This is a genomic window from Maricaulis sp. CAU 1757 (assembly GCF_054482675.1).
In genome coordinates this window covers 396,924-441,975 of record NZ_JBTLRI010000002.1, presented here as the reverse complement: position 1 = coordinate 441,975, position 45,052 = coordinate 396,924, and the positions used below count along the sequence as shown (strand labels likewise).

General features: G+C 65.2%; 43 protein-coding genes and 1 tRNA gene (1 of these 44 running past the window's edge). 24 read left to right on the top strand and 20 right to left on the bottom strand.

Annotated elements, in window-relative coordinates; genetic code table 11:
• On the bottom strand, positions 1–869 hold an 869-nt coding region (locus tag ACXYMR_RS08390), incomplete at its 3' end, for a PAS domain-containing protein (RefSeq protein WP_458942402.1).
• Between the two features lie 156 nt (positions 870–1,025).
• On the opposite strand from ACXYMR_RS08390, the gene lipA reads away from it, so the two are divergent.
• Both lipA and ACXYMR_RS08380 read left to right on the top strand, forming a co-directional pair.
• Entirely contained in the window at positions 1,026–2,024 is a 999-nt protein-coding gene (gene lipA, locus ACXYMR_RS08385) for a lipoyl synthase (RefSeq protein ID WP_458942401.1), read from the top strand.
• A gap of 13 nt (positions 2,025–2,037) precedes the next feature.
• The gene (locus ACXYMR_RS08380) at positions 2,038–2,541 is read left to right on the top strand and encodes a type II toxin-antitoxin system RatA family toxin (RefSeq protein WP_458942400.1); all 504 of its coding nucleotides are present in this window, start codon (positions 2,038–2,040) and stop codon (positions 2,539–2,541) included.
• On the opposite strand, the gene ACXYMR_RS08375 is transcribed toward ACXYMR_RS08380, so the two are convergent.
• Together ACXYMR_RS08375 and ACXYMR_RS08370 are read right to left on the bottom strand one after the other, a co-directional pair.
• A complete protein-coding gene (locus ACXYMR_RS08375; RefSeq protein ID WP_458942399.1) occupies positions 2,503–3,003 on the bottom strand; it encodes a CinA family protein in 501 nt (166 codons plus the stop codon). The genes ACXYMR_RS08380 and ACXYMR_RS08375 overlap by 39 nt on opposite strands.
• On the bottom strand, positions 3,000–4,151 hold the full coding sequence (locus tag ACXYMR_RS08370) for a bifunctional 2-C-methyl-D-erythritol 4-phosphate cytidylyltransferase/2-C-methyl-D-erythritol 2,4-cyclodiphosphate synthase (RefSeq protein ID WP_458942398.1): 1,152 nt from the start codon (positions 4,149–4,151) through the stop codon (positions 3,000–3,002). The genes ACXYMR_RS08375 and ACXYMR_RS08370 overlap by 4 nt, the downstream gene beginning before the upstream one ends.
• An 84-nt stretch (positions 4,152–4,235) precedes the next feature.
• Between ACXYMR_RS08370 and dusB the strand changes: the two genes are divergently transcribed.
• From dusB to hflX, 10 genes are all read left to right on the top strand, one after another.
• Positions 4,236–5,234 (top strand): tRNA dihydrouridine synthase DusB, encoded by a 999-nt coding sequence (gene dusB / locus ACXYMR_RS08365; RefSeq protein ID WP_458942397.1) that lies wholly within the window; start codon positions 4,236–4,238, stop codon positions 5,232–5,234.
• A gap of 20 nt (positions 5,235–5,254) precedes the next feature.
• Positions 5,255–6,283 carry a two-component system sensor histidine kinase NtrB gene (locus tag ACXYMR_RS08360; RefSeq protein WP_458942396.1) on the top strand — a complete coding sequence of 343 codons (1,029 nt, stop codon included), beginning with the start codon at positions 5,255–5,257 and terminating at the stop codon, positions 6,281–6,283.
• Positions 6,280–7,506, top strand: coding sequence for a sigma-54-dependent transcriptional regulator (locus ACXYMR_RS08355; protein ID WP_458942395.1), 1,227 nt, complete (start codon positions 6,280–6,282; stop codon positions 7,504–7,506). The genes ACXYMR_RS08360 and ACXYMR_RS08355 overlap by 4 nt, the downstream gene beginning before the upstream one ends.
• A gap of 63 nt (positions 7,507–7,569) precedes the next feature.
• Entirely contained in the window at positions 7,570–9,795 is a 2,226-nt protein-coding gene (locus ACXYMR_RS08350; RefSeq protein ID WP_458942394.1) for a sensor histidine kinase, read from the top strand.
• 2 nt (positions 9,796–9,797) lie between these two features.
• Positions 9,798–11,192 carry a nitrogen assimilation response regulator NtrX gene (gene ntrX, locus ACXYMR_RS08345; protein WP_458942393.1) on the top strand — a complete coding sequence of 465 codons (1,395 nt, stop codon included), beginning with the start codon at positions 9,798–9,800 and terminating at the stop codon, positions 11,190–11,192.
• A gap of 22 nt (positions 11,193–11,214) precedes the next feature.
• Complete coding sequence (trkA, locus tag ACXYMR_RS08340) at positions 11,215–12,588, top strand: Trk system potassium transporter TrkA (RefSeq protein WP_458942392.1); 1,374 nt, start codon at positions 11,215–11,217, stop codon at positions 12,586–12,588.
• Between the two features lie 3 nt (positions 12,589–12,591).
• The gene (locus ACXYMR_RS08335) at positions 12,592–13,995 is read left to right on the top strand and encodes a TrkH family potassium uptake protein (protein ID WP_458942391.1); all 1,404 of its coding nucleotides are present in this window, start codon (positions 12,592–12,594) and stop codon (positions 13,993–13,995) included.
• Between the two features lie 9 nt (positions 13,996–14,004).
• A complete protein-coding gene (locus tag ACXYMR_RS08330; RefSeq protein ID WP_458942390.1) occupies positions 14,005–14,871 on the top strand; it encodes a D-amino-acid transaminase in 867 nt (288 codons plus the stop codon).
• A 90-nt stretch (positions 14,872–14,961) separates the two neighbouring features.
• Positions 14,962–15,228 carry an RNA chaperone Hfq gene (gene hfq, locus ACXYMR_RS08325; RefSeq protein ID WP_458942389.1) on the top strand — a complete coding sequence of 89 codons (267 nt, stop codon included), beginning with the start codon at positions 14,962–14,964 and terminating at the stop codon, positions 15,226–15,228.
• Entirely contained in the window at positions 15,225–16,574 is a 1,350-nt protein-coding gene (gene hflX, locus ACXYMR_RS08320) for a GTPase HflX (RefSeq protein WP_458942388.1), read from the top strand. Before hfq ends, hflX begins: the two co-directional genes overlap by 4 nt.
• On the opposite strand, the gene mazG is transcribed toward hflX, so the two are convergent.
• The 8 genes from mazG to ACXYMR_RS08280 form a co-directional block, all read right to left on the bottom strand.
• Positions 16,571–17,389: a nucleoside triphosphate pyrophosphohydrolase gene (gene mazG / locus ACXYMR_RS08315; protein WP_458942387.1), complete on the bottom strand. Its 819-nt coding sequence runs from the start codon at positions 17,387–17,389 to the stop codon at positions 16,571–16,573. The two genes, hflX and mazG, sit on opposite strands and share 4 nt — an antisense overlap.
• A 404-nt stretch (positions 17,390–17,793) precedes the next feature.
• Positions 17,794–18,318: a DUF421 domain-containing protein gene (locus ACXYMR_RS08310; protein ID WP_458942386.1), complete on the bottom strand. Its 525-nt coding sequence runs from the start codon at positions 18,316–18,318 to the stop codon at positions 17,794–17,796.
• Positions 18,319–18,415: 97 nt separating this feature from the next.
• Positions 18,416–19,270 (bottom strand): MBL fold metallo-hydrolase, encoded by an 855-nt coding sequence (locus ACXYMR_RS08305; protein ID WP_458942385.1) that lies wholly within the window; start codon positions 19,268–19,270, stop codon positions 18,416–18,418.
• Complete coding sequence (locus tag ACXYMR_RS08300) at positions 19,267–20,049, bottom strand: TatD family hydrolase (RefSeq protein ID WP_458942384.1); 783 nt, start codon at positions 20,047–20,049, stop codon at positions 19,267–19,269. Before ACXYMR_RS08300 ends, ACXYMR_RS08305 begins: the two co-directional genes overlap by 4 nt.
• A gap of 23 nt (positions 20,050–20,072) precedes the next feature.
• On the bottom strand, positions 20,073–21,116 hold the full coding sequence (locus ACXYMR_RS08295) for a DNA polymerase III subunit delta' (RefSeq protein ID WP_458942383.1): 1,044 nt from the start codon (positions 21,114–21,116) through the stop codon (positions 20,073–20,075).
• The gene (gene tmk, locus ACXYMR_RS08290; protein WP_458942382.1) at positions 21,113–21,745 is read right to left on the bottom strand and encodes a dTMP kinase; all 633 of its coding nucleotides are present in this window, start codon (positions 21,743–21,745) and stop codon (positions 21,113–21,115) included. The genes ACXYMR_RS08295 and tmk overlap by 4 nt, the downstream gene beginning before the upstream one ends.
• A gap of 4 nt (positions 21,746–21,749) precedes the next feature.
• Positions 21,750–22,895, bottom strand: coding sequence for a D-alanyl-D-alanine carboxypeptidase family protein (locus ACXYMR_RS08285; protein ID WP_458942381.1), 1,146 nt, complete (start codon positions 22,893–22,895; stop codon positions 21,750–21,752).
• 127 nt (positions 22,896–23,022) lie between these two features.
• On the bottom strand, positions 23,023–23,967 hold the full coding sequence (locus tag ACXYMR_RS08280; protein WP_458942380.1) for a septal ring lytic transglycosylase RlpA family protein: 945 nt from the start codon (positions 23,965–23,967) through the stop codon (positions 23,023–23,025).
• Positions 23,968–24,117: 150 nt separating this feature from the next.
• Between ACXYMR_RS08280 and ACXYMR_RS08275 the strand changes: the two genes are divergently transcribed.
• The 4 genes from ACXYMR_RS08275 to ACXYMR_RS08260 all read left to right on the top strand — a co-directional run bounded on the left by ACXYMR_RS08275 (position 24,118) and on the right by ACXYMR_RS08260 (position 26,201).
• Positions 24,118–24,205: transfer RNA gene (locus ACXYMR_RS08275), tRNA-Ser, on the top strand.
• Between the two features lie 434 nt (positions 24,206–24,639).
• Positions 24,640–24,795 (top strand): hypothetical protein, encoded by a 156-nt coding sequence (locus tag ACXYMR_RS08270; RefSeq protein WP_458942379.1) that lies wholly within the window; start codon positions 24,640–24,642, stop codon positions 24,793–24,795.
• Positions 24,796–24,834: 39 nt separating this feature from the next.
• Positions 24,835–26,043, top strand: coding sequence for a glutathione S-transferase family protein (locus ACXYMR_RS08265; protein ID WP_458942378.1), 1,209 nt, complete (start codon positions 24,835–24,837; stop codon positions 26,041–26,043).
• Positions 26,044–26,072: 29 nt separating this feature from the next.
• Positions 26,073–26,201 carry an entericidin A/B family lipoprotein gene (locus tag ACXYMR_RS08260; protein ID WP_458942377.1) on the top strand — a complete coding sequence of 43 codons (129 nt, stop codon included), beginning with the start codon at positions 26,073–26,075 and terminating at the stop codon, positions 26,199–26,201.
• Between the two features lie 30 nt (positions 26,202–26,231).
• Here ACXYMR_RS08260 and ACXYMR_RS08255 read toward each other — a convergent pair whose 3' ends face one another.
• The 5 genes from ACXYMR_RS08255 to ACXYMR_RS08235 form a co-directional block, all read right to left on the bottom strand.
• The gene (locus tag ACXYMR_RS08255) at positions 26,232–26,588 is read right to left on the bottom strand and encodes a GFA family protein (RefSeq protein WP_458942376.1); all 357 of its coding nucleotides are present in this window, start codon (positions 26,586–26,588) and stop codon (positions 26,232–26,234) included.
• A gap of 13 nt (positions 26,589–26,601) precedes the next feature.
• Positions 26,602–28,065 carry a RimK family protein gene (locus ACXYMR_RS08250; protein WP_458942375.1) on the bottom strand — a complete coding sequence of 488 codons (1,464 nt, stop codon included), beginning with the start codon at positions 28,063–28,065 and terminating at the stop codon, positions 26,602–26,604.
• Positions 28,062–28,541 carry a ribosomal protein S18-alanine N-acetyltransferase gene (gene rimI, locus ACXYMR_RS08245; RefSeq protein ID WP_458942374.1) on the bottom strand — a complete coding sequence of 160 codons (480 nt, stop codon included), beginning with the start codon at positions 28,539–28,541 and terminating at the stop codon, positions 28,062–28,064. The genes ACXYMR_RS08250 and rimI overlap by 4 nt, the downstream gene beginning before the upstream one ends.
• Positions 28,538–31,120 carry an HWE histidine kinase domain-containing protein gene (locus ACXYMR_RS08240; RefSeq protein ID WP_458942373.1) on the bottom strand — a complete coding sequence of 861 codons (2,583 nt, stop codon included), beginning with the start codon at positions 31,118–31,120 and terminating at the stop codon, positions 28,538–28,540. The genes rimI and ACXYMR_RS08240 overlap by 4 nt, the downstream gene beginning before the upstream one ends.
• A gap of 232 nt (positions 31,121–31,352) precedes the next feature.
• Positions 31,353–32,897, bottom strand: coding sequence for a GNAT family N-acetyltransferase (locus ACXYMR_RS08235; RefSeq protein WP_458942372.1), 1,545 nt, complete (start codon positions 32,895–32,897; stop codon positions 31,353–31,355).
• A 218-nt stretch (positions 32,898–33,115) separates the two neighbouring features.
• Between ACXYMR_RS08235 and msrP the strand changes: the two genes are divergently transcribed.
• From msrP to ACXYMR_RS08195, 8 genes are all read left to right on the top strand, one after another.
• Positions 33,116–34,138 (top strand): protein-methionine-sulfoxide reductase catalytic subunit MsrP, encoded by a 1,023-nt coding sequence (msrP, locus tag ACXYMR_RS08230; protein WP_458942371.1) that lies wholly within the window; start codon positions 33,116–33,118, stop codon positions 34,136–34,138.
• 2 nt (positions 34,139–34,140) lie between these two features.
• Positions 34,141–34,812 (top strand): protein-methionine-sulfoxide reductase heme-binding subunit MsrQ, encoded by a 672-nt coding sequence (locus ACXYMR_RS08225; protein WP_458942370.1) that lies wholly within the window; start codon positions 34,141–34,143, stop codon positions 34,810–34,812.
• A gap of 80 nt (positions 34,813–34,892) precedes the next feature.
• Complete coding sequence (locus ACXYMR_RS08220; protein WP_458942369.1) at positions 34,893–36,023, top strand: M14 family metallopeptidase; 1,131 nt, start codon at positions 34,893–34,895, stop codon at positions 36,021–36,023.
• A complete protein-coding gene (locus ACXYMR_RS08215; RefSeq protein ID WP_458942368.1) occupies positions 36,023–36,472 on the top strand; it encodes a YaiI/YqxD family protein in 450 nt (149 codons plus the stop codon). The genes ACXYMR_RS08220 and ACXYMR_RS08215 overlap by 1 nt, the downstream gene beginning before the upstream one ends.
• A 101-nt stretch (positions 36,473–36,573) precedes the next feature.
• Positions 36,574–38,403, top strand: coding sequence for a M2 family metallopeptidase (locus ACXYMR_RS08210; RefSeq protein WP_458942367.1), 1,830 nt, complete (start codon positions 36,574–36,576; stop codon positions 38,401–38,403).
• A gap of 186 nt (positions 38,404–38,589) precedes the next feature.
• Positions 38,590–39,441 (top strand): tryptophan 2,3-dioxygenase, encoded by an 852-nt coding sequence (kynA, locus tag ACXYMR_RS08205; RefSeq protein ID WP_458942366.1) that lies wholly within the window; start codon positions 38,590–38,592, stop codon positions 39,439–39,441.
• Between the two features lie 14 nt (positions 39,442–39,455).
• Complete coding sequence (gene kynU / locus ACXYMR_RS08200) at positions 39,456–40,685, top strand: kynureninase (RefSeq protein WP_458942365.1); 1,230 nt, start codon at positions 39,456–39,458, stop codon at positions 40,683–40,685.
• Positions 40,686–40,726: 41 nt separating this feature from the next.
• Positions 40,727–42,112 (top strand): L-serine ammonia-lyase, encoded by a 1,386-nt coding sequence (locus ACXYMR_RS08195; protein ID WP_458942364.1) that lies wholly within the window; start codon positions 40,727–40,729, stop codon positions 42,110–42,112.
• A 108-nt stretch (positions 42,113–42,220) separates the two neighbouring features.
• On the opposite strand, the gene ACXYMR_RS08190 is transcribed toward ACXYMR_RS08195, so the two are convergent.
• The 4 genes from ACXYMR_RS08190 to ACXYMR_RS08175 all read right to left on the bottom strand — a co-directional run.
• Positions 42,221–42,556, bottom strand: coding sequence for a hypothetical protein (locus ACXYMR_RS08190; protein ID WP_458942363.1), 336 nt, complete (start codon positions 42,554–42,556; stop codon positions 42,221–42,223).
• Between the two features lie 427 nt (positions 42,557–42,983).
• On the bottom strand, positions 42,984–43,643 hold the full coding sequence (locus tag ACXYMR_RS08185; RefSeq protein WP_458942362.1) for a 3-oxoacid CoA-transferase subunit B: 660 nt from the start codon (positions 43,641–43,643) through the stop codon (positions 42,984–42,986).
• Positions 43,643–44,347 carry a CoA transferase subunit A gene (locus tag ACXYMR_RS08180; RefSeq protein WP_458942361.1) on the bottom strand — a complete coding sequence of 235 codons (705 nt, stop codon included), beginning with the start codon at positions 44,345–44,347 and terminating at the stop codon, positions 43,643–43,645. The genes ACXYMR_RS08185 and ACXYMR_RS08180 overlap by 1 nt, the downstream gene beginning before the upstream one ends.
• Positions 44,348–44,416: 69 nt before the next feature.
• Positions 44,417–45,052: the 3' portion of a YihY/virulence factor BrkB family protein gene (locus ACXYMR_RS08175; protein ID WP_458942360.1), read on the bottom strand. Its footprint extends 438 nt past the window's final position; 636 of the gene's 1,074 nt are visible here — the last part of the coding sequence; its start codon lies off the right edge, out of view — the gene reads right to left on this strand; it ends in the stop codon at positions 44,417–44,419.

Here is a 45,052-nt window from a genome sequence, read left to right as displayed (position 1 = left end):
ATGCGCTGGGAGATGTCCTCCAGCGAACCGGCGACCTGAACCGGCATGCCTTCGCGGTCCCAGCTGGCCAGACCGCGCGAGCGGACCCAGATGTGTCCGCCCTTGCCATGCCGGAAGCGGAACTCGACATCGTAGGGCTCGTGCTTGAGCATGGCGCCCTCGACCGACTTCTGGACGCGGTCACGGTCGTCCGGATGCACGGCGTCGAGGAATTTCTCCATCCCCCATTTCTCGCCGAGACCGATCTCGCCGGTGATGTTGTGCAGTTCGGGCGAAACGGTGAGCTCGTCGGTTTCCGCATTCCATTGCCAAAGACCGAGCTGGGATCCCTTCATGGCAAGGTCGAAGCGTTCCTGGTCGGCGTGGGCACGCAGGTGAAAGGCGATCAGGGCAGCCGCGGTTTCCAGTACCTGTGCATCGGTGCGCTCAAAGCGCGAGGGCCGCGGTTCGGCCGCGGCGAGGTTGAGCGTCCCGTATATCCGGTCGCCAAGCCGCAGGCAGGCGCCGATATAGGTGTCTTCATCATTGGGTTCGTAGCCGGGATTGTTGGCGAACTCGGTCTGGCCGGCATCGTCGATCATCACGGTCTCGCCGGTCGCCACGACTTTCTCGCAATAGGAATTGAGGAGGGCGTAGGTCTTGCCTGGCGTGTATCCCGCCTTCTTGTCGATGACATGCTCGACCACGCAGCGCTCGCCGCTGATGCGCGCGACCATGGCCAGCGGCAAGTCAAAATAGGCCTGGCAGCGTTGCAGCAGGGCGTCGATCGCGCTGGCATGATCGTCATGAGGCGCGGTGCTCAGGGACACCAGATCGAGCACGGCTTCATAGGCGCGTGCCGCCCCACTTCCCAACCCGTGTTCGCTCATGCCCAGCTGCTCTGCCCAATTCCGTATTCTCAAAGGAATGCGTTCCAGACTAGGGGGCGGGGCGGCAAATGCAATATTTACCGTTCGGCCTCACGCCAGCAGCCACGACAGTACGCCCAGCTTGATGCCAGCGCCGCCTCGGCTTATGTGCAGGCCATGGCCAATCTGATCGACAATACGGTGACCTCGAACACAAGCGAGCCGCGGCTTGCTGCGTCCGAGATGCGTGCCGCCCGCCATCCCGAGAAGCAGAAGCGGGCGGACAGCCCGATCCTGCGCAAGCCGGACTGGATCCGCGTCAAGGCGCCGGTCGGCAAGGTGTTCGCCGAGACCCAGGACATCGTCAAGAAGGGGGGCCTGGTCACGGTGTGCGAGGAAGCCGGCTGTCCGAATATCGGCGAGTGCTGGGAACAAAAGCACGCCACCTTCATGATCCTGGGCGACACCTGCACCCGGGCTTGCTCCTTCTGCAACGTCAAGACCGGCCTGCCGGCGGCCGTCGATACGGACGAGCCGCGCCGCGTTGCCGAGGCCGTGGCCCAGATGGGTCTCAAGCACGTGGTCATCACCTCGGTCGATCGCGACGACCTCGCCGATGGCGGTGCGCAGCATTTCGTCGACGTCATCCAGGCCATCCGCACGACCACGCCGGGCACCACGATCGAAATCCTCACGCCCGACTTCCTGCGCAAGCCGGGAGCGGCGGAAGCGGTGATCGATGCCAAGGCTGACGTGTTCAACCACAATCTGGAAACCGTGCCGCGGCTTTATTTGTCGATCCGTCCGGGGGCGCGCTACTACCATTCGCTGCGCCTGCTGGAGCGGGTCAAGGAACGCGATGAAAGCCAGTTCACCAAGTCGGGCATCATGGTCGGTCTTGGCGAAACCAAGGAAGAAGTGATGCAGGTCATGGACGACATGCGGTCGGCCGGCATCGATTTCCTGACCATCGGCCAGTACCTGCAGCCGACCCGCAAGCACGCCGCCATCGACCGCTTCGTCACGCCGGACGAGTTCAAGGCCTATGAGACGATCGCGCGGGCCAAGGGCTTCCTGATGGTCTCGGCGACGCCGCTGACCCGCTCGAGCCACCATGCCGGCGAGGACTTTGCCCGCCTGCGGGCGGCCCGGGACGCCGCGCTGGCGCGCGGCTGAGGCGGGCTGTCGCGTGGATACCCGCGAACGCCTGCGCCTGTTTTTCGCACCGGATGATCTGTACGAGCTGGTCTCCGATGTCCGCTCCTACCCGCAATTCATTCCGCAGATCACAGCCATGCGTGTGCTGTCGGAGAGCCATGACGGGCCGCTGACGACGATGACCTGCGAAGCGCGGGTGCGCTACAAGTTCGTCACGGAGCGGTTCACCTCGCGAGTTCATTCCGACGCGGCCGGGCGCGCCATTGACGTCGATTTCGTCGCCGGACCGTTCCGCGTGCTGGAGAATGTCTGGCGCTTTCACGCTCTGTCGGACGGGTCCACGCTGGTGGAGTTCATGGTCAAGGCGGCGTTCAAGAACCCGATCCTGCAAATGCTGCTGGAAAGCAATCGCGAGCGCGCGGCGCGCATGATGGTCGGGTTCTTTTCCGATGAGGCGGCGCGCCGATTCTCACCCGCAGGCGACCCGAACGCCGACCTATCCGAAGAGATCGACGCCCTCGGCCACCAGGTCTAGCGCGGTCGCAACGCTGGCCAGGCGGACCGCATCACGGCCCCTGTCACCGAAACGGTGCACGGTCGTCCGGGTCGCCTGATCCCGTACCGCCAGGCCGAAATGCACGAGGCCGGCCGGCTTGTCGCCATCGCTGCCGGGGCCGGCAATACCGGTGACGGAGACCGCAATGTCGGCATTCGAGCGCAGCAAGGCTTCCTCTGCCATGCGCCGGGCGACCTCGGACGAGACGGCGCCATGGGCCTCGATCAGGCGGGCCTGAACCCCCAGCATCTCGGTCTTTGCGGCGTTGGAATAGGTCACGAAACCGCGATCCACCACATCCGACGAGCCCGGGATTTCGGTCAGCAGGCCGGCGATGAGACCGCCCGTGCAGCTTTCAGCCGTGGCTATCATGACGCCGGCGGTGGTCGCCCGCTCGATCAGGTCTTCCGCCTGTTCGATGAGAGAGTGGGGAAACATCATGGGGTCATCCTTGCAGTCACTATGGCCTGCGCGGCGAGACCTTCACCGCGGCCGGTAAAACCGAGTTTCTCTGTCGTGGTCGCCTTGATATTGACCCTGGCGGGGGGCAGGCCGAGCAGGTCTGCCAACACCCGGCGCATGGCTTCGCGGTACGGCCCGACCTTGGGACGTTCACCGATCAGGGTAAGGTCGGCATGGACCAGCGTGCCACCGGCGCGAGCCAGCAAGCCGACGGCGTGGCGCAGAAAACGGTCCGAAGACGCGCCCGCCCATTGCGGGTCGCTGGGCGGGAAATGCTGGCCGATATCGCCGGCCCCGGCGCAGCCCAAGACGGCATCGGTGACGGCGTGCAGGCCGACATCGGCGTCGGAATGGCCGACCAGGCCGAGGCCGGCCCTGATCTCCACCCCGCACAGCCACATGCTGTCGGCCCTTTCCAGCCTGTGCACGTCGAAACCCTGGCCGGTGACGTAGTGGGATGCAGCGGAAAGGGTCTGCTCGGCGCGCTGGAAATCCTCGGGCCGGGTGAGCTTGAAATTGCCGGTTTCGCCGCTGACCGTGTGGACCTCCATGCCCGCTTCCAGGGCCACCGAGGCATCGTCCGCCAGGGCGCGCTCGCCCAACCGGTCATAGGCGGCCAGCAGGGGTGCCAGACGGAAAGCCTGGGGGGTCTGGGCGGCGTGCACGGGCTCGCGGTCTATGGCGGCCCGCATGCGACCGTCGCGCACGTCGAGCAGGGCGTCGGTCGAGGGCAGGACGGGCAGGACAGCGCCATGGTCGTGCAGGGCGGAGGCGAGGCGATCGATGAGGTCGGTGCTGACGAAGGGACGTGCCGCGTCATGGATCAGCACGGCCTCGATGTTGCGGGCCCTCAGGGCGTCAAGGCCGGCCCGGACCGAGGCCGTGCGCGTGGCGCCGCCGCGCACACGCTCGAAGTCGATGCCGCTCTCGTCGGCAACCCGGTCCAGGTGTTCGCTATCGTCGGGATTGACGACGACGACCAGGGCATCGATGGCGGGGTGATCGTGAAAGGTCGCGAGGGTGCGCGCGAGCACACTGCGGCCAGCGAGGGCTCGGAACTGCTTGGGGATGCCGCCGCCGGCGCGTTCGCCTCGTCCGGCAGCAACAATGACGGCGCCGAGCCTCATGACACTTCCTTCCCCGATTGCCGCAGCGCAGCAAGAACGATAGCTTGCCCGCTTACGATGCCCCGCAAGGATTTGTCCAGCCAGATGACCTTCTCCATCGGATCCCATGCGATCACCGTCCCGGCCGTCCTGGCCCCGATGTCGGGCGTCACCGACCTGCCATTCCGGCGCCAGGCCCAGAAGTTCGGGGCCGGCATGGTGGTGTCTGAAATGGTAGCCAGTGACGCTTTGGCCCAGGGGCGCAAGGACATGGTGCGCAAGGCGGCGCTCGATGCCAGCCTTTCACCCTGCATTATCCAGCTGGCCGGGCGCGAGGCGCACTGGATGGCCGAGGGCGCGCGCATTGCCGAGGCGGCGGGGGCCGACATCGTCGACATCAATATGGGCTGTCCGGCGCGCCAGGTGACCAAGGGCCTGTCGGGGTCGGCGCTGATGCGCGACCTCGACCACGCGCTGGGCCTGATCGAGGCCACGGTGGCGGCGGTCAAGGTGCCGGTGACCCTGAAAATGCGCCTGGGCTGGGACCATGACAGCCTGAATGCACCGGAACTGGCGCGGCGGGCCGAGGATGCCGGGGTGCAGATGGTCACCGTGCACGGGCGCACGCGGCAGCAATTTTACAAGGGCGAGGCCGACTGGGCGGCGGTGCGGGCGGTGCGCGAGGCGGTATCGCTGCCGGTCATCGTCAACGGCGACATCCTCGTCGCCGAGCACGCCAGAGACGCGCTGGAGCAGTCCGGGGCCGACGCGGTCATGGTCGGGCGGGCGTCCCAGGGACGGCCATGGCTGGTGGGCGAGATCGGACGCAGCCTGTTGGGCGAGCCGGTCGTGATGACGCCGTGGGCCGACAAGCTGGAAGCGCTGGCTTGCCAGTTCGAGGACAGCCTCGAGCATTACGGCGAGCCGCTGGGAATCCGGATGATGCGCAAGCATTTCGCCAGTTTCGTGGACGAGGAATGCCGCGGGTTCGACGCTGACCTGCGCAGCGAAAGCAAGCACACGCTGTGCCGGTCGAGCGACCCGGCGGAAGTTCTCGGGGCGCTGCACCGGCTGGGCAGCGCCGGACAGCGCGCGGCGGCGTGAGCGGCGAGCTGGAGGCGGTGATGCCGACGCTCGGAGCGGCCGAGTGGGCCGCCGTGCCAATTCTCGTTTTCGATGCGTCCGGGGTGTTGCGGCAAGCCAATGTGCAAGCCGAGGAGTGGCTCAACGCGTCGGCTTCCCAGTTGCGACGGGCTGGTCTGGGGGCGCACTCGGCGCGCGGCAAGGATGTCGACCGCCTGGTCCGGCGGGCGCTGGACAGGCGCAGTGATGTCGCCGCCCTGGCCTGTACGCCGGCCGGCGAGGCTCCGTTTGACATGCATGCGCGCTGGGACGAGGCCGGGGGGCGCGTGTGCGTGACCGTGATCCCGCCGTCTGGGCCGGGCGGGCTGGCGAGCGATGATGCGGCGCTCGGTTTCGGGCGCATGCTGGCGCACGAGTTGAAGAACCCGCTCGCCAGCGTGCGCGGCGCGGCGCAGCTGATCGGACGCAGTGGCGATGCGGACAGCCATCGCGAGCTGGCTGAACTGATCATCCAGGATGTCGACCGGATCACCCGCCTGGCCAACCAGTGGAGCCGGGTTGGCGACATCCGGTGTCAGGCTCTGCGCCCGACCAGTCTCAACGCCGTGGCGGTCGAGGCGCTGGATGCGATGGGCCGGGCCGGCTTGCCCACGCCGCTTCATCTCGGCCAGGCCTTCGACCCATCCCTGCCGGATACCGATGCCGACCCCGACCTGTTGCTGCAGGCGGTGCTGAATCTGGTCCGCAATGCCTGTGATGCCGTGGCCGGACGCTCCCAGGGCCGGGTCGAGATCGCGACCCGGTACGAGGGCGGGCGACGCAGTCGCGAGGGGCCGCAGCCGCTGCCCCTGGTCATCGCCGTCCGCGATAACGGGGCGGGCGTTCCGGCCGAGCTGGGCGAGCGGATCTTCACGCCCTTTGTCACCACCAAGCCGGCCGGCGAGGGGCTGGGCCTGGCTTTCGCCGCCCGCGTGGCGACGCTGCATGGCGGCGCGATCGACTATGCCAGTGGGCCGGACGGCTCGGAGTTCCGGCTGCGCCTCCCGCTGGCCAGTGGAGGGCGGACATGAGTGCCCGGATCCTGGTCCTGGAGGATGATGACAGCCTGCGCCTGGTGCTGTCCAAGGCACTGAGCGGGGCCGGTCACGCGGTGCGCGCGACGGCGTCGGCGGACACGGCGATGACCTGGGTGCAGCGCGGGGAGGGCGATGTACTGCTCGCCGATGTGCTGCTGGACGGACACAGCTTTCTTGACCGCCTGCCGCAGATCACCCGGCTGAAGCCCGACCTGCCAATCATCGTGATGAGCGCCCAGACCACAGCGGGAACGGCCCTCGATGCTGCCCGTGAAGGCGTCTTCGAATACTTGCCGAAGCCATTCGATATCGATGTGCTCATCGACACGGTTGCCGACGCGCTGACGAGCCGCAACAGCGCGACGGAACGCGGCGGTGGAGGCGACGGTACGGGGCTGGTGGGTCGCAGTGCGGCGATGCAGGCGGTGTACAAGGCGCTCGGACGCGCGGCGCAATCCTCACGCCCGGTCCTGGTTGTCGGCGAAACCGGCGTCGGCAAGCGCTGCGTCGGCGAGACCGTGCTGAGGGCGCGCGGGAGAAGCGGGCGGCCCGTCCTGGTCACCGCGGGACATGACCGGGCCCGTCTCATGGCCTCTGTCGAGGCCCCGCAGGGCGCCCTGTGGCTGCGCCTGGAAACCTGGCCGGAGGATCTCGTGGCGTTCGCCAATGCAGCGCTGGACGTGGCCACGAATGATGTCGTCGCGACGGTGACAGGCGCGCGTGCGGACAGGTTGGACACGCGCTTGCTGACCCGACTGGGCGGACAGCGCATCGAGATTCCGCCGCTGCGCCATCGGGCTGATGATATTCCCGTCCTGGTCCAGCATTTCAGGCAGCGTTCCGACGGCGCCGCGGCGGCGCTCGGTGAAGCCGTCATCGAGCGGCTCAAGGGCCATGGCTGGCCGGGCAATGTCGCGGAACTGGAAGCATTGGTGGAGCGTGCCGGAACAGGTCCGTGGAAAGTGCGTCAGATCGAAGCCCTGATCGACAGCCCCGCCCACCGGCCTGAGGATGCGGCGGAGGCCTGGAGCACGGCGGCCCTAGCCGCCGGGCTGGACCGGTCGCAGACCCTCGATGCAGTGGATGCCGCTCTGATGCGTCAGGCGCTGCGCGAAAGCCGCGGTAATCGCTCCAAGGCCGCGAAACGCTTGGGTATCAGCCGCAATACACTGGCGCGCCGCGTCGTCGAACTGGGGATTTCGGGCGATCCTATGTGACCTATGCGGCACGCCTGTTGATTTGAAGCAACAACCAAGTAATGATGCCGTTCTGCAACAGGCATGTTGGTGTCCTTGAACGAGACGACCGCTAACCCTCTGATCCGCAACATATCGCCCCGATCCGCGGCGCTTTTCGGGCTGGGATTCATTGTCTCGGTTACCATTCTCGCCATCACCGCCCTGGGCGTGCTGGGCGAAGGCGGGCTGATCAGCCTGGGAGGCCGCACGACCCTGATCGTGCTTGCCGCCAATGCGGTCCTGATCCTGATTCTCGCCTCGGTCGTCGGCGTTCGCCTGGTGCGGCGCCTGAGGGCGCGGCGTTTCGGCGAGCCGACACCGCGGCTGCACCTGCGCTTTGTGGCCCTGTTCTCGATCGCGGCTGCGGCGCCGGCCTTCCTGTCGGCCCTGTTCCTCGGTGCGGTGATCACACGCGGCGTGGATTACTGGTTCGGCACCCAGATCAACACCATGGTGGAGCGCCTGGAATCGGTCGCCTTCGACCACTACCAGCGGCGCGCCAGCGAAGCCTCGGTGCATCTCAGCGACATGGCCCGTGACCTCAGCAATGACGGGGCCATAGAAGCCTTCACCGGCAGCCGTATCCAGTATGTGCGCTATCTCAGCGAGCAGGCGGCCCTGCGCAATTTCACTGCCGCCTATATTGTCGATGACCGCGGCACCCTGCTGGCGCGTACGCATTTCCAGGAAAACAACTCCTATACCGCGCCATCGGTAAGGCTCTACGAGCTGGCCCGCGAGGGCGGGGTGGCCGTGTCGTCACCCAATACTGCCGGCGAGGTGGCCGATGACATGCGTCTGCTCACCGAACTGGAGGCTTACGAGAACGCCTATCTGTTCGCCACCGTACCGTTCGATGTCACCCTGTTCCGCGAAATGGGCGAGGCCCGGGTGGCCCTGCGCGACGCCAACACCCAGGAAGCCCAGATCCGTTCGAGCTTCCTGCTGCTCTACCTGGAACTGGCGGCCCTGATCATCATCGGAGCGATCTGGCTGGCTCTGACGGCGGCGACGCGAGTGGTGACGCCGATCTCGCGACTGGTCTCGGCCGCCGAGCGGGTGCGGCGCGGGGATCTGGAAACCCGGGTCCAGATGGGTCGGGATGATGATGAGATCGCCGCGCTCGGGCGGGCCTTCAACCGGATGACCCGGCAATTGCGCAGCCAGCGGCGCGATCTCATCGAATCGCATGTCGAATCGGAGAAGCGGCGGGCCTTCATCGAAGCCATCCTGGCCGGCGTGCGGGCCGGTGTGATCGGCCTCGACAATGCCGACCGCATTACCCTGATCAATCGCTCGGCGATTTCGATCCTGAGCCCCGGCACCGAAGACCTGCTGGGCGTCGGCATCGACGAGGTAACGCCTGCCCTGGTGCCGCTGGTCGAACAGGCGCGCCGCCGTCCCGGCGCCGTGGCCGAGGGGCAGATCGACCTCGAGACCGCCGACAAGCAGGTGCGACACCTGGTGGTGCGCGCCTCGATGGACGAGGAAGCCGGGCTGGTCATCACCTTTGACGACGTGACCCGCCTGGTCACCGCCCAGCGCAATGCCGCCTGGCGCGAGGTGGCCCGTCGCATCGCCCACGAGATCAAGAATCCGCTGACCCCGATCCAGCTCTCCGCCGAACGCATCAAGCGCAAGTACCGCAAGGAAATAACCGGCGATATCGAGACGTTCGACCGCTGCGTCGACACCATTGTCCGGCAGGTCAATGACATCGGGCGCATGGTCGACGAATTCTCGTCCTTCGCCCGCATGCCCCAGCCCAAGGTGGAGGCGGTCGAAATGGCCAATATGGTGAAGTCGGCGGTGTTCGCCCAGCGGGTCGCCTCGCCGAAGATCACCGTGGATTTCAACGCGCCGGCCGACCGCGTCTATGCCCTGTGCGATGCGCGGCTGGCCAGTCAGGCCCTTGCCAACATTCTCAAGAATGCAGCGGAAAGCGTTGATTCACGTATGGATATGGATGATCAGCCAGGCCGAATCGCGGTCGCCGTTGATATCCAGGACGACGAAGTCGCCATCTCGGTGACCGATAACGGGCTCGGGTGGCCGACGGCCAATCGCGAGCGCCTGACCGAACCTTACATGACCACGCGCGAGAAGGGGACCGGGCTCGGCCTGGCCATCGTCAAGCGCGTGATGGAAGACCACAAGGGACGGCTGGAACTGGATGTTCCGGGCGAGGGGGGCGGCGCCGTGGTGCGACTGGTCTTCCCGCTCACGGACGCCATGGCCAGCAACGTCCCGCAAGACGAGGAGGCCTGAGCGTGGCCAAGGACATCCTGATTGTCGACGATGAGGCGGACATCCGCGAACTGATCGGCGGCCTGCTGGAAGACGACGGTTATGACACGCGCGAAGCGGGAGATGCGGATGCGGCTCTGGCCGAGATCCGGGCCCGCAAGCCTTCGCTTGTCGTGCTCGACGTGTGGCTGCAGGGCAGTCGCCTGGACGGGATCGAACTGCTCGGTGAATTCCGCAAGCTCGATGCCGACCTTCCGGTCATCGTGATCTCCGGACACGGCACGATCGAGACCGCGGTCGCGGCGATCCGCCAGGGCGCCTATGACTTCCTGGAGAAGCCGTTCAAGAGCGACAAGCTGCTGCTGACGGTCAAGCGGGCGCTCGAAACCAGCCGCCTGCGCAGTGAGAACGCGCAATTGCGGGCGCGCTCCAGCAACCAGGGCTCGCTGATCGGGGAATCCTCCGGCATCAGTCATGTCCGCCAGCTCATCGACCGGGTCGGTCCGACCAATAGCCGGGTCCTGATCAAGGGTCCGTCGGGGGCCGGCAAGGAGCTGGTGGCCCGCCTCATCCACGAAGCCTCGCCGCGGTCCGGCTCGGACTTCGTTCCGGTCAGCGCGCCGGGAATGACGCCGGAAGGGGTCGAGGAGGAGTTGTTCGGGCGTGAACACGAGGATGGCTCGATCAAGCATGTCGGCCTGCTCGAGCGCGCCCATGGCGGCACGCTCTATCTCGACGAGATCGCCGACATGCCGAAGGAAACCCAGTCCAAGCTGCTGCGCCTGCTGGTCGAGCAGCGCTTCCGGCGCATTGGCGGGGCGGCCGATGTCCAGGTCAATGTCCGGGTCATCTCCTCGACGGCGCAGGATCTGCACGCCCGTATCCAGGAAGGACGCTTCCGCGAGGACCTGTATCACCGTCTCGCCGTCGTGCCGGTCGTAGTGCCGCCCCTCGCGGAACGCCGCGAGGACATTCCCCACCTGGTCGATCATTTCGTCGAGCGCCTGACCAATTCCGCCGGCTTGCCGCGACGTGCCTTCGGCAGTGATGTCATGGCGGCGCTGCAGGCGCATGGCTGGCCGGGAAATGTGCGCCAGCTGCGCAATAATATCGAGCGCCTGCTCATCCTCGCGACGGGCGCGCCGAACGAGCCGATCACGCTGGATTCCCTGCCGTCCGAAGTGGTGACTCGGGAAAACCATGATGTCGGGTTTGACGCGGAGAAGATGATCGCCTTGTCTTTGCGTGAGGCGCGCGAGAATTTCGAGCGCGAGTATCTCAAGGCGCAGATCGACCGCTTCGGCGGCAATATTTCGCGCACGGCAGCATTCATCGGGATGGAACGCTCGGCGTTGCATCGCAAGCTTAAATCCCTGGGCGTCGGTGGATCCCAGAAGGAAGGCGCCAGCCAGGCCTAGGCCGGCTGGAGGCGGAGAGAGCATGAGAGCAATAGTCTGCGGAGCCGGCCAGGTGGGTGTCGGCATAGCCCGGGCGCTGGCGCGCGAAGGCAATGCGGTAACCGTCGTCGACTGGTCGCCGGAACTGATCGACCGGGTCGTCACCGACCTGGACGTGCGCGGCATTGTCGGCCACGGCTCGCATCCCGACGTGCTGGAAAAGGCGGGGGCGGCGGAGGCCGACCTGCTGGTCGCCGTGACCTACTCAGACGAGACCAACATGATCGCCTGCCAGGTGGCGCACTCGCTGTTTTCCACGCCGATGCGCATCGCCCGGGTGCGGGCGCAGAACTATCTCGATCCGGCCTGGGCCGATCTCTTCAACACCGGCAATCTGCCGGTCGACGTAGTGATTTCTCCGGAGCTGGAAGTCGGTCGGGCCATCCTGCAGCGCGTTGAAACGCCGGGCGCTTTCAATACAGCCGTGTTCTCCGGTGGCCGCGTTCAACTGCTCGGCTTGCGGCTGGACGAGAACTCGCCGGTGGCCGGCTCGACGACCGAACAGGTCATGGAGCTGTTTCCCGACCTGCGCCTCGCCGTGGTCGGTGTGCAGCGCGAGAAGACCCTGTTCATCCCGAAGGCCAATGACCCCTTGCTGCCCGGCGATGACGTGTATGTGGTTGCCGAGGGTTCGCAGGTTCGCCGCGTGCTCGACATCTTCGGTCGCTCGACCGAGAAGATCCGCCGCGTTGTGGTCGTTGGGGCCGGCAATATCGGCGTCTACGTGGCGCGGGCGCTGGAACGCGCCGGCGGCGTCAAGGTGCGCCTGATCGAGGCAGACAAGGCCAAGGCCGAGGCCGCCGCGGTGCGCCTGAAGAAGACGGTGGTGCTGCACGGTGACGGGCTCAACGCCAAGATCATGCAGGAAGCCGGTGTGTCCAATGCCGAGCTGGTCGTGTGCGTGACCAATGACGACAAGGTCAACATGCTGTCCGCCGTGATGGCCAAGCGGGAAGGGGCCGAGCGCGCCCTCAGCCTGATCAATGAGCGCGGCTTTGAAGGCCTGCGCGACCCGCTCGGCATCGACGTGCTGATCGATCCGCGCGCGACCACGGTGTCGACCATCCTGCAGCACATCCGGCGCGGCCGGATCACCGGGCTGCAGAGTCTGGGCAGCGGTCAGGCCGAAGCGCTCGAGGGCATTACGCTGAACACATCGCCCCTGGTCGGGCGTCCCCTCGATGACCTGGAACTGCCGGACGGTGTCGCCCTCGGTGCGGTGGTACGGGGCGACAAAGTGATGCTGCCGGTTGATGAGGGGCGGATCCGGGAGAATGACCGGGTCCTGCTGTTCTGCAACAAGGCACTGATCCCCAAGGTGGAGCACCTGTTCCGCGTCTCGCTCGAGTACTTCTAGACCATGACCCCGGCGGCACTGCTTCGCCCCCTCGGGGCGCTCTGGGTCCTCGTCGCAATGGTGGCGGTGCTGGCGGCCTTCTCGGCTGCAGCCATGGGCGAGCGCCATCTGGCCCCGCTCTTCCTGACCACGGCCGGACTGGCGCTGGTTCCCGGCCTGTTCATCCTGGCGGCAACGCGCGGGGTGACGGTCGGCGCCAGTGCCCTGGATGCCATGGGACTGGCGCTCCTGGCCTGGGTCACGGCGCCGATCATGGCGGCCCTGCCATTCTGGCTGACCGGATATTTCGATCCGATCGACGCCCTGTTCGAAGCCTATTCGGCGGTCACCACGACCGGCGCGACGCTGCTGCCGGCGGACGACCTGCCGCGCTCCCTGGTATTCTGGCGGGCCATCCTGGCCTGGCTCGGCGGCTATGCGACTCTGCTCCTGGCCGTTGCCGTGTTTGCCGCGCTCGACCGGGATGTGCCGGCCATCCGCAAATCGACCCTGCTGACCCAGCAGCACGACAATGTGTTCGCTCACCTGCCGCGGGCTGCCAAGCGCATCGGCCTGATCTACAGCCTGCTGACCGCTTTCATCTGGATCGGCCTGCTGTTTTCCGGGGAGCCGCTGTTCAACGCCATCGTGCTGTCGATGAGCGCAATATCGACATCGGGTTATGTGCCGGCGGATGGTGGCCTGATGCTCACCAGCGGCAGTGTGACCGGTCTGGTGGTGGCCTTCGGCTGTCTGCTGGGCAGCCTGAACATCGCGCTGTTCTGGGATCTACTGCGCGACCGGTCGGCCGTCAGGGATCCGGATCTGGCCGGATTGATGGCACTCATCTTCGGTCTGGCGGTGCTCTACGCCCTGGCCGACCAGAGCAATATACTGGGCCACCTGGTGGATGCTGTTTTCGTGGTCACCACGGCGGGCTTCAGTTTCTCCGGCGATGAAACGCCGGTTCCGGTCGCGGCGGTGTTCATTGCCCTGATCGGCGGCGCTGCAGCCTCGACCAGCGGCGGCATCAAGGTGTCGCGCATCCTGCTGCTGTGGCGACGCATGGGCTCGGAGCTGGCCGTGCTGTCGGACCCGTCGGCCATCGTGCCGGTGACCTTCCGTGGTCGCACGGTGCGCGATTCCGCATTGATCGGGATCTGGGCCTATGTCCTCGGCTTTGCCGCCACGCTCGGCGTGGGCGGTGTGCTACTGGCTCTGGCAGGGATGAATTTCGAGGACAGCTTCCTGGGCATCGCCGTGGCGCTGGCCAATGCCGGCCCGTTGTTCGAGCAGGTCAATGCGTCGCACAGCTGGAGCGATGTGCCCAATGATGCCAAACCCGTATTGATGGCGGCGATGATTCTCGGGCGCCTCGAAGTCCTTGCTGCCCTGGCCGCCCTGTGGGCCCTGTTCATGAGAAAGTGAGCGCTCGTCGTGTCGAGAATTGCTTATGTAAACAACAGCTTCTGCCCGCTTTCAGCGGCCCGCGTGCACATCGAGGATCGGGGTTTCCAGTTCGGCGATGCGGTGTATGAGGTGTGGAGCGTACGTGACGGTCGGCTGATGGATGCTGCGGGACATTTCCGCCGGCTGCAGCGCTCGCTTGGCGAGTTGCGCATACGGTCGCCGAAATCGGAGACCGCACTGCGCCTCGTGCTGCGCGAACTGATCCGGCGCAACAGGCTGGTCGACGGTCTGGTCTATCTGCAGATCTCCCGCGGGCAGGCGAGGCGGGACCATGCCTTTCCGGCCGCCGACACCGAACCGACCCTGGTGCTCACCGCCAAGCGGTTGAGCCGGCAGGTACTGGAGGCGCGCGCCGAACGCGGCATCAAGGTGATCAGCGTGCCCGACCAGCGCTGGGCCCGCTGTGATATCAAGTCGGTCAACCTCCTGCCCAACGTGCTGGCCAAGCAGGCGGCGCACGAGGCCGGTGCCACCGAAGCCTGGCAGGTCGATGCCAACGGCCTGGTGACCGAGGGCAGTTCGACCAATGCCTGGATCGTCACGGCCGATGGCGTGCTGGTTACCCGCCAGGCTGACAATGCAATCCTGCACGGCATCACCCGGGGCACGCTGATGGCTTGCGCGGCGCAGCTGGGATGGCGGGTCGAGGAGCGCGCTTTCAGCATCGAAGAGGCCCAGACGGCGCGCGAGGCCTTCATCACATCGGCGACGACATTCGTCACTCCGGTCACCGAGATTGACGGCCGGGTGATCGGCAATGGCGCCCCCGGTTCGACGGCGCTGGCGCTGCGTCAGGCCTATCTTCGGGCAAGCGTCGAAGACGAGGGCGCTTAGCCTGCAAATTGAGAGGCTTGCAGGGCAACCGAAGCGCTGTATACCCTACAGAGGGGAATCGCCCGGAAACCGGACGCTTGCGGAGCCAAAATGTCGCACGACAAAAAACAAAACCTCCAGGACGTCTTCCTGAATTCTGTGCGCAAGACGAAGACGCCCCTGACCATTTTCCTGGTCAACGGCGTCAAGCTGCAGGGCGTGGTGACCTGGTTCGACAATTTCTGTGTGCTGTTGCGGCGCGACGGACTGTCCCAACTGGTCTACAAGCACGCCATCTCGACCATCATGCCGGCCGGCCCCGTCCAGCTGTTCGAGCCCGAAGAGGCCGGCGGTGACAGCGAAAGCGATCCAGATTGATCGAACGCGAGGCACCGGTATCGCGTGCCCTAGTCATACATCCGACCGAACGGAGCGGCCTCGACCGCGCCGATGCCCGTCTGGCTGAAGCGACCGGACTGGCTGAAGCGCTCGACCTCGAGGTTGCCGAGGCCTTCATTGCGCCGATGCGCAAGATCGACGCCGGTCGCTATTTCGGCAAGGGCAAGGCGGAAGAGCTGCGCGAGCGCATCGTGGAGCTGGAAGCCGACGTGGCCGTGATCGACACGGCGCTGTCGCCGATCCAGCAGCGCAATCTGGAGAATGCCTGGAAGGTCAAGGTGATCGACCGGACCGGGCTGATCCTCGAGATCTTCGGCCAGCGGGCCCGCACCAAGGAGGGCGTGCTGCAGGTCGAGCTGGCGCGCCTGGCCTATGAGCGCTCGCGCCTGGTGCGCACCTGGACCCACCTGGAACGCCAGCGCGGCGGTCGCGGCTTCCTGGCCGGTCCCGGTGAAACCCAGATCGAGACCGACCGCCGCCTGCTCAACGAAAAGATGGCCAAGCTGCGCCGCCAGCTCGACGAGGTGCGGCGCACGCGCGCCCTGCACCGGGCCCAGCGCGATACCGTGCCGTATCCGACGGTGGCGCTGGTCGGCTATACCAATGCCGGCAAGTCAACGCTGTTCAACCGCCTGACCGGGGCCGGCGTGTTCGCCGAGGACATGCCTTTTGCCACGCTGGACCCGACGGTGAGGGTCCTCGAGTTGCCGCGCGGCACCAGCATTCTCCTGTCGGACACGGTGGGTTTCATCACCGACCTGCCGACAGAGCTGATCGCCGCCTTCCGCGCGACGCTGGAAGAGGTGCGCGAGGCGGACCTGCTGGTGCATGTCATCGATGCGTCCGACGAGGACCATGAGGGGCGGATCCAGGATGTCGAGGGCGTCCTGGCGGCGCTGGAAGCCGGTGCCGAGCACGACCAGCCCGTGCTGGAGGTCTGGAACAAGGCCGATTGCCTGAACGAGGAGGCGCGCGAAGGGCTCGATGCTGCCACCGAAGTTGCCAACCTCAAGGCCGGTCACATGGCCCGCGTGGCCCTGTCGGCGGTCACCGGTGACGGCGTTGAGGCCTTGCTGAACGGTATCGAGACGCTGATCGCGCACAATGCCGAGCGCCTCGAGATCACGCTGCAGCCCGCTGATGCGCGGGCGCTGGCATGGTTGCACCAGAATGGTGATGTGCTCGACACGCGCCTCGACGAGGCAAGCGGGGCCCAGACACTGAGCGTGCGCCTGTCACCGGTTGATGCCGGCCGCTTCCGGGCGCAGTTTCCCGAACTGGCCAATCCGCTGGGCATTGGCGCGCCGGAAACCGAAGACTACTAGGCGTCCATTGGCGAACGTTCGATCGCCTTGGCCTCATCCCACAGGGCTTCCATGTCTTCCAGACTGGCTGCCTCAGGGCTCGAGCCCTGTTCGGCCAGGCGGCGCTCAACATGCCGGTAGCGGCGCTCGAACTTGACGTTGGCCGCGCGCGTTGCGGCTTCCACGTCTACTTTCAGTTTTCTACCCAAGTTTGTGCAAACAAACATCAAATCGCCAATTTCTTCGGCGATGTGATCGGCGTCATTCTCGGCAATGGCCTCGCGTACTTCGTCGAGTTCTTCCTCGACCTTCTCCAGCACCCGCTCGGCATCGGGCCAATCGAAACCGACCGTTGCGGCGCGCTTCTGGAGCTTCTGGGCGCGCTTGAGCGCGGGCAGGGCGAGGGGGATGTCATCGAGCACGCTGTGCCCCTTGTCGCCGGACTTGCGTTCGGCCGCCTTTATCGCCTCCCACTCGCGGGTCTGGGTTTCACTGTCACGCTGGTCGGCATCGCCAAAAACGTGCGGATGGCGGCGGATCATCTTGTCGGTGATGGCGGCCACGACGTCCTGGAAGTCGAAATGACCGGATTCCTCGGCCATGCGGGCGTGAAACACGACCTGGAACAGTAGATCGCCGAGTTCGTCCTTCAGCTCGGCGTAGCTCTCGCGCTCGATGGCGTCGGCCACTTCATAGGCTTCCTCAATGGTGTAGGGCGCGATGCTGGCGAAATCCTGCTCGAGATCCCAGGGGCAGCCACCTTGCGGATTGCGCAGCTGCGCCATGATGGCGAGGAGGCGGGTGATCGGCGGGGCGTCGTCGGCGGGGGCGGTCATGGCGTCTCCGGAGCGCGGCGGGAATCGACGTCATCATAACGCGATCCCGAGCCGGCTCACCTCCGATTGCTGTGGGCACCCGGAAGGACCGGTCGGACCTCAAAACCGCACTTCATGCGGCAAGGCAATCGAACCCTCAGATACCACGTCAACGAACTGGGTCGGTCAGGCGATGGCTCAAGCAGTGTGCTGTAAGATTATGGAATTGCGTGAGAAAGCTTCAGGTCAGAGGAAGAAGGGCGGCGCGATGACCGATTTCCCGCCATATCCAAAATGCGTATAATGAATATTATGAGAAATCAGATTGTGGATCCTCGGGGCTATTCAGGCCGATGCTTTGGGGCTGGATCCGGGATCGTTGGCGCCCGGAATCGGCTCCTGTGGCGCTGAGAGCGGGCCGTCTCTCAATCGTCGGACCGCCGGACATCCTCGAGCACGTCCGCCTTGCCGTCGGCGTCGGAAGTGCCGATGACGGAGAACTGACCGTCGGTCTCCAGGATCACCCAGCGCACGTCGTCGAGGCGGGACATTCCGGATTCGCGGATCGCGGCCCGGACTTCGCTCCGGGTCACGCGTTCGTCGCGCATGGCATCAGGGAGAAAACCACGGTCATAGACCAGGCGCGGCGCCGGCTTGATCACGTGGGCTATTGTGTCGGACCGGAATGCCAGGCGCGTGGCGATGTATTGCAGCGCCAACAGTGCCGCGATCGCCAGCAGAACTTCGGCAATGGTCACGGTTTCCAGGACAATCGAGGAGCCGACCAGCGAGCCCATGGCCACCGTCACCAGCCAGTCGAAATTGTTCATCTGGGCGGTGGATCGCTTGCCGCTGATGCGGATCATCGCGACCACGGCCAGGTAAACGATCGGAGCACTGATCAGGATGGCTCCGAGATTGCCCCATCCATCGAAGAATACGTCCTGCATGCCGCCCTCGCCTTTGCCTGGCCGTCCAATGTACGCACCAGTCTAGGCTCTAACGGGTCAAACGCCGAAAGTGTTTCGAAATCAGTGAAATGTGGCTTCAATTCGGGTCGATCCGGGCGGTGGTTCCGTCCCAGTCGATCTGCAGTCCGTCATGGCCGGGACGGAAACCGTCGGGCAAGCGCCGCTTCAGAGACGCGTAATCGAGCGTGTTGTGCATGTTGGTCAGAACCGCTGCCTTGGCGCCGACGCGGCGCACGGCCTCGATGGCGTCCCTGACGGCGAAATGGGTCGGATGCGGCTCTTCACGGAGGGCGTCGACGACCCAGCAGGCCAGGCCGGACATGTGGGGCAGGCTGGAGTCAGGCAGCCCACTGATATCTGGCGAATAGGCCAGCCCGCCAACGCGGAAACCCAGCGAGGGAATGCGGCCGTGCTGCTGTGCGATGGGCGTGATGTCGATCGCTCCGCCGGGTCCGGTCACCCGGAACGCATCACCCGGCGCGGGCATTTCCATTGCTTCGAGGATCGGCGGGTAGGCCGATCCGCTCGGCGTTTCAAAGACATAGCCGAAGCGCTGCATCATTGTGGCGCGGGTTGCGGCATCCATCCACACCGGCACACGCTGTTCCTGGAAATAGGCAAAGGCCCGGACATCATCGATGCCGTGAGTCTGGTCGGCATGGTCGTGGGTCAGGGCCACGCCGTCGATGTGCCGGACCCGGGCCGCCAGCATCTGGGCGCGAAAATCCGGCGAGGTGTCGATGACCAGGCGGGTGACCGCGGCGCCGGCTTCCAGCGTGTCCCGGTCGCAAGCGCGCTCAATCAGGGCGGAGCAGCGACGCCGCTCATTCCTGGGCTCGGTCGGGTCGCAGGCGCCCCAATCGCCATTGGAACGCGGCACACCGCCGGACGATCCGGTGCCCAGAAGGGTGAGCCGGATGTAACCGCTCACGGTCTCGGTACCTTGTCGAACAGGGTGAAGAAGGCGTCCGTCGTGCGCTGCGCGACCTCGTCCTCGCTCCAGCCCTTCACCGCTGCCAGGCCGGTGGCCACCTGCGGCAGGAAGGCCGGTTCATTGCGGCGACCGCGGTGCGGCACGGGCGCCAGGTAGGGGCAATCGGTCTCGATGATGACGCGGTCATCGGGGACCTCGTCGCGAAACACGGCGCGCACTGCTTCGGCGGACTTGAAGGTGACGATGCCGGAAGCGGCAAAATAGGCCCCCAGGCGGGCGCCGCGCCGGGCCAGCTCGGCACCGCCGGTATAGCAGTGCAGCAGCGGGCGGAAGGCCCCCTTCCCCATTTCCTCCTCCAGCAGGTCGGCCATTTCGGCATCGGCCTCGCGCGTGTGCAGGATCAGCGGCAGGTCACAGCGACGGGCCGCTTCGACATGGGTGCGAAGGCTGCGGAACTGGTCCTCACGCGGGCTGTAGCCATAGTGGAAGTCCAGCCCGGTCTCGCCAATGCCGACGACCTTGGGATGCTGGGCGATGTCGACCAGTTCCTCGACCGGAATGTCCGGACGGTCCTTGGCATGGTGCGGATGGGCACCGATCGTGCACCAGATATCGTCATACTTCTCTGCAATCGCCGAGACGGCGGGGAAATCAGTCAGCTGGCAACAGATGGTAATCATGCGCGCAACCCCGGCCTCGCGGGCGCGTTCAATCACGGCGTCGAGGTCATCGGCGAATTGCTCGCCGTGCAGATTGACGTGGCTGTCTACGAGCATTTCACTATAACCATCAGACTTGTTTATGCATTCTCGAGGCGAGCGGCGTCGCGAGCGAGCCCCAGAGCGGCCAGAGCACTCTGCTTGGGGTCGAGATAGAGGGCGTCGGCGTCGCGGACAAGCCGGTTGAGTTCGCGCCAGGCATCGAGCCAGGGCGTGGCGTCGGCTCCGGCCATGGTGAGGGCGCGCGCCTCGTCGCGCATGGCCTGGGCCAGGGCTTCATAGAAGACACCCCTCGCCTCTTCGGCGCCGCGGGCGGAGACTCGGTCGGCCAGGCGCCGCATTTCGCCTTCGCTGGCGCCGGCCCCCTTCTTGACGATGTGAGCGACATCGCGGGCGAGGCCAACACCGCCGGACTTCGCCAGAGCCAGGGCGCGGCCGGGGGCGCCGTGGGCAAGCCGGGCCGCTGCGACGGTCTGGGCATGATCGTCGACAACACCCTGGGCCTGCAACCAGCCGGCCGTGGCTTCCGGGTCGGGTGCCCGCAGGTCCAGCCGGCGGCAGCGCGAGCGGATGGTCGCCGGCAGGCGGCCTGGCGAATGGGTGACCAGGAGCAGCACGCCACGCTTGGGCGGCTCCTCGAGGGTTTTCAGCAAGGCGTTGGCGGCATTGGTGTTCATGTCATCGGCGCAATCGACCAGGCAAACCCGCCAGCCGCCGGCACCCGAGCTCATCTCGAAGAAGTGCGGTGCCTTGCGCGCCTCGTCGACGGTGATCTCGGCCCGCCAGCGCTTCTTCTTGTCATCCCACGGGCGGCGTAATAGCAGCATGTCCGGACAGGCCAGGGCCTCGAGCAGCTTGCACACCGGATCCCCAGGCATCGAGCCGAGTGGCCCGTGCTCGATCGAAGGCATCGCACCGAGCACGCGGCGGGCCGCGCGCCAGGCAAAACTCGCCTTGCCGACGCCGCGCGGACCGGTGATCATCCAGGCATGGTGAAGGCGGCCGCTGTCCCAGGCGCTTGCGAAGCTTTCCTCGGCCGCCTCGTGGCCGAACAGGTCATAGCGTTCCCGGGGCGCGAGGCAGCCCGGCTGGACGTCAGATCCGATGTCGGGATCCTGTTTCATGCGGCCAGCGAGAAGCGGGCCTCGAGCGTGTCCAACGCCGCCGCCAGGACGGCGTCCTGGGACTGCGCGCCGTCGAGGATGGCGCAGCGCTCCGGCTCGGCTGCCGCAATGTCGAGGAAGGCCTGGCGCAAGCGGACATGATAATCCAGCCCGTGCTTCTCGAACCGCGTGATGTCTTCGCCACGGGCCTGTGTGCGCGCCAGTCCGACCGACGGGTCAAGGTCGACAATCAGGGTCAGGTCGGCGTGGAAGTCACCGAGAGCGAAGCGGTGTAGATCGCGGATACGCTCGGCCGGCAGACCGCCGGCCAGTCCCTGGTAGGCAATGGTGGAATCGGCGAAACGGTCACACAGCACCCATTGCCCGGCGGCCAGGGCCGGGCGGATCAGGCGTTCGACATGATCGACCCGCGCGGCATACATCAGCAGCGCCTCGCTGGTGGCCGACCAGCGGTCGGTGTTTCCGGTCAGCAGCAATTGCCGCAATTCCTCGGCACCGGGCGTGCCGCCGGGCTCGCGCGTCACGACCACGGTCTCGCCACGTGCTTCGAGCGCCTGGCGCAGGCCGGTGATCAAGGTCGTCTTGCCGGCGCCCTCGCCGCCTTCCAAGGTAATGAAACGGCCTGCCACGCGCCTAACCCCGGATCAGGTGGGCCAGAGCCGCGCCAACGCGACCCATCAGGCCCTTGGACGGCACGTCTTCGGTTGCCACCAGCGGGTATTCGCGGTCCGGTGCACCGGGCGCCGCGACGACCAGGGTGGCGATTGCCTCGCCGGCCTCGATCGGAGCCGGGATCGGATCGTCGTAAACCACCTCGACGCTCATGTCGCGACGGGCCCGGCGATGCAGGCCGATGCGGACATCCTCGGTCAGGCTCAGGCCCACGGTTTCCTGGGCGCCCATGAAGACCGGGGCGCGGTGTTCGATTTCCTGGCCGGCGGAGAACAGGTCATGGATGGCGAAGTCGGACAGGGCCGAGCGCATCATGCGTTCCGCCTCACTGGCGCGGGCCGAATTGCTGTCCATGCCGTTGAACACGATGATGCGGCGCACATCATCGCGCTCGGCCGAACCGACCAGGCCGTAGCCGGCGACTTCGGTATGGCCGGTCTTCAGACCGTCGGCGCCGTCGAACACGCCGAGCAGCGGGTTGCGGTTGTACTGGCGGATGCCGTTATAGGTGAATTCGCGCTCGGCCCAGATGTCGTAATAGTCCGGGAACTCGCTGATCAGGATACGCGACAACTCGGCCAGGTCGCGGGCGCTAATGACATGATCCTCGTCCGGCCAGCCGGTGGAGTTGGTGAAGTTGGCGCTGTCCAGGCCAAGCTCGTGGGCGCGTTCGGTCATCAGGTCGGCGAAGGCCGCCTCGCTGCCGGCAATGCCCTCGGCCAGCACGATGCAGGCATCATTGCCCGACTGGACGATGACGCCGCGCAGCAGGTCCTCGACCCGCACACGGCTGTTGACGTCGAGGAACATGGTGGATGAACCGGACGCAGAGCCGCCGCGCCGCCAGGCGTCCTCGGAGACCGGCAGTTCGTCATCAAGCGACAGCGAGCCGGCTTCCAGGGCTTCCAGGGTCAGCAAGACGGTCATGATCTTGGTCATCGACGCCGGCTGCATCGGCGTGTCGCCCTCCTTGTCATAGAGGACGATGCCGGTTTCGTAGTCCATGATGACCGCGTGCTCGGCGTCGCTCTGATAGGTGTCCTGGGCCAGGGCCGGGCCGGACAGTCCGCTCGCAATGAGGATGAGGAAGGCTGAAATAGCGCGCACGATGGTTCGCTCCCTGGGCAGACTCGATGACAATGGTCGAGCTCCCATACAAGCGCGGCAGAACCATGGCGTCCAGCGTCGTGACAGCCCTTCCACCACGCAATGCAGGTGGCGAGCGGGCCGACCGTCAGTCCAGAGCGATGATGCGGCTGTCGTGCACGCCGCGCGTAACCAGGTCAGATTGCGCGGCAAAAGCCTGGCGCCGGTCCTGCCATCGTCCGAAATACACGCGGTACACTGTCCCGATGGCGCTGGTCGCGGGCTCGATCCAGACATCGCCGGCGTCGGCCAGGCGGGCAGCGAAACGATCCGCATTGGCCGCATCGGAGAACGCCCCGACCTGCAGCGTCACGCTCTGGCCCAAGGGAGAGTCATACGCAGCGTTCTGGGGTATTCCGGCGAGCGGCTCGACCGCTGCCATGGCGATGGGCGGTGGCGTCACATCGGCAGCGCCGGGCTCGCGGCTGGCGCGGTAAATCCGCTCGGGCGCCGCGCCCGTGGCATGTGCCGGTCCGAGATACCGCACCCTCACCTCGGCCAGCCCGACCCCGATAAAACCGAGCTCCGTGGCGGCGGCGCGGCTCATGTCGATGATGCGGTCATCGACGAAGGGGCCGCGATCATTGACCCGCACGATGACCGAGCGGCCATTTTCCAGATTGGTGACCTCGGCGATCGAGGGGATGGGCAGCGTCGTATGGGCCGCGGTCATGGCGTCCTGGTCGAAAATTTCGCCATTGGCGGTCAGGCGGCCATGAAAGTTCGGGCCGTACCAGGAGGCAATACCGACCCGGTCGTATCGGTCATCGCGCTCGGGCCGGTAGGTCCGCCCGGCGACGACATAGGTGTTGCCGACTTTCTGGTGGTCGCTGGAATCCGCGATCAAGTGGGTGGCATCGAGGGGGTCGGGCGCTGGCCCTGCGGACCGACGCCACGGGCGCTGGCCGGGCTGGGCGCCTTGTGCGGTGGCTGCACTGGCACTGGTGTGGCGCGGGGCCGGATCTGGCGTCGAGGCGCAGGCCGAGACCAGGCCCAGGACAAGGCCGGTGAGGACAAGGGTCTGAAAGCGCAAAAATCCGCCTCCCGCGAGTGTGAAATGACCATACAGATTTAGCCGGCGATGGTGAAGGAGGCGTTAGCGATGTTCGCTCGCACCGCCCTGCCCGCGACTGCGCCACAGCGCTTGCCAAGCCTGTCCCCGCCCCGCTATTCCAGTGCCACCGGAGGGGTGGCAGAGTGGTCGATTGCGGCGGTCTTGAAAACCGTTGAGCCGAAAGGTTCCGGGGGTTCGAATCCCTCCCCCTCCGCCACTGTCTGAAGGCACGGCGCCACCGAGATCCCGCTGCCGGATGGCACCGGGCCCGGCTTGCGTCCCGCCACACCGGACCGCACCTGATCCCGACACTCCCGATCGGCCGGTCGCCCTGCCCCGCCCGTTCTCGACCTTAGTGAGAGATTTGCTCTGGCAATCGAGGCGCCCCTGCCCGGTCCGGGAGGTCGGCGTTGTTGCCGGAAGGACACACGCGCTCGGTGACCGGACCGCTTGCTGGCCAGCCAACCGTTCAGCCGAAGTACAGTGCAAATCGCCGCAAGCCGCGAACAAAACGGTCGAAATCAAAACCCGTGACAAATCATGCCCGGCACCCGCCCGAGTCGGGTCCGGCGCTTCACACCCGGAACCGCCGGCAAGTTGAGACGTTGGGCACTTGCCGGTTGATTGGACTGGCGGGTGTGGAGCGGAAGCATGCAACACGGACTCTCCAAGGAAACACTGACGGCCCTGGCCACCGTTCTGGCTGTACTGGTCGCCGCACTGGCCTTTGCGCTCTGGCAGGAAAGCCGGCGCGACACGATCGAGTTTCGTTTTGGAGACGGGGAAATCGAAGTGACGAGGAACTAGCCCCCTGCGTGCCATCGGGGCGCGCGACCGAAAGGCAGAATGATGCGACACTATACGCTGTACACCGCCGCCGGCTCTCCGGCGTCCAACAAGATCCGCTCCTTTCTGCGCTGGCGGAATATCGCCTTCAAGGAGCGCCCGGCGACCGCCGAATTGCTGCGTACGATGATCCGGCCACGCCTGCGATCGGTCGAAGTGCCGGTCCTGGCCACGCCGACCGGCGATCTGGTTCACGATACGCGCCTGATCATCGACGCCATCGAGGCGCGCGAGCCCGGCGACCGGCTGATCCCGCCTCATGCGCACCAGCGATTTGCCTGCCGCCTCATCGAAGCCTTCGGCGATGAGTGGTTTGCCCCCGCCCTGGTCTCGGAACGCTGGTATGAATGCCCGCACACCGCGGCCGGTGAGATCGCCCGCTCGGTCTATCCCGACCTCGCTCCCGAGGTCGCCGACCGGCAATCGCGCATCCTGTGCGAACTGCTTGGCGGCAAGCTGGGAGCCCGCGGTTTCAGGCATGACCGCCGACCTGACACCCAGGCCCGGCTGGAGCGCTTCCTGGATGCGCTCGAACACCATCTTTCGCATCACGCCTACCTGTTCGGCGGGCGCCCGAGCAGCGCCGATTTCAGTCTGTTCGGAGCCCTCTCGATCGACTTCGAAGCGGTGACCGGTGGCGTGCCGCACACGGAGTCCCGCCCGGCCATCCGCCGCTGGATGGCGCTGATGAATGCTCCCTGGTCGCTGGACCAGGGCGAGTATCGGCGCGCCTATGAGTTGCCACCCAGCCTGATGGCGCTGTTGCGCCTGATCAGCGACCGCTTCATTCCAGAGGCTGTTGCCACCGCCAAGGCGGTTGCCGACTGGGCGGACGGCCATCCGGGCCAACCGGTTCTGCCTGATCGCGTGGCCGCCGAATGGGTCGAGGACGTTGCCGATCGGCATACCTACAGACCGGAAATCCAGTGGCTGTTCCAGCGCGCGCTGGCTCCGATCCGGGGCGAGATGTCGGCCGCGGAGGTGCGGGCCCGCGACACCCTGTTGCAGGGTCTGGAGTGTGATTTCCTTCGCGATTACGCGCCGCGCCGCCGGTTGGTGCGCGACCATCACCTGTTCCGCGCCGAGATCAATCGCGCCGAAACGGGCGAGCGCGACGACCGCATCGCCCGCAATGTCAGCCAATTGCTCGACCGGGCCGAGAAGGCCGCACAGTCGAGCCGCGAACTGGCCGATCTCCTGGTCGGTTGATTTTTCCAGCCTCACAGAAAGGACACACAATGAGCAAACTGGTCACTCTCTCCCTGGTCGCCCTCCTGGCCCTGGCACTGGGCGGCTGCAACACCATTCATGGCTTCGGTCACGACGTTGAAGAGGCGGGTGACGCGATCAGCGACGCTGCCGATTGACGGGCCGCAGCCGGTTCGTCCGACCCGGCCTCAATCGAGGAAGCGCCAACTCGCGGCCCCGTCGAACCTGCGAATGCGGATGCCTTGCCAGTGTGGCGCGTCGGCCATGCGTATATTGACCGCCATGCGCGAGCGGTCGGCGCCGATCGGCAGCCAGTGCGTGGTGCATCCGCAGCGCGGGCAGAACACGACAGCCAGCGTGCCATCGCCCTGTACATAACGCCGCTCGCCCTGGTCGCCGGTCCGGATCGCTGCGGCGCCAGGCTGGCAATGGGCCCAGAGCGCGCCGGCTTTGGTACACAGGCTGCAATTGCAGTCGACCAGCCAGGCTGGCGGAGCTTCAAGCCGCCAGCTGATATTGCCGCAATGACAGGCCCCCTCGATCACCGGGACCTCCTGTTCAAGGGCGGGCGCCGATGCGCGCCTCCAGCCGGCTGGCAAACCAGCCAATGATTTCCTGCCACAGGGCGTCTTTCAGGACGGCCCCCTCAACATCGCTTTCGAGATTGGGGTTGTCGTTGATTTCAATAACGAAAACCCCATTCTCATTTTGCTTGAGGTCGATCCCGTAAAGCCCGCGACCGATCAGCTTGGCCGTGCGTACGGCGATATCGATGACGTCGGCCGGTGCTTCGTCGACGGCCATGGTCTCGAATCCGCCCTCGGTAACCTTGCCGCCGGCGCCGTGCTTGATGATCTGCCAGTGCCCGCGCGCCATCTTGTACTTGCAGGCGTAGAGCGGCTTGCCGTCGAGCACGCCGACCCGCCAGTCATACTCGGTCGGCATGTATTCCTGGGCGATGATGAGAGCGGTTTCGTCGAACAGGGACTTGGCGCGTTCACGCAATTCCTTGTCATTCGTCACCTTGTGCACAGAGCGGCTGAAGGAACCGTCCGGCGCCTTGAGCACGACCGGGCTGCCCAGCCGGTCGATCAGGCCATCCAGGCTTTGATTCTCGTCGAGCACTTCGGTACGCGGGATCGGCACACCGGCCTGTTCGAGGATCTCCTTGAGAAAGACCTTGTTGGTGCAGCGGATCATCGAGGCGGTGTCGTCGATGACCGGCATGCCCTCCTGCTCGGCCCGACGGGCAAAGCGATAGGTATAATTGTCGATCGCCGTGGTCGAGCGGATGAACAGCGCGTCGTATTCGGCCAGGCTGGACAGGTCATTCGGGCCGATCGGAGCGACTTCCACCCCCATTTTGGCGGCTACCGTGGCCAGGCGTTTGAGCGAACTTGGCCGCGAGGGCGGCAGAGCTTCATTGGGATCGGTCAGGACCGCGAGCGACCAGCGCGCCGGCACCTTCTCGCGCGGTGCAGCCCAGCTGCGGCTGGTATGGGCTTCCAGCGCTTCCAGGAAGAAGCTGCGGGCCTCGCCCTTGAGTGTGTTGGGCGGTACCGGCCGGATGCGGTCGATCTGCCCGCCGGTGCCCAGGCGGACTTCCAGCACCGGCACGCGAAACCAGTCAAACAAGAGCTTGGCAAAGCGTTCCAGCGATGCGGAATCGCTGCGGCCGAAGGCGATCAGCAGATTGCTGCCGCCGACCCGGCAGTCCGCGGGAGCCCGTTCCAGTTCGGCATTCAGCTCCGGCAGGGCCTGGGCATAGAGCGTCTTGCGTGACAGCTCGACCATGGACTGGGCCGAGGGCACGATACGGTGGCTGCGGGCTTCGGCGAGCAGCGAGGCGTAATAGCCGTTCGACTGATAGCTGTAGGATCGCGCCAGATTGATGATGTTTGGGCGGCGTGCCGTGAACAGTTTGGGTGTGGCCAGGTAATCGCGTACCCGCATCACCTTGTGCGGGGTTTCGTGCTGGGCGACGTCGGTCGCGTGTTCCACGAGGATGAGCCAGTCGCTCACGGTGTTTCCTTCTTTGATTGCGTTGAGACGTCGGCCAGGTCGAGCTGCATCACCCACGCGGTCTCACCGTCCTCGTAATAGGCTTTCCGCTCCTCCCGCAAGCAAAAACCGGCACCCTGGTAGAGGCTAATCGCAGCCTTGTTGGACGCTCTCACTTCCAGGCTCAGGCAGGTGCGTCCGGCCTTGCGTGCGATGTCTCGGCAAGCGGCAAGCAGAGCCTGGCCAATGCCCTGGCGGCGCGAGGCGGGGTCGATGGCCAGCGAGTACAGACGGGCCACCGTGCTGCCCCGTCGCAGGCTCAGGGCAGCATAACCACCCAGACCCCGGTCCGCGTCTGCCACGACAAAGCGGGTACGCCCGGCCAGCAACATGCGCCGCAGGTTCCGGCGGGGAAAACGGTCGGCCGTGAAGCTCGCCGCTTCGATCTGGTCGATGCGGTCAAGGTCCTCGGATGTGGCCGGGCGCACACGGGTCACTGGTGTGGTGGCTCCGAACGCCCGAGCGCCAGTTCGACCGCCCTGTGATCATAGGGCTTCTGGACCACTGGCGCCTTGGGGAAGGACTGCGTCACGCCGGCCGACTCGCCATACCCGGTCGCAAACATGAAGGGGACACCGTCCCGATCCAGGCGCTCGGCGATCTCGGCGCTGGTCTGGTCGCCGAGATTGACGTCGAGCATGGCGAACTCGATCTCGTATTGGTCAATCAGCAGGAGCGCGCTGTCGACATCGGCGGCGGTGTGGACCTGCCGCGCACCCAGGCGCGTCCAGATCATTTCGGCATCCAGGGCGATGATCATGTTGTCCTCGACGATCAGGATGTCACCGCTGACGCGCAGGGCCGCACTGTTGCTGGGCGACGGTGCCGGGTCCGGGGTGGGTCGCACCGGCGCCGGTTGCGTGGACGAGCGCACGTGCTGCCAGGGCACACAGAATTCCGCCACCAGCCCCGTCGGCTCGAAACGGATGTCGGCTTCGCCCTTGAGATCGACGGGGATGGACCGCTCGATGATTGTTGTGCCGAAACCGCGGCGCGAGGGCGGCGACACCGGGGGGCCGTCACTCTCCTTCCAGAGCAGGCGGACATCGCCCTCCCCGTCACGCGCAATCGACACCGTCAGCTGCCCTGAATTCTCACCCAGGGCACCGTACTTGGCCGCATTGGTCGCCAACTCATGGAACACCAGGGACAGGGTGGTGAAGGCGACGGGTTCGACCAGGACATCCTCGCCGAGAATCTCCGCCCGGCCCGTACCGTCACCGAAATAGGCCGCCAGCTCGGTCTCGATGAGGCGGTGCAGAGACGCTGGTGCCCAGTCCTTGCGGGTGATCTGGTCGTGCGCCCGGGCCAGGGCCTGGATGCGGCCGTCAAGAATGGCCGTGTACTCGCCGATATCGGTCGCATCGCCGCGCGACTGGCTCATCAGGCCGCGGATCAGGCCGAGGATGTTGCGGACGCGGTGATTGAGTTCGGCGATCAGCACCTCCTGGCGCGCGCGTGCCCTTTCCCCGGCTTCCCGGGCGGCATCATTGAGGCGCAGGACTACTTCCAGCAGGGTCGTACGCAACGCGTCCGCGGCCAGCAATTCATCCGCCGTCCACGGGCTGGAATGATGTTGGAGGTCCTGTTGCCAGATAGCAAAGCTCCGGCGCGGCGACAGGCGCTGGCCCTCGGATGCGGGGCGAACGGCCTTGTCGGGATTGCCAGCCCACTTGACGCTTCGGGACACTTCGCGCCGGAACACCATGATGAAGTCGCGCGGGCGACGTGACACCGGCAGGGCGAGCAGGCCGGGAAGCGCGTCGCCATAGGCCTGCGCCGGCGGGAAGTCGCCCGGCAGGTGGTCAGTGGCAAAGACACTGCTGGTTGATTTGCCGGCGAGAAACCCGGCCAGTTCGATGAGGGCATCGTCCGGCGGCGTTTCACCAATGGTTTCCAGAGTGCCGTCCACCCAGGCCGCGATCCCGTCGAACTGGATGACCCGACCGAGCGCCTCGGCAACGACATCGAATTCATCGGTCAATGACGCACCTTCAGCCATCCGGGCCATCAGCTCGTCATGCACCGCCCGCGCCCGCTCGGCGTCGCGGCGCTGGACTTCGGCCTCTTCCTGCTCGAGCACAAAGCCGAACATCTGGCCGTAGAGTTCGCACGCCGTGCGCACGTCATAGGTCAGGACCCTCGGTGTGCCGTGATGGCAGGCGATCAGGCCCCACAGCTTGCCCCGTACGATGAGCGAGATCGACATCGAGGCCGCCACGCCCATGTTGCGCAGATATTCCAGGTGCACTGGCGAGACGGCCCGGATGCCACTCATCGACAGGTCGAGGGGCGAACCGCCGGCGCTCTGTTGCGGCACGATCGGGTGCACCTCTCCGTCCACATCGCTGATGATGCGCAGGAGGTTGCGGCGATACAGGGCGCGGGCCTGTTGGGGAATGTCGGATGCGGGGTAATGCAGCCCGAGATAGGGCTCGAGCCCGCTCGACAAGCATTCGGCGATGACCGAGCCACTGTCGTCCGGAGCAAAGCGATAGACCATGACCCGGTCGAAGCCGGTCAGGGCCCGCACATGCTGACTGGCCAGCCGGCACAGCTTGTCGACGCCCTCGACATCCCGCATGCGGTCGATCAGAGGTCTCACCTGTCCGCCTGAATCGCGATAAGGCGTGACGCTGCTGGGTTCGATCTCGAGAACGAAGAATGGGCCCGAACGGTAGGCCGCGACATCGTAGCGGGCGTCCTGACCCTCAATCAATTCAACGGAAAACACCCGCTCGACTGAATCCGCATGCCGCAGCAATTGCAGGCGCGAGCGGATGTCGTGCAGCGCCTGGCTCCCGGCCCACTCGGCCAGAGGCTGGCCGATGATCTGATCACTCCCGCGCCCGAGGATTTCGTCGCAATTGGTCGAGGCGTGCTGGACGGTCCAGTCAGACGACACGGCGAGCAGGCAGCCGAAGGACTGGACCTGCCCGATGTGGTGAAGTCTTTCGCGGTCACACTCGGTGAGATCGACCGTGTCGGTCGTGGGTTCGGCACTTCGGGTCGTCATGGCTGGCAGATAATCTCCCCGATGGGCGCCGCTGTCCCGGGATAGCGGGGTGGTGCAAGGTGACTTGCCGGAATCGGGCCATAGTGCGGCCAAGTCCCGGACCGGTTCAAGGGGGCTGGCAAAACGTGATCGGCGACGGCCACTTCAAGAGCCGACAATCGGTAACATGCTGAAACCAGATGGGTCGGCGCCACACTCCCGCAACGCGTCATGAATGCGCGGGTCGGCAATCTCAGGTCTGCCATTTCACCGCGTAGAGGTCGAAACGACGGTCGCGGAGATTGCGCACAGTGCCCTCGAGGCGGGCCCATTCCAGGTCCGTCAGATCGAGATCGGCGATCTCCACGGTCTCGACATTCTCCGTGCACTCGCCGGCAATGCCGTCACGCGGGAAACGGAAGTCGCACGGAGTGAGGATGCACGACTGGGCGTACTGGATGTCCATGTTCTCCACCCCCGGCAGATTGCCGACATTGCCCGACAGCACCACATAGCACTGGTTCTCGATGGCCCGGGCCTGGGAGCAATGGCGCACCCGCATGTAGCTCTGGCGGTTGTCGGTGCAGAACGGCACGAAGAGCAGTTTCGCACCGGCATCGACGAGCTTTCGGGCCAGTTCGGGGAATTCGGAGTCATAGCAGATCAGCACACCGATGGGTCCGCAGTCGGTCGGGATGGTGATCACTTCATCGCCGCCGCGGATATTCCACCAATGGCGCTCCGACGGTGTCGGGTGGACCTTCTCCTGGGCGTGCACGGAGCCGTCACGGAGGAAGACATAGGCGACATTCTGGATCTCGCCCTTCTTGGTACGGGTCGGGTGGGATCCGCCGATGATGTTGATATTGTAGCTGATGGCCAGCTGGCGCATGGCCTCGACGAAACGCGGCGTGTACTCGGTCAGCCGCTCGATCGACTGGGCCGGTGTCAGGCGGGTTTCCTCGATGGCGAGGAGCTGCAGGGTGAACAATTCGGGGAAGACCACGAAATCACAGCGATAGTCCGAGGTGACGTCGACGAAGTATTCGATATTGCTGATGAATTCCTCAAAGCTGGCGACCGCGCGCTGCTGGAATTGCACCGTGGCCACGCGCACGACTTCCTTGATGCCGGGCGGCGCGCTGCGGCTCAGCGTCTGCTCGACCGCATAGGGGTTGCGCCAGACCATGTGCGAGGCACAGCCGCCCGATGCCTTGTCATAGGGCAGATAGCCTTCGAGAACGCCGATCGGCTCGAATCCCATGCGCAGCTGGAACCGCAGGACCGGATCGGAGACTTCCTGGGCGATGACGGCGTCGAGGTATTCCTGGGGCGTGGGGTATTGCTTGCGCTTGCGCTGCCAGCCCGGCATGCGGCCACCGAACACGATGCCCTTGAGCTCGAAGCGTTCGCACAGCTCGCGCCGCGCATTGTACAGGCGCTGGCCGATGCGCAGGCGCCGGCGGTCGGGGTCGACGAAGACTTCCATGCCGTACAGCCACTCGCCCTTCGGATTGTGCCGTGACGCGTACCCGTTCCCGGTGATGGAGTTCCAGCTGTGCGGCCCCAGGGCCGCTTCCTCGTCAATGATGAAACTGGCCGAATAGCCAATGATCTCGCCATCATACTCGACGACGATCTGGCCTTCCGGGAAGTTGATGATCTGGCCCTGGATCATGCTTTCCACGTAGGGATCGAACTCGGTGTAGACCTTGATCGACAGGGCAATGATGCCGGCAATGTCCTCAAGTGTGGCGTTGCGGACATTGAGGGAGGGTTTGGACGTCTGGCTGGGCAAGAGAGTGCCTTTCACGGGCGGCAAGGAACTGGCCAAGGCTGGCCGGCGCAGAACATCTGAATCCGCTGCGCTGTCAAATCATTTCGCCTTGTCCCGCCGGGCGCACGGCCACTGTCAGTGCATGTGGGGCGCAGCGCCACCGATCACGTTTCTGTGGGGGTGCGGGACAAGACCGGAATTTCCCCTAGTTTAGCTGGACAAGCAAACACGAGGGCAACATGCCGAAGCGCGGACATCAACCCTGGCAGCTGCCGCAATCCCAGATCACCCCGAAGTCGCGCTATCTCAACAGGCGCGAGATCATGGCCGCAGCCAGTGCTGTCGCGGCAAGCGGACTGGTCGGCTGCGGCGAGGCGGATACCGGTACCGACGGCGTGGTCGAAACCGGGCAGAGCGGGGCAGCGGCCGAGCCGCCGGCGACCGCAGAAGCCACAGAGCCGTCCGGCGGCCTCGCGTTCGAGACCACGCAATACAGTGTTGCCGACCCCCTCACCCCGTATGACGCGGTGACCGGCTACAACAATTTCTACGAATTCGGCGTCGGCAAGGACGACCCGGCGCGCCATGCCCACGCCATGACCACCGATCCGTGGTCGATCGAGGTAGAGGGCCATGCCGGTCGCACCGGGCGGTTCGGGCTGGAGGACGTAATCGATTTTTCCGCGCTGGAGGAGCGCGTCTACCGCCTGCGCTGCGTCGAGGCCTGGTCGATGGTGATCCCGTGGATCGGCGTGCCGCTGGCCTCGGTGCTGCGCCGGTTCGAACCGACCTCCGACGCCCGCTATGTCCAGTTCGAGACCTATTATAACCGCCGCGAGATGCGCGGTACCCGGTTCCCGGTCCTCGACTGGCCCTATGTCGAGGGGCTGCGCATGGACGAGGCAATGAATGAGCTCGCCTTCCTCGCTGTGGGACTGTACGGCGACATCCTGCCCAACCAGAACGGGGCCCCGGTCCGCCTCGTCGTGCCGTGGAAGTATGGCTATAAATCGGCCAAGTCGATTGCCCGCATCCGCTTTGTCAGCGAGCAGCCGGTGACTTCTTGGAACCGCTCGGCGCCGCGTGAGTACGGGTTCTATTCCAACGTCAATCCGAACCGCGCCCATCCCCGCTGGAGCCAGGCCAGCGAGCGGGTCATCGGCGCCGGCCCGTTTGCCCGCCGGGATACCGAGATGTTCAACGGGTACAGCGAGCAGGTGGCCCACCTCTATGCCGGCATGGACCTGATCGAGAATCACTGAGCATGTCGCGTCGTCCGTTATTGAGAGGGTTTGCCCGGCACGCGCTGAAACCCCTCGCCTTCTGGCTGCTGGCCCTGCCCGGCCTGTACATGGGCTGGCAATGGTATTTGCTGCTCTCCGGTGCTAGCCATGAGCTTGGCTTCAATCCGATCGAGACGACGCATCGCTTCCTGGGCGATACGGCCCTGCGCATCCTGCTGATCTCACTGGCGGTCACGCCCTTCCGGGACCTGACCGGCTGGCTGCCGATCATGAGGATTCGCCGCCGCATCGGCCTGGCCGCCTTCTGGTATGCGGTGCTGCACCTGGCCGCCTATCTCTTCCTCGACAAATACCTGGCCGCCGGCGGCAGCGTCGCCGGCATGATGTCGGGCTGGTGGGAGGACATTGTCGAGCGGGTCTACATCACGCTTGGCATGACGGCACTGGTCCTTCTCGTGCCGCTGGCGCTGACCTCGTTCAACAGCATGGTGCGCCGCCTCGGTGCGGCGCGCTGGCAGCGCCTGCATTACCTGGTCTACCCGATTGCCACCCTGGCGGTGCTGCATCACGGCTTCATGGAGAAAGGCAACCAGCTCGGCCCCTGGATCCATGGTGGCATCCTTGCCGCACTCCTCGGCTACCGCCTCTGGGCCTGGCGACGGCGTGCGGCGCGGCCTGCGGCGGCGGCCTGAAATCCCGGTTTCGGCGCACAAACTGTTGCGATATCTCAGGGGGCATCGCATTTTCGCGCCCGATACAGCGGAGCCTTTTCATGAGCCTTCACATCACCGACCGTTTCGACAGCGGTAATATCATCGTGCTCGATGCGGCCGACCCTGGCCGCGTTCGCCTGGAGATCCGCAAGGACAAGGATTCCGACTTCTACCAGTGGTTCCACTTCCGGGTTTCCGGCGCCATGGGTGAAGCGTTGACGATGCATATCGAGAATGCCGGTGGCGCGGCCTATCTGGAAGGCTGGCCGGGCTACCAGGCCTGCGCCTCCTATGACCGCGAGACCTGGTTCCGCGTCGGTACATCGTTTGAGAACGGCACGCTGACCATCAATCACACGCCGGAAGCCGACAGCATCTGGTTTGCCTATTTCGCTCCCTACTCGATGGAGCGTCACCACGATCTCATCGCCTGGGCCCAGACCCACCCGGACGTGCGACTGGACATTCTCGGCGAGACCCATGACGGCCAGGCCATGGACCTGCTCACCGTCGGCGATGCCGACGCGGACAAGGCGGTGATCTGGGTCACGGCGCGCCAGCATCCCGGCGAGACCATGGCGGAATGGTGGATGGAAGGATTCCTCGCCCGCCTGCTCGACGAGGACGATCCGGTGGCGCGTACGCTACGCAGCAAGGCCGTGCTCAACATCGTGCCGAACATGAACCCGGACGGGTCAAGGCGCGGGCATCTGCGCACCAATGCCAAAGGCGTGAATCTGAACCGGGAATGGGACAAGGCCAGCCTCGAGCGCTCGCCGGAAGTCTTCCACGTGCTCAATCGCATGCGCGAGACCGGCATCGACATCGCGCTGGACGTGCACGGGGACGAGGCCCTGCCCTACAATTTCATCGCCGGTGGTGAAGGCGCGCCCAGTTTCGACACGCGCGGCCAGCGCCTGCTCGATGGCTACAAGGCAGCACTGACCACGGCGAGCCCGGACTTCCAGACCGAGCACGGCTATGATGTGGACGCTCCCGGCACCGCGAACCTGTCCGTGTGCACCAACTATCTCGCCAACGAATTCAAGTGTCTGGCGATGACGCTGGAAATGCCGTTCAAGGACAATGCGGACCTGCCCAATACCGAGACCGGCTGGTCGCCCGAGCGCTGCCGCAAGCTGGGGGCGGCCAATCTGGACGCCATGATGCGCATGGTGGCCGAAATCTGATGACGCTCTACGTCGATGCCGATGCCTGCCCGGTCAAGGACGAGGTGATCCGGGTCGGCGAGCGCCACCGCACCGAGATCCTGTTCGTGTGCGATGGCGGCATCCGGCGTCCCAACTCGCAATGGGCACGGCTGGTCATCGTCGACCAGGGCGCCGACGCAGCGGATGACTGGATCGCCGATCGCATCGGGCCGGGCGATGTCTGCGTCACCGGCGACATTCCGCTGGCCGACCGCTGCCTCAAGGCCGGCGCGCTGGCCATCGATCACCGGGGCAAGGCGTTCGACGCCGACAATATCGGCTCGGTCCTCGCCATGCGGGACCTGATGACCGATCTGCGCTCGAGCGGCGAGATGTCCGGAGGCGGCGGAAAGCCCTTTTCGCCGCGCGACCGTTCCGCTTTCCTCGATGGCCTTGAGCGGGTCATGCAGAAGGCAAAGCGGGCCTGACATTACAGCGGTGTAATGCCTCGCACCTGCCGCTTGACGCAGGCGGCAATCCGGCGAGGATGGCGGCCAAGCAAGAACAAGCACTTCACGGAGGAGATCCAATGACCCGTTTGCTGAGCGGCGTGGCCGCGACTGCCCTGATGATCGGCGCCGGCGCGCCGGCCTGGGCCGACCACAATGATGATCCGCAATACCCGGCCACGGTCGAGGGCGCGGAGCAGTTCCTGGCCGATGTCGAGGAAGAGACCCGTGATTTCGGCGAGTTCGCCGCCCGCACCTCCTGGGTCTATTCCAACTTCATTACCCAGGACACCGAATACCTGGTCAGCCGGATGAGCGCCCAGGCCACGGAAATGTCCGTCGAGGCCGCCGTCGAGACCGCCCACTGGGCCAATGTCGACCTGCCGCAGAACCTGCGTCGCAAGATGACCGCGCTGACCGCCGGTATCACCCTGCCTGCCCCGTCCGGCGCGGAGCAGGCCCAGCGCCTGGCCGAACTGACCACGGCGATGGCGTCCGCCTATTCGACCGGGACCATTGATCTCAATGGCGAAACAAAGACGCTCAATGAGCTGCAGGCCCTGATGGGCACGGAACGCGACCCGGCCGTGTTGCAGGAAATGTGGAATGAGTGGCGCGCCGCCATCCAGCCGGCCGAGATGAGCGCCAATTATGCCGAGATGGTCGAGATCGCCAATGCCGGCGCCCGCGAGCTGGGTTTTGCCGACCTGGCCGAGATGTGGCTGTCCAATTACGACATGCCGGCCGACGAGATGGAAGCCGAGGTCGAGCGCCTGTGGGGCCAGGTCGAACCGCTCTATGAACAGCTGCACTGCTTCGTCCGTGACGGCCTGAACGAGTATTACGGCGACGAAGTCCAGGCCGACAGCGGACTGATCCGCGCCGACCTGCTCGGCAATATGTGGGCCCAGGGCTGGGCGCCGATCAATGACATCGTCAGCGCCGGCGAGGCCGATGCCGGCTATGACCTGACCGCGCTGCTGGAAGAGAATGACTATGACGCCACGGAAATGGTGCGCGTCGGCGAGCGTTTCTACACCTCGCTCGGTCTCGAGCCGCTGCCTGACACGTTCTGGGAGCGCTCGCTGATCACCGCGCCGGAAGGGCGCGACGTGGTCTGCCATGCCTCGGCTTGGAATCTCGACTGGCAGGACGACATCCGCATCAAGATGTGCACCCTGGTCAATGCCGAGGATTTCCGCACCGTGCACCACGAGCTGGGCCACAACTACTACCAGCGCGCCTACAATACCCAGGACATCCTGTTCCAGACCGGCGCCCATGACGGCTTCCACGAGGCCATCGGTGACTTCGTGGCCCTGTCGGTGACGCCGGAATACCTGGTGCAGATCGACCTGCTCGAGGAGAGCCAGGTGCCGGACGCCTCGGCCGATGTCGGCCTGCTGTTCAACACCGCGCTCGACAAGATCGCCTTCCTGCCCTTCGCGGTGATGATGGACCAGTGGCGCTGGCGCGTCTTCCGCGGCGAAATTACGCCGGAGAACTACAACGAGGCCTGGTGGGAGCTGCGCAACCAGTACCAGGGCATCACCCCGCCGGTCGAACGCCCGGCCGATGCCTTCGATCCGGGTGCCAAGTACCACATCGCCAACAATGTCCCGTACCTGCGCTATTTCCTGAGCTACATCCTGCAGTTCCAGTTCCACCAGACGGCCTGCGAGATGGCTGGCTGGGAAGGTCCGCTGCACCGCTGCTCGGTGTATGGCAATGAGGAAGTCGGCACGCGTTTCAACGCGATGATGGAAATGGGCGCCTCCGAGCCCTGGCCGGACGCGCTGGAAGCCTTCACCGGCACCCGCGAAATGGATGGCTCTGCCATCATCGCCTACTTCCAGCCGCTCATGGAGTATCTGGAAGAGGAAAACGAGGGTCGGGCCTGCGGCTGGTAGGCTGAAGGGACAACACGGGAAAGGCGGCCTCGACCGGGGCCGCCTTTTTTGTGGGCAATTTCGGTCGCCCCGCGCGTGTAAGGCAGCGGCACAGTTGATCGCAGGCCCCTCGCCCGCCTACACCAGTGACACCAAGTTCACGCGCGCCAAAGCCGGTACGGCGTGCCGTCAAAGGGACGAACAGGCATGAGTGAGAAATTCGACACCAGCGTCGATGTCTCCGACGAGGCCGACATCCACTGGGACTTCAAGGACGAGATGTCCTATGGCGGCTATCTGGCGCTCGACACCTTGCTGGCGGCCCAGAAACCCGTCTCCGGCGAGCATGACGAGACCCTGTTCATCATCATCCATCATGTCGCCGAACTGTGGATGAAACTGGCCCTGCACGAGGTCACAGGCGGCATCGCCCACCTGCGACAGGACGAGGTCGGGCCGGCGCTCAAGATGTTCGCCCGGGTCAGCCGCATCCAGGAACAGCTGATCACGGCCTGGGAAGTGCTCGCCACCATGACCCCGGCCGACTACCTGGTGTTCCGCGACAAGCTGGGCAATTCCTCCGGTTTCCAGTCCTTCCAGTACCGCACGCTGGAATATTCGCTGGGCAACAAGAATGCCGCCCTGGCGCGGGTGCATGACGACAACCCGCCGGCCCGCGCCATGGTGCGCGGCGCCCTGGAGCGCCCCAGCCTGTGGGACGAGACGCTGCGCCTGCTGGCCCGGCGCGGCTATGCCATTCCGCAGGACAAGGTCGAGCGCGACTGGTCGCAGGCCTATGAGCCCAGCGACGACGTGGAGGCCGTGTGGCGCGAGATCTACCGCGACAGCCAGACCCATTGGGAAGCCTACGAGCTCGGCGAGAAACTGGTGGATCTGGAGCACAAGTTCCAGCAATGGCGCTTCAATCACATGAAAACCGTCGAGCGCATCATCGGCTTTCGCCAGGGCACGGGCGGGACATCGGGCGTCCATTATCTCGTCAAGGCATTGAACCTGCGCTTCTTCCCGGAACTCTGGACGGTACGCACCTCCCTTTGAGGACATCTGAGACCATGACCAATCTGACCGATATTCGCGCGCTCGACGCGGCTGACCCGCTGGCCGGCTTCCGTGAGCGGTTCGATCTTCCCAACGGTGTCGTCTATCTCGACGGTAATTCGCTGGGCGTCTTGCCGAAGGCCGCAGCCGGACGGATGCAGGAGGTCATGCGCGAGGAATGGGGCCGCGATCTCATCACCTCGTGGAACCGGCATGACTGGATCGGCCTGCCGCGTCGGCTTGGCGCCAAGGTGGCCAGGCTGATTGGGGCAGCGGAGGATGACGTTGTCGTCGCTGATTCCACATCGATCAATATTTTCAAGGCGCTGTCGGCCTGTATCCAGCTTCGCCCCGAGCGCTCCCTGATCCTGTCGGAGACCGGGAATTTCCCGACCAATGTCTACATGATGGAAGGCCTGTCGGCGGTCACCGGCGGACGGGTCCGCCAGAAACTTGTCGCCACCGAGGACCTGGAAGCGGCGCTCGACGAGGACGTTGCGGCGCTCCTCATCACGCAGTCGCACTACAAGTTCGGCTATCTGCATGACATGGAGGCCCTGACCAGGGCCGCCCACGACAAGGGCGTGCTGGTGATCTGGGATTTGTGCCATTCCGCCGGCGCGCTGCCCATCGACCTCGATGCCTGCGACGTCGATTTCGCGGTTGGCTGCGGCTACAAATATCTCAATGGCGGGCCCGGTGCGCCGGCCTTCATCTATGTCGCCAAGCGCTATCAGAACGAGGTCTTCCCGGCCCTGTCGGGCTGGTTGGGTCATGCCGATCCGTTCGCCTTCCAGGATGGCTACCGGCCAGCCGATGGCATTGACCGCTTCAAGTGTTCCTCGCCCAGCATCCTCGGTATGTCGGCCCTGGAATGCGGTCTGGATATCGCTGTCGAGGCAGACATTCATGCCGTGCGTGCAAAATCGGTGGCTCTGACTTCGCTGTTCATCGAGCTGGTCGAGGCGCGGCTGCCGGAATTCACCCTGGCCAGCCCTCGCGATCCTGAGCGGCGTGGCAGCCAGGTCTCGTTTGCCCACGAGCACGGCTACCCGATCATGCAGGCCTTGATCGCCCGCGGCATCATCGGTGATTTCCGCGCACCGGACCTGTTGCGGTTCGGTTTTACCCCGCTCTACACCAGCTATGAGGATGTCTGGCGAGCTGTCGAGGGGCTTGCTGACATCATGAAGACCGAAGAGTGGCGCAAGCCGCGCTATCATGTACGCTCCGCGGTGACCTGACCGTCCCCACCCTCTCCCTTTGCAGCCACAGCTGAGGCCACATGCATTTCGGCGTCTTTGATCTGTTCAAGATTGGTATCGGCCCTTCGTCCTCGCATACTGTGGGGCCGATGAAGGCTGCGCGGCTGTTCGTCGAGAAGGTGCAGCGCGAGCACGGCGCTGCGTCGGTGACCCGGCTGCAGACCGAGCTGTACGGTTCACTGGCCCTCACCGGCCTGGGTCACGGCACCGACAAGGCCGTCCTTCTGGGCCTGGAAGGCTGCGATCCGGCTTCCGTTGACCCGGATGAGATCCCGGCCCGGCTGGAGCGCATCCGCACGGACAATGAGCTGCGTCTGGCCGATGGCACGTCGCTGGTCTTCAACGAGAGGGAAGACCTCGATTTCCGCGGCGACGTGCGGCTTCCTTTCCATTCGAATGCGATGAAATTCAGAGCCTTTGATGCAAAAGGCGAAGTGCTGCTCGAGGAGATCTGGTATTCGATCGGCGGCGGTTTCGTCATCGACGAGCACGAGGCGGGGCGCAATTCGGCGGCCGAGGTCAAGGAGGGTGAACCCTACCCGTTCAACTCGGCCAGGGAATTGCTCGAGATCGGTGACCGCACCGGCCTGTCCATCCACCGCATCATGCTGGCGAATGAGCGCACCTTCCTGCCCGAGGACACCATCCGTGCCGGTATCGAGGAAATCTGGCGCGCCATGGAGGACTGTATCGACCGCGGCCTGACCGAGGACGGCACCCTGCCCGGCGGCCTCAACGTCAAGCGCCGCGCCCCGAAAATGTACCGCGATCTCAAGGCCGAGCCGGTCGACCCGGATGTCGATCCGTTGGCGGCCATGGACTGGATCAATTTGTGGGCCATGGCGGTCAATGAGGAGAATGCGGCCGGCGGCCGCGTCGTCACCGCACCGACCAATGGCGCGGCGGGCATCATTCCGGCGGTGGCGCGCTATTTCGACCATTACCACCGCGATGTCGACGACGAGGAAGCCCTGCAGCGCTTCTTCCTGACCGCCGCGGCAATCGGCTCGCTGTACAAGAAGAACGCCTCCATTTCCGGCGCCGAGGCGGGCTGTCAGGGCGAGGTCGGCGTGGCCTGCTCGATGGCAGCCGGAGCGCTGGCCGCGGCTATGGGCGCCAACAACCAGCAGATCGAGGATGCCGCCGAGATCGGCATGGAGCACAATCTCGGCCTGACCTGCGATCCGGTCGGCGGCCTGGTCCAGATCCCCTGTATCGAGCGCAATGCGATCGGTGCGATCAAGGCCATCGACGCCGCCCGCCTGGCCCTGCGCGCCACCTCGGCGGACATGAAGGTGTCGCTCGACCAAGTCATCGAAACGATGCGCCAGACCGGGGTCGACATGCAGGAAAAGTACAAGGAAACCAGCCAGGGCGGCCTGGCCGTAAACGTGGTGGCCTGCTGAGGCGAGACCGATCGGGTCTGGCCCGCCTTGCGCAAGATGCAAAAAAGGCGGCACCCAGGGTGCCGCCTTTTCGGTTACTCGGTTCCGGCAGAACCGGAAAGCCGGTGATTAGTGGTCATCGCCGTGATCGGCGTCGCCGGCATCGTCCATGCCGACTTCAGCTTCGACTTCGACTTCCGCTTCCATTTCAGCATGGCTCTCGCCCTCGCCGTGATGGCCGTCCATCTCCGCCTTGCAGGCGTCCGCCTGGGCACGGGTTTCTTCGTCGAGCGAGGCCATGATGTCCTCCTCGGTTTCGCCTGCCTCGTGACGCGCCATCAGGGTGGCGTGCAGGGCGGCGCAGTCGTCCGCAGCCGGCTGGGCCGCTTCGTGGTGGTCAGCGAAGGCAGCGGGAGCCAGTCCGAGCGCAAGCGCCGGGATAGCCAGGGACAGAATCGACTTCATGCTTATTCCTCTCAGGGAGTATTAAAGACAATCCAACTGCTCAGTAACCGCCCGGCGAACGCATCGGCACGACCGGTCCTGATCGACGCATTATACTTGAATCCGGAAGACGCCATAGATTTTTCTGCGGTGCCTACGAATCCAGACAATATGACGCGAAATTACTGATCTGTATCAGTTTATTTCGATGGACCAGACCGCAGGTGAGAACGATACGGCGATCGGCCCGCAAGTCTTGAGGAAAGTGTTGCAAGACCGCCGCATATCATCACCTCGTGGTGTCATATCCCCACGCGCTGCGGAGCGCGACCCGCCCGTTCGGCCGGTTGGCGGGCGGGCGTCCAGGCACGGAAAGGTCAGCAACCCGGCCCCAATGAGAAAGGGCGGCCCCACCGGGACCGCCCTCGCCTGCATGACATCCGGGTGACTAGGCCGCCTGGTGGCGGATCAGATTGTCCGAGACGGTGTACTTGGCCTCGGTCAGTTCGGCGACCTCGTCCAGCGTGGTGCCGGGCGACAGCTCGATGAGCTCCAGATGGTCACCCTTGACGTCGAACACGCCGAGATTGGTGATGATGCGGTCGACGCAGGCCTGGCCGGTCAGCGGCAGCGAGCATGCCTTGAGCACCTTGGATTCACCGCGCTTGTTGGCGTGGTCCATGACCACCACGACGCGCTTGACGCCGGCTACCAGGTCCATGGCCCCGCCCATGCCTTTGACCAGCTTGCCCGGGATCATCCAGTTGGCGATGTCGCCATTCTCCGACACTTCCATGGCGCCGAGGATGGACAGGTCGATATGCCCACCGCGGATCATGGCGAAACTGTCGGCGGAAGAGAAATAGGAGGTGCGACGCAGCTCGGTGATGGTCTGCTTGCCGGCATTGATCAGGTCGGCATCCACCTCCTCCTCGGTCGGAAAGGGGCCCATGCCCAGCATGCCGTTTTCCGACTGCAGGGTGACGTCGATATCGTCGGCGATGTGGTTGGCAACCAGGGTCGGGATGCCGATGCCGAGATTGACGTAGAAGCCGTCTTCCAGTTCCTGGGCGGCGCGGGCCGCCATGTCGTCACGTGTCCAGGCCATTAGACGCTCTCCTTCTCGCGCACCGTGCGCTGTTCGATCCGCTTCTCAAACTCGCCCTTGAACAGGCGCTGGACGAAAATGCCCGGCGTGTGGATGTGATCCGGATCGAGCTCGCCCAGTTCGACGATCTCCTCAACCTCGGCGATGGTCACCTTGCCGGCCGTGGCCATCATCGGGTTGAAATTGCGGGCCGTCTTGCGGAATACCAGATTGCCCTGCGGGTCGGCCTTCCAGGCCTTGACGATGGAGACATCGGCGGTCAACCCGGTCTCCATGATGTAGGTCTCGCCATTGAACTCGCGGTGCTCCTTGCCCTCGGCGATCAGCGTGCCGACGCCGGTCTTGGTGAAGAAGCCGGGAATGCCGGCCCCGCCGGCGCGGATGCGCTCGGCCAGCGTGCCCTGCGGGTTGAATTCCAGCTCCAGCTCCTCGGACAGGAACTGGCGCTCGAATTCCTTGTTCTCGCCGACATAGGACGACACCATCTTCTTGATTTGCTTGGCATCCAGCAGGATGCCGAGACCAAAACCATCGACCCCGCAATTGTTCGAGATCACCGTCAGGTCCTTGACGCCCATGGCGTGCAGCGCGGCGATCGAGTTTTCCGGAATGCCGCACAGGCCGAACCCGCCGGCCATCAGCGTCATGCCATCGAACACCAGCCCGTCGAGGGCGGATCTGGCGTCGGGATATACCTTTTTCATGCGGACCCCTGCTTCGGTTCTGTTCAAGTTGATATTCGGTTCATGTTTATGCTTCGAATGCAGCAAAATCTAGTCTTCCCTGCCACCCGTCTGCGGGCGCGCACTGCGCTTGCCCACTGCCCGGTCCAGCTTTTCGTCGACCGTGTCGGCGCTGTCCGGTTCCGACTCGATCTCCAGCACCTTGGCGCTGCGTCGCTCGATTTCGTCCTCGTCGAACCCCTGCCGGCTCCACTGGTGGCGTCGGTCCAGCTCGACCGCAAGGGCGCCGCCGAAGAAGACGGCATAGGCAGACCAGTAAATCCACAGCAAAAGAACCACAAGGGCTCCGATCGAGCCATAGACACTGGCGTCGATGACATAGCCGACATAGGTCGAGAACCCCTTGGATATCAGCAGCCAGAGCGTCGTCGAGACGATCGCCGCCACCCACGAGGCGCGCCAGCTCACCGATTCGCGCTGTCGCCGTCGCTGCATGGTCATGCGGTACAGCAGAACCAGGGCGATGAGCAGCACGGCACCCGAGGCTGTCCATTCATTGACGACCAGGCGGACATCCGGCGAGGCGACGCCGAGATAGCCGGACAGACGCCGGAAAAACACCGGGATGACGAGCACGGCCGCATTGGCGACCAGGACCAGTCCGGCCCCGATCATCAGGCTGACCATGGCGAGCAGGTTGAAATGCAGGACATTGCGCAGGTCCTG

Bases quoted from the DNA above. Each gene is read 5' to 3' on its own strand.
- lipA (WP_458942401.1), top strand. From the start codon at position 1,026: ATGGCCAATCTGATCGACAATACGGTGACCTCGAACACAAGCGAGCCG.
- ACXYMR_RS08375 (WP_458942399.1), bottom strand. From the start codon at position 3,003: ATGATGTTTCCCCACTCTCTCATCGAACAGGCGGAAGACCTGATCGAG.
- ACXYMR_RS08370 (WP_458942398.1), bottom strand. From the start codon at position 4,151: ATGAGGCTCGGCGCCGTCATTGTTGCTGCCGGACGAGGCGAACGCGCC.
- dusB (WP_458942397.1), top strand. From the start codon at position 4,236: ATGACCTTCTCCATCGGATCCCATGCGATCACCGTCCCGGCCGTCCTG.
- ACXYMR_RS08360 (WP_458942396.1), top strand. From the start codon at position 5,255: ATGCCGACGCTCGGAGCGGCCGAGTGGGCCGCCGTGCCAATTCTCGTT.
- ACXYMR_RS08355 (WP_458942395.1), top strand. From the start codon at position 6,280: ATGAGTGCCCGGATCCTGGTCCTGGAGGATGATGACAGCCTGCGCCTG.
- ACXYMR_RS08350 (WP_458942394.1), top strand. From the start codon at position 7,570: ATGTTGGTGTCCTTGAACGAGACGACCGCTAACCCTCTGATCCGCAAC.
- trkA (WP_458942392.1), top strand. From the start codon at position 11,215: ATGAGAGCAATAGTCTGCGGAGCCGGCCAGGTGGGTGTCGGCATAGCC.
- ACXYMR_RS08335 (WP_458942391.1), top strand. From the start codon at position 12,592: ATGACCCCGGCGGCACTGCTTCGCCCCCTCGGGGCGCTCTGGGTCCTC.
- hfq (WP_458942389.1), top strand. From the start codon at position 14,962: ATGTCGCACGACAAAAAACAAAACCTCCAGGACGTCTTCCTGAATTCT.
- mazG (WP_458942387.1), bottom strand. From the start codon at position 17,389: ATGACCGCCCCCGCCGACGACGCCCCGCCGATCACCCGCCTCCTCGCC.
- ACXYMR_RS08310 (WP_458942386.1), bottom strand. From the start codon at position 18,318: ATGCAGGACGTATTCTTCGATGGATGGGGCAATCTCGGAGCCATCCTG.
- ACXYMR_RS08300 (WP_458942384.1), bottom strand. From the start codon at position 20,049: ATGCTCGTAGACAGCCACGTCAATCTGCACGGCGAGCAATTCGCCGAT.
- ACXYMR_RS08295 (WP_458942383.1), bottom strand. From the start codon at position 21,116: ATGAAACAGGATCCCGACATCGGATCTGACGTCCAGCCGGGCTGCCTC.
- ACXYMR_RS08270 (WP_458942379.1), top strand. From the start codon at position 24,640: ATGCAACACGGACTCTCCAAGGAAACACTGACGGCCCTGGCCACCGTT.
- ACXYMR_RS08265 (WP_458942378.1), top strand. From the start codon at position 24,835: ATGATGCGACACTATACGCTGTACACCGCCGCCGGCTCTCCGGCGTCC.
- ACXYMR_RS08260 (WP_458942377.1), top strand. From the start codon at position 26,073: ATGAGCAAACTGGTCACTCTCTCCCTGGTCGCCCTCCTGGCCCTGGCA.
- ACXYMR_RS08240 (WP_458942373.1), bottom strand. From the start codon at position 31,120: ATGACGACCCGAAGTGCCGAACCCACGACCGACACGGTCGATCTCACC.
- msrP (WP_458942371.1), top strand. From the start codon at position 33,116: ATGCCGAAGCGCGGACATCAACCCTGGCAGCTGCCGCAATCCCAGATC.
- ACXYMR_RS08225 (WP_458942370.1), top strand. From the start codon at position 34,141: ATGTCGCGTCGTCCGTTATTGAGAGGGTTTGCCCGGCACGCGCTGAAA.
- ACXYMR_RS08220 (WP_458942369.1), top strand. From the start codon at position 34,893: ATGAGCCTTCACATCACCGACCGTTTCGACAGCGGTAATATCATCGTG.
- ACXYMR_RS08215 (WP_458942368.1), top strand. From the start codon at position 36,023: ATGACGCTCTACGTCGATGCCGATGCCTGCCCGGTCAAGGACGAGGTG.
- ACXYMR_RS08210 (WP_458942367.1), top strand. From the start codon at position 36,574: ATGACCCGTTTGCTGAGCGGCGTGGCCGCGACTGCCCTGATGATCGGC.
- kynA (WP_458942366.1), top strand. From the start codon at position 38,590: ATGAGTGAGAAATTCGACACCAGCGTCGATGTCTCCGACGAGGCCGAC.
- kynU (WP_458942365.1), top strand. From the start codon at position 39,456: ATGACCAATCTGACCGATATTCGCGCGCTCGACGCGGCTGACCCGCTG.
- ACXYMR_RS08195 (WP_458942364.1), top strand. From the start codon at position 40,727: ATGCATTTCGGCGTCTTTGATCTGTTCAAGATTGGTATCGGCCCTTCG.
- ACXYMR_RS08190 (WP_458942363.1), bottom strand. From the start codon at position 42,556: ATGAAGTCGATTCTGTCCCTGGCTATCCCGGCGCTTGCGCTCGGACTG.
- ACXYMR_RS08185 (WP_458942362.1), bottom strand. From the start codon at position 43,643: ATGGCCTGGACACGTGACGACATGGCGGCCCGCGCCGCCCAGGAACTG.
- ACXYMR_RS08180 (WP_458942361.1), bottom strand. From the start codon at position 44,347: ATGAAAAAGGTATATCCCGACGCCAGATCCGCCCTCGACGGGCTGGTG.